Origin of the sequence: Variovorax paradoxus NBRC 15149 (assembly GCF_001591365.1) — a bacterium.
In the GTDB taxonomy this organism is placed as follows: Bacteria; Pseudomonadota; Gammaproteobacteria; order Burkholderiales; family Burkholderiaceae_C; genus Variovorax; species Variovorax paradoxus.
Genome location: NZ_BCUT01000007.1, coordinates 671,363 through 719,171 on the forward strand (window position 1 = coordinate 671,363; position 47,809 = coordinate 719,171).

Sequence of the window (47,809 nt, forward strand, 5' to 3'; positions counted from 1 at the left end):
GGACCAGGCGAGGAATTCGGTCGACAGGCCGAGCCGCGTGGCCATCTTCTGCCACAGCGATGCGAAGTGGCCGGTCTCGTACATCAGCACGTGGTCGCCCGGGCTCAGCGTGTTGGCGAGCGCGGCCTCCCAGGCACCGGTGCCGGAAGCGGGGTAGATCGCGACCGGATGCTTCGTCTTGAAGATCTGCTTGATGCCGCCGAGCACCTTGAGCCCCAGCGTGCCGAACTCGGGTCCGCGGTGGTCGATGGTCGGCAGGCTCATGGCCCGCAGGATGCGGTCGGGCACCGGGCTCGGGCCGGGGATCTGGAGGAAGTGGCGACCGGTGGGATGGATGTCGAGTTGCAGCATGGGACTGTCCTTTCGCTTTCAGTTTTGCATTCAAAACTGATTTAAGTATGATGGTTTACCCTTATTTAATGGGATTGCGGCTGTGGTTTTTTGCATTCAAAATGCATTCAAGGGAAACAGAAATGACCGCAGACATCATCGAAATCTCGCGCCTCGCGCTGCACGACCAGGTCGCGTCGCGCCTGCGCACGATGCTGGTCGAAGGGCACATCGCGCCCGGCGCCAAGCTCAACGAGCGCGAGCTGTGCCTTCAATTGCGCGTCTCGCGCACGCCGCTGCGCGAGGCCATCAAGCTGCTCGCGGCCGAAGGGCTGGTCGACCTGCTGCCCAACCGCGGCGCGGTGGCGGTGAAGCTCACCGAGGCCGACGTGCTCAACACCTTCGAGGTGCTGGCCATGCTCGAAGGCATGTCGGGCGAGCTCGCGGCCAAGCGCATCACCGACGAGGAACTGGCCGAGGTGCGCGCGCTGCACTACGAAATGATGGCCTGCTTCGCGCGGCGCGATCTCTCGGGCTACTACCGCCTCAACGCGCGCATCCACACCGCCATCAACGAGGCCGCGGGCAACCCGGTGCTGTCCAGCACCTACCGCTCCATCAATGCCCGCGTGCAGTCGCTGCGCTTTCGCACCAACCAGAACGATGCCAAGTGGAAGCATGCGGTCGAAGAGCACGAGCAGATGATCGTTGCGCTGGCCGCGCGCGATGCCGCCGGCATGCGCAAGGTGCTCATCTCCCACGTGATGCGCAAGCGCGACACGGTGCTGGAGCTGATGCGCACCGGCCAGATCTATCCCCAGGCCCACACAGCGAGCTGACCTTCACCATGCGCGTCGATCCCGCCAGCCACATCCAGCCCGCCGGAACCGTTCTTCCGCCCAACGACACCTGCGAGCTGCTCGCACGGCGGCTCTGCGCCGAGACCGAGGGCGAGGTGCTGTTCGACGACGGCTCGCGCGGCCGCTATGCCACCGATGCGTCGATCTACCAGATCACGCCGGTCGGCGCCTTCGTGCCGACGAATGAACGCGACATTGCCACCGCCATCGACATCGCACGCGACCTGAAGGTGCCGGTGCTCGCGCGCGGCGGCGGCACCAGCCAGTGCGGCCAGACCACGGGCGCCGCGCTGGTGATCGACAACAGCAAGCATTTCCGCCGCGTGCTCGACGTGAACCTGGAGGAGGGCACCGCCACCGTCGAGCCCGGCCTGGTGCTCGACCACCTCAATGCGCAGCTCAAGCCGCACGGCCTCTGGTATCCGGTCGATGTGTCGACCAGCGCGCAGGCCACGCTGGGCGGCATGGCGGGCAACAACTCCTGCGGCTCGCGCTCCATCGCCTACGGCAACATGGTGCACAACGTACTGGGTGCGAGCGCCTGGCTCTCGAGCGGCGAGCTGGTGGAGTTCGGCCCGCAATCCACGCTGGGCGCCCGCGCGGGGGGCATCGCAAAGTTCGTGCACGGGCTTGCGCTGGCGCACCGCGAGCAGATCCACGCCCACTGGCCCAAGGTGCTGCGCCGCGTCGCGGGCTACAACCTCGACATCTTCGACAACCAGAGCGAGCGCCCCTACACCGCCGACGGCAGCGTGAACCTCGCGCACCTTCTGGTCGGCGCCGAGGGCACGCTGGCCTACACCCGGAGCCTCACGCTCAAGCTCGCGCCGCTGCCGCGCGCCAAGGTGCTGGGCATCGTGAACTTTCCGACCTTCCATGCGGCCATGGATGCGGCGCAGCACATCGTGAAGCTGGGCCCCACGGCGGTGGAGCTGGTCGACCGCACGATGATCGAGCTGAGCCTTGCCAACCCGGCCTTCAAGCCCACGGTGGAAACCGCGCTGATCGGCAAGCCCGCGGCCATCCTGCTGGTCGAGTTTGCCGGCGCCGAGAAAGCCGCGCTGCTGCCACGGCTCAGGCAGTTGGTCGAGCTGATGGGCGACCTCGGCCTGCCCGGCAGCGTGGTCGAAATGCCCGACGACGCGCGCCAGAAGAACCTCTGGGAAGTGCGCAAGGCCGGCCTCAACATCATGATGAGCCTGAAGGGCGACGGCAAGCCGGTGAGCTTCATCGAGGACTGCGCCGTGCCGCTCGAGCACCTGGCCGAATACACCGATGCACTGACCGAGGTGTTTGCGAGGTACGGCAGCCGCGGCACCTGGTATGCGCATGCTTCGGTCGGCACGCTGCACGTGCGGCCGATCCTGGACATGCGCACCGACGGCGGCGCCAAGATGCGCGCCATTGCGGAAGAGGCCGCGGCGCTGGTGCGCAAGTACAAGGGCGCCTTCAGCGGCGAGCATGGCGACGGCCTGTGCCGCGGCGAGTGGATCGAATGGCAGTTCGGTCCGGCCATCAACGAGGCCTTCCGCGCCATCAAGCGCGAGCTCGATCCGGCCAACCTGTTCAACCCCGGCAAGATCGTCGATACGCCGCGCATGGACGATGCCTCGCTGCTGCGCTTTGCGCCGCCTACCGCGCCCAGGCCCTACCGGCGTATCGAGCTCAAGCCCGTGCTCGACTGGTCGGCCTGGAACGTCAACGCCGACCCGGTGACCGAGAAGACCACCGCGCCCGGCACCGGCGGCGACAGCACCGGCGGCCTCGCCAAGGCCGTGGAAATGTGCAACAACAACGGCCACTGCCGCAAGTTCGACGCCGGCACCATGTGCCCGAGCTACCGCGTGACGCGCGACGAGCAGCACCTGACGCGCGGACGCGCCAACACGCTGCGGCTCGCGCTGTCGGGCCAGCTCGGCGCCGACGCCTTCACCGGCGAAGAGATGCACGAGACCATGGACCTGTGCGTGGGCTGCAAGGGCTGCAAGCGCGATTGCCCGACCGGCGTCGACATGGCGAAGATGAAGATCGAGTTCCTCGACCACTACAAGAAGCGCCACGGCCACTCGCTAAAAGACAAGCTGGTGGCCCACATGCCCGACTACGCGCACAAGGCGAGCCGCCTGCCGTGGCTCATGAACCTGCGCAACACCGTGCCCGGCGCCGCCTGGCTCGGCGAGAAGCTGCTGGGCTTTTCGGCGCGCCGGTCGCTGCCCGAATGGCGCTCCGATACTTTCTGGCGCGCCAAGGCCGAGCTGCCGGGCATGTTCGCCAGCCGCGAGGCCGTGCTGTCGGTGCAGGCGAACGGCGGCCGCGCGGCGGTGCTCTTCGTCGACACCTTCAACGGCACCTTCGAAAGCGAGAACGCGCTGGCCGCGGCGCGTGTGCTCAAGGCCGCGGGCTACACGCTGCACACGGTCGAGAAGAGCGGCGGGCACCACTGCTGCGGCCGCACCTTCCTGGCGAGCGGCATGGTCAGCGAGGCCAAGCGCCGTGCGGAAGCACTGATCGACGCGCTCAGGCCGCTGGCCGAGGCCGGCGTGCCCATCGTCGGGCTCGAGCCTTCGTGCCTGCTCACGCTGCGCGACGAAACCCTGGTGATGGGCTTCGGCAAGAAAGCCGAAACCGTGGCGAAGCAGGCCTTGCTGTTCGAGGAGTTCATTGCACGCGAGCTCAAGGCCGGCCGCTTCAAGCTCGCGCTCACGCCGGCCACGGCGCCGATCCTGCTGCACGGCCACTGCCACCAGAAGGCCTTCGGCGCGGTCAGCCCGATCCTGGACGTGCTGCGGCTCATTCCCGGCGCCGAGCCCGAGCTGATCGAAAGCTCCTGCTGCGGCATGGCGGGCAGCTTCGGCTACGAGGCGCGCCACATCGACGTGTCGATGCAGATGGCCGAGGCCAGTTTGCTGCCCGCGATCCGCGCGCGGCCCGACGCCATCGTGGTGGCCGACGGCACCAGCTGCCGCCATCAGATCGGCGACGGCGCGCAGCGCAAGGCGGTGCATGTGGCGGTGCTGCTGGAGCGGCACCTGGTGCCGCCAACCCTGCCGCCCGATCAGGCTTAGCGGCTGGCAGAAAATGGCGCGATGAATGCAGCATCGGGCAGCACCAGCAGCGAAACCATCGAGCCAGGCTTTGCCTTGTTCGAAACCGCCATCGGCACCTGCGCGCTGGCCTGGGGACCGCGTGGGCTCGTCGGCGTGCAGTTGCCCGAAGAAAACGGCGAAGCCGCCACGCGGGCGCGCATGCAGCGCCGCTTTGCAAACCTGAGCGAAGCCGAGCCGCCCGAAAGCGCGCGGCGCGCGATCGCGGCCATCCAGGGCCTGCTGAACGGCGAATCCGACGACGACCTCAGCGACATCATGCTCGACATGAGCCATGTGTCGGAATTCCACCAGCGCATCTATGCGATTGCACGGCGCATTCCGCCCGGGCAGACGCGCACCTATGGCGAGATCGCGGCCGAACTCGGCGACAAGGGCCTGTCGCGCGCGGTGGGCCAGGCCATGGGCCACAACCCCTTCGCGCCCGTGGTGCCGTGCCACCGCGTGCTGGCCGCGGGCAACAAGCCCGGCGGCTTTTCGGCGGGCGGCGGCGCGCTGACGAAGCTGCGCATGCTCGACATCGAAGGCGCGCGGCCGAACGGAATGGCTTCGCTGTTCTAGCGCGGGCCCATCATTTCCTCGAACCATTGCGCGACGTACGCGGCTTCCGGCGCGGCGTCGGGCGAGAGGCCGTAGTAGTAGCGGTTCAGCGGCATGCGCAGCGCGGGCAGTGGCGACTGCAGCCGGCCCGAGGCCAGGTCGTGGGCCACCAGCGAGGTCGGCGCCAGCGCGATGCCGAGCCCGTCGACGGCGGCCTGCAGCACGAAGTGCAGGTGGTCGAACTGCAGCCGCCCCGCCGGCTTGGCGCGCGGTGCGCCGACGTGCTTCTTCCAGGCGTCCCAGTCTTCCTTGCGCGTGCGGGCCGACAGCTGCACATGCGAGGCCAGCGCGCGCAGGTCCGAAAGCGGATGCGCCTTGAACAGCGCCGGCGCGCCGACCACCAGCACTTCGTCCTCGAGGAAGGGGCGCACCTCGATGGAAGGCGGCCAGCCCTCGAGCCCGCGGCGCACCGCGATGTCGAAGCTGCCCGCGGCCTGTTCGGGCATGACCGTGCTCGTGACCACCTGCGGCTCGATCTCGGGGTAGCGCTCGACGAACAAGGGCAGCCGCGGAATGAGCCACCGCACCGCGAAGGAGGGCCGCACGTTGATCCTCACGGCACGGGCCGGCCCTTGCGCCTGCAATGCACGCGCCGCCGAATGGATCTGCGCGATGGCCGGGCCCGCCTCGGCGAAGAACTGCTGCCCCTCCGCAGTCAGGGCGACCTGGCGGATGCGGCGCTCGAACAGCGCGACGCCCAGGCATTCCTCCAGGCTCTTGATCTGCCGGCTCACCGCGCTGTGCGTCACATGAAGCTCGATCGCCGCGCGCGTGAAGCTCTGGTGGCGGGCCGCGGCGACGAAGGCGCGCACGGCATTGAGGGGCGGTTCTCGAAGCGGCATGCGTGCAATTTTCTCACGCATGGCGGGCATTAATGTCGTTTGTCGGCATGCCTTGCGCCGGCGCACGATGCGGGCTCGATGTTTCGCACACAGCCCGCTCCAGCTCCTGTCGCCACCGACCTGAACTCCCGCCACGCGGCCATTGCGCTCGGCCTTTCGCTGCCGGCCGACGTGGTGCTCTACCTGCTGCTGCCGATGTATGCGGCGCAGTTCGGCGTGACGCTGGCGGAGGCCGGCATGCTGCTTGCGGCCAACCGGCTCGTGCGCATTGCGGGCTATGGCGCGGTGGCGCGCTTCTATGCGCGCAACGGTGATCGGCTCACTTGCACCATCGCGGTGGTGGCGGCTGCGTTCTGCGGACTCGGCTATGCCACGCTCTCGGGCTTCTGGGCGCTGCTGCCGCTGCGGCTCGTGTGGGGGTTGTGCTTTGCCGCGCTCAACCTGTCGACGCAGTCGCTGGCCACGGCCGAACTGCTCGGTGCGGCGCGCCGCAGCGGGCGTTCGCGCGCACTCATCGCGATGGGGCCGGTGCTCGCGTTGCCGCTGGGCGCGCTGCTGGCGTTGTGGGCCGGGCCGCGCATCATCTTCTGCATTCTTGCGGCGTTCTCGCTGGTGGCGGTGCTGGCCACGCGGCGCCTGCCTGCGGCGGCGCACGGCAGCCCGCACGGCCGGCCCGCGCGCCGCTTCGGGCGGCCCAACAGCCTCGATACCTGGTCGTTCATGGAAGGACTCACGCTCGACGGGCTCTTCATCGTCGGCCTGTCCTATCTGGGCAAGGACCTGATGCCGGGCGGCGCGGTGGTGATGGCCGGCTCGCTGATGGCGCTGCGCTACCTCGCGGAAATCCTGCTGAGCCCGGTCGGCGGCCACATGGCGGAGCGCTTCGGTGCCGAGCGGCTGCTGGTGAGCCTTTCGCTCGTGACGGCGATCGCGCTGGCGGGCTTCGGGCTGGGCTGGCTGTGGAGCTGCGCGGCACTGATCGTGGTGCTGCGCGCCTTGCAGCTGCCATTGCTGCCGCCGATCGTGGCGCGCCGCACCCCGGGGCCCGAGCGCATGCATGCGCTGGCCGCGCGCGCGGTGTGGCGCGACGTTGGCGCCGGCATCGGGCCGATGCTGGCCGGGCTCCTGCTGCCGGTCGTGGCATCGTCGTGGCTCTACGGCATCTGCGCGCTGCTGCTCGCCGCCGCGGCGCTGGCCTGCGGCAGGAACCCGTCGGCATCGCCGGACAAGCAACAAGGAGTGATCCCATGACCCATGCCATCGACACCCTCGCGCAGCTCGAAGCGCTGTTCGGCGAAGCCGGCGAGGCCTCGCTCAAGAAGGAGGTGCCCTGGCTGCACCCGAGCTACCAGGCGCTGATTGCTGCTTCTCCTTTTGCGGTGTTGGCCACCACCGGGCCCGGCGGCCTCGACGCCTCGCCGCGCGGCGACCCGCCGGGCTTCGTGGCGGTGCAGGACGAGAAGACGCTGCTGCTGCCCGAGCGCCGCGGCAACAACCGCATCGACAGCCTGCGCAACATCGTGGCCGATCCGCGCGTGGCGCTGCTGTTCCTGATTCCAGGCGTGGGCGAGACCCTGCGCGTGAACGGCAGGGCGCGCATCACGACCGAGCCCGGGCTCATGGCCCGCTTCGCAATGGAGGGCAAGCCGCCGCAGTGCGTGATCGAGATCCGGGTGGAATCGGTTTTCTTCCAGTGTGCGCGCGCCATCCAGCGCTCGAAGCTGTGGGCGCCGCTGCCGGCGGATTCGCGCCGCGAGGTGCCCACGCCCGGCGCCATCCTGTCAGCGCTGACCGGTGCCGCCTTCGACGGCGAGAGCTACGACCGCGAGCTGCCGGCGCGGCAGCGCGCCACCTTGTATTGAGCAGCGCCTTTCGGTTCGTTCAGGGCTCGGGCGAGGCCTGGTGCTGCTGCTGCGCCCGCATGATCTGGTGGCGCTGCCAGTAGCGCCCGACCGCGCCCTTGAAATTCTCCTTCTGCTTGCCGAGGCCGCCCACCTTGAGCTTGGTGGTGCGCGCGCCGAGCATGCCCTTGTCGTGGTGCGTGACCACCAGCAGGTCGCCGAAGGTGTTGTCCTGGAAGGTCAGGTCCTTGACTTCGTCCCAGCCGACGGTCGAGCCGCCATCCACGCTCTGGCGCAGGCCCGCATGGCTCACCTCGATGCTCTCGCTGTTCTTCAGCGCGAAGGCAACCGGCGGAAAGTGGCGCAGCACCACGGCGCGCTCCTCCTCGGTGGCGGGCTCGTAGCGGTAGGCGAGGCTCAGTTCGTGGTTCTGCACGAAGCGCTGTTCGTAGTCGCTCCACAGCCGCTGTTCGATGGCGGCGGCGGTTTCGATGTCGTCGGCCCACGAGGCCGCGGGCGCGGTCGCGACGATCGCACCGTAGGCGCTTTCGGGCACATGGTGGCCGACGTTGCGCATGCGTTCGAGCAGCGGCGGATGGCTGTCGTAGGGGTGCGGCACGTCGGCGGTCTTCATGGTTTCGACGAACGCATCCGAACTGGCATAGGGCGGCAGGCCGGCAGCCACGAAGCCCGCGATGCCGAGCGCGCCGTCGTGCTGGCGGTCCTGCGCAAAGAGCTTGCGTTCGACGTCGTTGCGGTAGCTCGCATAGGCCGCGATCTTGATGAGCGACTGCACGATGGCGCCGGGCGCCGTGAGGCTCGCGGAGACGCTGTCGGCCTTGTATTCGCGCTCGCGGCTGTCGCGCGCCAGGGCAAAGGCGAAGATCATGCGATACAGGCGCAGCAGGTAGTGCGCCACGATGCTCAGGCCGCCGTCGCGCATCTTCCAGGTGTACTGGTCGAACTGCAGCAGCTTGGGGCCGAGCGCCGCGCTGCTGCGGGTGTCGCCGCCGCCCAGGTGGGCCAGCTCGTGCGCCAGCACCGCGTCGGCCTCGGACTGGTCGAGCACGCGCAGCAGCGGAATGCTCACGAACAGCGTGCGGCCTTGCAGCGTGCGCCCGCCCACGTCGCAGGGCGCCTCGGTGACGAAGAAGTTGGTGTCGATGCCGGCCACGATCTGGTCGGGCGGCGCGGTCTTCACGCGCGCGGCCAGCTGGCGGATGCGCTCCCACAGGCGCGGCGCATCGGCCTCGGCCACCACTTCGCCTTCGATCTCGTTGCCGAAGGGCAGCTTCTTGAACAGCGTGTAGATCGCATAGAACACGGCCACCGCGGCCGCGATGCCCGCAATGATGATCAGCTTGACGTAGTAGCTGTGCCAGAAGTAGGCCGTGACCCAGAACGACAGCCACACCAGCATCGCGCCCTGCAGCGCGACCTCGAGCGCGCTCGACACCGTCATGAGCCGCCAGCCCGCCACGAAGCTCGCATAGCGCAGGCCCCGGTTGGCAAAGGCCAAGGCGCCCAGCACCAGCGCCGCCGCGAGCAGGGCGGCGCCCAGCACCAGCGTCCAGCCGGCAGCGCGGTCGGCCCAGTGGAACTGCCAGTGCATCGAGTAGGGGCTGCACACCTTGTCGTGGTAGTTCTTGTCTTGGGGCGCGGTCGCGCTGCAGGCCTTGGAGAGCGGATGGCTGCGGTAGAACTCGGTGGCCTGCGCCTTGTTGCCGGCGGACAGGCTGGTGTCGGAGGCGATGCGCTTCTCGATCGCCTGCAGGAATTCGGCGTCCTCCGTGCGCAGCGCGTACTCCGTGAAGACCAGCGTCGCCGCCGGAATGGCGAAGAGCGACACCAGGGTCAGAAGGAAGACGCGAAAGAGGTCGGCATGGATCGTTCGGGCGAGGGCCATGGGGTGCTTCTCCTGGATGCGATGTTGTGATTCGTTGTGCAAAACCGGCCGGAAAGGCGATAGCGTAGCGGGCGTTTGCCTCCTTGCGTATGTCGAAAATCGTGCATGCGCATGGCGTGAATACGAAGGTCGTACTCTTTGCGCAGAATTAGCAACAGCGACGCGGCGACCCCACGCCTGCACCGGATGCCGCGCTTGGCGACAATCGCTCCAATGCGTTCTTCGTCTCCTTTTTTCAAGATGGCCCTGCTGCTGGGCCTGCTCTCGGCCATCGGGCCCTTCGCCATCGACATGTACCTGCCGGCGCTGCCGGCCATCGGCCAGGCGCTGCGCGCCGACATCGGCGCGGTGCAGATGAGCCTCACGGCGTTCTTTCTTTCGCTGGGTGCGGGCCAGCTGCTGTACGGGCCGGTCTCGGACATGGTCGGGCGCAAGCCGCCGCTGTACGCCGGGCTGGTGCTGTTCGCGCTGGCGAGCGTGGGCTGCGCGCTGGCCACCGACATCCACACGCTGATCGCGCTGCGCTTCGTGCAGGGCCTGGGCGCGGCGGCCGGCATGGCGATTCCGCGCGCGGTGGTGCGCGACCTGCACACCGGCACCGATGCCGCGCGCCTCATGTCGCTGCTGATCCTGGTGTTCAGCGTGTCGCCGATCCTCGCGCCGCTCGCGGGCAGCGCGGTGATTGCGGTGGCGGGCTGGCGCGGCGTGTTCTGGGCCGTGACCCTTGCCGCGGTGGCGGGCCTTGCGATGATGGTCACGCAGCTGCGCGAAACGCGGCCGGCCTCGGAGCGCGTCGAGAGCAGCCTCGGCAGCGCCCTGTCGGCCTACGGGGTGCTGCTGCGCGACTGGCATTACCTCGGGCTGGTGTTCATCGGCGGCTTTGCGATGGCGGGCTTCTTCACCTACCTGGCGAATTCGTCGTTCGTGATGATCGACCACTACGGCCTGTCGCCCGCGCTCTACAGCGTGGCCTTCGGCGTGAACGCGGCGGCCTTCATCGGCGCCTCGCAGTTCACCGGTTCGCTGGGCGAGCGCTTCGGGCTGGTGGGCCTCGTCAAATTTGGCGTGGTGGCCTCGGGCATGGCGATGCTGGCGATGTTCACGTACTTTGCCGCGGGCGGCGACAGCCTCTGGGTGCTGATCGTGCTGTACTTCATCGCCTCCGGCTTCATGGGCCTGGTGATCCCGACCACCGGCGTGCTGGCGCTGGAAATGCACGGCGCCATCGCGGGCACGGCCTCGGCGCTGCTCGGCACGCTGCAGATGCTGACCGGCGCACTGGCCATGGCGGTGGTAGGCCTCTTCACCGACGGCCGCCCGCTGCCGATGGTGGCCGGCATGGCCGGCGGCGCGCTGATCGCGCTGGTGCTGACCTGGCTCACGCTGGGCAGCGTGCGTTCCGAACCCACGCGCAGGACGCAAGAGGCGTGAGCGGCGCAGCGCACATGCAAGCCGCGGCGGCGGTCGAGAGCGACGCTGCGCAGGACGCCGACGGGCTGGACCCGCCGGCGCGCCAGCGCGCAATGCTGGTGATCATCCTCGGCATCATGGTGGCGGTGCTCGACGGCACCATCGTCAACCTGGCGCTGCCGGGCATTGCGCGCGAACTGCAGGCCAGCCCCTCGCATGCGATCTGGGTGGTCAACGCCTACCAGATCGCCACGCTGGTGATGCTGCTGCCGCTGGCATCGCTCGGCGACCTGGTCGGCTACCGGCGCGTCTACCTGGTGGGCATGGCCGTGTTCACGGTGTCCTCGATCGGCGCCACCTTTGCCGATTCGCTGGCCACGCTGATTGCCGCGCGCACCTTCCAGGGCCTGGGCGCGGCCGGCATCATGAGCGTGAACGCGGCGCTGGTGCGGCTGACCTTTCCGTCGGCGCTGCTGGGGCGCGGCATGGCGATCAACTCGATGGTGGTGGCCACGTCCTCGGTGGCCGGGCCCTCGGTGGCGGCCGCCATTCTCTCGGTGGCTTCGTGGCCGTGGCTGTTTGCCATCAACGTGCCGCTGGGCGCCATCACGCTGGCGCTGGGCCTCAAGGCGCTGCCGTTCAACCGCGTGGCGCCGGCGGCGGGCCTGCGCTTCTCGCCGATCGACGTGGCGCTCAACGTGCTGATGTTCTCGCTGGTGTTCCTGGGCGTCGACCGGCTGGGCGTGCGCGAGGGCGGCGTGCCCGGCGGCGCGCAGGCCTCGGCCTGGGCCATCCTGCTGGCCGGCGTGGCGGTGGGCTTCGTCTATCTGCGGCGCCAGCGCAGGCTGGCGGTGCCGCTGTTCCCGATCGACCTGCTGCGCATTCCGGTGTTCGCGCTTTCCATGGGCACGTCGGTGGCGGCCTTCTGCGCGCAGATGCTGGCCTACATTGCGCTGCCGTTCCTGCTGCTGGAGGTGTACGGCCGCAGCCACATCGAGGCCGGGCTGCTCATCACCGCCTGGCCGCTGGCCATCGTGGCCATGGCGCCCATCGCGGGCCGGCTGATCGGGCGCTATCCGGACGGGCTGCTGGGCGGCATTGGCCTCGGCCTGCTCGCCATCGGCCTGGCGTTGCTGGCGGCGCTGCCGGCGCATCCGGGCAATGCCGACATCGCCTGGCGCATGGCGCTGTGCGGGCTGGGCTTCGGCCTGTTCCAGTCGCCGAACAACCACACCATCGTGACCTCGCCGCCGGCGCACCGCAGCGGTGCGGCCAGCGGCATGCTGGGCACGGCGCGGCTCACGGGGCAGACGCTGGGCGCGGTGGTGCTGGCCGGCGTGTTCAGCATCTGGACCCCGCACGGCGGCCGCGGGCCGGTGGTGGCGCTGGTGCTGGCGGCCTGCTGCGCGGGCCTGGCGGCGGTCTTCAGCAGCCTGCGGCTGAAGACCACAGGGCAGGGCGGCTGAATAGGTTAGGGTACGCCCCTATGACGGAAGTACCTGGAACCGTGGTTTGCCCGGGCTGCGATGCGGTCTTCAGCCGCGCGCCCCTGAAGCCGCGCGAGGTGTCGCGCTGCGCCCGCTGCGGCACCGAGCTCTATCGCCACGCGGGCGACCAGCAGCGCCGCATCCTGCCGTTGACGGTGGCCTCGCTGATCATGTTCGCCATTGCCAACCTGTTCCCGATCGTCGAGATCGAGCTGCAGGGCCTGCGCAGCCAGACCACGCTGGCCGGCGCCGTGCTGGTGCTGAGCCGCGAAGGCATGTCGGTGGTGGCGCTCTTGGTGCTGGCGACGACGCTGCTCTTTCCGCTGATGCAGCTGTGCATCCTGGCGTACCTGCTGGTGCCGCTCAGCCGCGAGCGCCGCCCGGCCGGCTTTGCGATCCTGGTGCGCGCGATGCAGATGCTGCGGCCCTGGGGAATGATCGAGGTGTTCCTGCTCGGCGTGCTGGTGGCGATCGTCAAGCTCTCGAGCATGGCGAGCGTGGTGGCGGGGCCGGCGCTGTGGGCTTTCATGGCGCTCACGGTGCTGCTCACCGCGGTGCTCTCGTTCAACCCCAATGCCTTCTGGGAAATGACCTTTCGCCCGCCCGGCGAATCCGGCGAGCCCGGCAGGGAGGCCGCGTGAGCGCAGGCGAATTCCAGGCGCCGGACGACGCCGAAGCGCCGGTGGCCACGGCCAGCGCGCTGGGCCTCCTGGCCTGCCCGCATTGCGATGCCGTCTGGCGCGGCGCTGCCGAGGGCGAGCCCTGCGGGCGCTGCGGCACGCACCTGCACACGCGCAAGCCCTACAGCCTGAACCGCACCTGGGCCTTCCTCATTGCGGCGTGCATCATGTACATCCCGGCCAACCTGCTGCCGGTGATGATCACGCGCACGCTCTTCGGCGCGCAGTACGACACCATCCTGAGCGGCGTCATCTACTTCTGGGTGTCGGGCGCCTACGGGCTCGCGGCCATCATCTTCATTGCGAGCTTCCTGGTGCCGCTGTTCAAGCTCACGGTGCTGATCCTGCTGGCCTTGCTGGCGCAGCGCGGCAGCAGCTGGCGCCGGCCCGAGCGGGCCAGGCTCTATCACATCATCGAGATCATCGGCCGCTGGTCGATGCTCGACGTGTTCGTGGTGTCGCTGCTCACCGGCCTGGTGCAGATCCAGGGCTTTGCGGTCATCAACGCGGGCGTGGGCATTGCGGCCTTCGGATCGGTGGTGGTGCTGACGATGCTGGCCTCGCTGAGCTTCGACCCCAGGCTCAACTGGGACAGCCGGCAGGAGCAGCAGCAGGAAGCCGAACGGGAACGCCGGGAACCGGCACGCGACAACAGGGAACACAAGCCAGCATGAGCGACGACGAAGCCAGACCCCCCAACGATCCATCCCCCCCGCCCGGGCTTCCTGCGCCGCGCGTGGTGCGCCGGCGCGAATGGCTGCCCTCGCTGATCTGGCTGATCCCCATCGTTGCCGCGCTGGTCGGCGTGATGCTGGTGGTCCGGATCCTGATGCAGCGCGGGCCCGAGATCGTGCTCACCTTCAACACGGCCGAGGGCCTGGAGGCCAACAAGACGGCCGTCAAGTACAAGGACGTGCAGATCGGCACGGTGCAGAGCCTGAAGCTCGCGCGCGACCGCTCGCATGTGCGCGTGACCGTGCAGCTCAGCAAGGAGGCCGAGAGCTTCACCGCCGAGGATTCGCGCTTCTGGGTGGTGCGGCCGCGGCTCGACACCTCGGGCATCTCGGGCCTGGGCACCTTGCTGTCGGGCGCCTACATCGGCGCCGACGCGGGCGTGTCGAACGAGACCGCGAGCGAGTTCAAGGGGCTGGAGGTGCCGCCGATCGTCACGCGCGATGCCTCGGGCCAGCAGTTCCTGCTGCGCGCCACCGACGTGGGCTCGCTCGACGTGGGCTCGCCGGTGTATTTCCGGCGCATCAAGGTGGGCCAGGTGGCGGCCTACGAGCTCGACGGCGACGGCCGCGGCGTGACGCTGCGCATCTTCGTCAATGCGCCCTACGACAAGTTCGTGGGCGTCAACACGCGCTTCTGGCAGGCCAGCGGCATCGACGCGCAGCTCAGCGCCAGCGGCTTCACGCTGCGCACGCAGTCGCTCGCCACCATCCTGCTCGGCGGCATCGCCTTCCAGGCGCCCGACGACGCCATGGGCCCGCTGGCCAAGGAGAACACGGCCTTCACGCTGGCGCAGGACGAAACCGCTGCCATGAAGGAGCCCGACGGCCCGCCGCAGACGCTGCTGATGTACTTCAACCAGTCGCTGCGCGGCCTCACGCCGGGGGCGCCGGTCGATTTCCGCGGCGTGGTGATCGGCGAGGTCAAGTCGATCGGCGTGGAGTTCGACCGCGCCGAGCGCGAGTTCCGCATGCCGGTGCTGGTGCAGGTCTATCCGGACCGGCTGCGCCGCCGCGCGGGCGAGAGCGGCGTGGAGTCGCGCGCCACCCAGCAGGAGCGGCTGCGCTTCCTGGCCGAGAAGGGGCTGCGCGCGCAGCTGCGCAACGGCAACCTGCTGACCGGGCAGGTGTACGTGGCGCTCGACTTCTTTCCCAAGGCGCCGCCGGCCCGCATCGACGTGACGAAGAACCCGATCGAGCTGCCCACCATCGCCAACAGCCTGGACGAGATCCAGTCGCAGGTGCAGGAGATCGCAAGCAAGCTCAACAAGGTGCCCTACGAGCAGATCGCGGCCGACCTGCGCACCACGCTGGCCTCGCTCAACAAGACGCTGGCCAGCACCGAGCAGGCGGTGAACCGCATCAACACCGACCTGACGCCCGAACTGGCCGCCGCCATGAAGGATGTGCGCAAGACCGTCAACAGCGCCGAGCGCACGCTGGCCGACGACTCTCCGCTGCAGCAGGACATGCGCCAGACGCTGCGCGAACTCACGCGCGCCGCGGGCTCGGTGCGCGTGCTGACCGACTACCTCGAGCGGCATCCCGAGTCGCTCCTGCGCGGCAAACCGGACGACAAGAAATGAAGAACAAGAAGAATCTGCTTTCGCTTGCTGCCGTCGCGGCGCTGATGGTCCTCGCAGGCTGCGCGAGCAAGCCCGACAGCTACTACACGCTCGCCAGCGCAGTGCCGGCCGCGGAGGCGGCCCCGTCGACCCTCGGCACCGCGGCGCCGCTCTACATCGAGCTGGCGCCGGTGGCGGTGCCCGAGCGGCTCGCGCGGCCGCAGATGGTGGTGGGCCGGCCGGGCGGCAGCGTGCAGGTCGACGTGCTCGAGCAGCACCGCTGGGCCGCATCGTTCGAGAACGAGCTGCAGGACGCGCTGGCCAGCGGCATCGCGGCGCGGCTCGGTGCGCTCGATGTCACCAAGGGCGGCCGCCCGTCCGCGCAGCCCGTGTGGCGCATCGCTGTGCAGGTGCGGCGGTTCGACGCGGTCGATGGCGGGCGCGTGGATGCAGGCTTCAACTGGACGCTGCGGCGCTCCGACGAGCCGCGCACCGTGGTGTGCCAGCTGGACGCGGGTGAAGCGGTCGCAGGCGGCATCGATGCGGTGGCGCAGGGCGCGCAGCGCATCACCGCCGCGGCAGCCGCGGCCATTGCGCGCAGCGTGAATGCGGCGCGGGCGAATCCGTCCGCGACCTTATGTGCGGCCTGATTCTCTTTCTCCCTCCCCTTCCGGGGGAGGGCCGGGGTGGGGGCACGACGGCGCTCATCGATGCGTGGCGTCCAGTTGCGAGCAGCCCCCATCCCGACCTTCCCCCGGAGGGGGAAGGAGCAAGACAGGCATCTGCTTCCAGATAGATCGGAGCTCTCACCATGGCACAGATCGGCAAGGCACCCTGCGACAACGCATTGATCCTGCATGGCGCCAAGACGCAGGAGGGCGCCTGTCCCGACGCGTCCAAGCCCTGGGTGCTGGCCGCGGCCATCGTGGGGTCGAGCATGGCCTTCATCGACGGCACGGTGGTCAACGTGGCGCTGCCGGCCATCCAGGCCGATTTGCGGGCCACGGCGTTCCAGGCGCAGTGGGTGGTCGAGTCCTATGCCTTGCTGCTGGCGGCGCTGCTGCTGGTGGGCGGCGCGCTCGGCGACCACTTCGGGCGGCGCCGCATCTTTGCGATCGGCGTGGGCATCTTCGCCCTTGCTTCCGTGGCCTGCGGGCTCTCGGGCAGCGTGCAGCAGCTGATTGCCGCGCGCGCGGTGCAGGGCATCGGCGCGGCCTTGCTGGTGCCCGGCAGCCTCGCGCTCATCAGCGCCGCATTTCCCGAGAAGGAGCGCGGCAAGGCCATCGGCGTCTGGTCGGGCTTCAGCGGCATCACGGCGGCCGCGGGGCCGGTGCTCGGCGGCTTCCTGGTCGATCACTTCTCGTGGGCCTGGGCCTTCCTCATCAACGTGCCGATGGCGCTGCTGGTGCTGTGGATCGCATGGCGCCACGTGCCCGAGAGCCGCGGCTCGTCGGCCAGCGGCGGGCTCGATCTCATGGGTGCGCTGCTGGCCACGGCCGGCCTCGGCGGCATCGTCTATGCGTTCATCGAGGCGCCCACGCAGCACTGGCGTTCGCCCGCGGTGCTGGCGGCGCTGGGCATCGGCATCGCCGCCAGCGCGGGCTTCATTGCCGTGGAGCGCCGTGCGCGCACGCCGATGCTGCCGCTCGCGCTGCTGCGCATCGGCAACTTCAGCGGCGCCAACCTGCTGACCCTGCTGCTGTATGCGGCGCTCGGCGGCGGGCTGTATTTCTTTCCGCTCAACCTGATCCAGGTGCAGGGCTACTCGGCCACGGTAGCGGGTGCGGCGCTGCTGCCTTTCATCCTCATCATGTTCGCGCTCTCGGGCTGGGCCGGGCAGCTGGTCGACCGCTTCGGCCCGCGGCTGCCGCTGGTGATCGGCCCCGCGATTGCCGCGGCGGGCTTCGCACTGTTCGCGGTGCCCGGCGTGGAAGCGAGCTACTGGCGCGGCTTCTTTCCCGCGGTGGTGGTGCTGGGCTTCGGCATGACCGTGACCGTGGCGCCGCTCACCACCACCGTGATGAACGCGGTGGGGCCGGAGCAGGCCGGCGTGGCCTCGGGCGTCAACAACGCGGTGTCGCGTGCGGCCGCGGTGCTGGCCATTGCGGTGTTCGGCGTGATCATGGCCTGGGCTTTCGACGGCGCGCTGGTTGACAACCTGCGCGGCATCGGCGCATCGCCCGAGGCGACGGCATTTCTCGAAGGCGAGCGCAGCAAGCTGGCCGGCGCCGCGCTGCCGCCGGGCGTCGATGCGGCCACCGCCGCGGCCCTGAAGAAGGCCGTGGCCGAATCCTTCGTCGCGGGCTTTCGCTGGGTGATGCTGCTGAGCGCGGGCCTGGCCGTGCTCAGTGCCTTGAGCGCCTGGCTGATGATCGGCGGCGGGGCGGCGAAGGACCACGGCAGCGGCGGCTGAAAAAAGGGCCGCGCCGCGCCCCGGCGCCACGAGGACTATTGCCGGGGCATCAGTTCGTAGAAGTCGAACCCGTTGCTGCGCCCGCCAAGGCACACCGCCAGGGTGTCCTCGATCTTTCGCCATTGCGCGAGCCGGTTGCGCCACTTGCGCACGCTGTGCCCCTCGTCGGGAAAGCTCATGTACTCGACCGGCCGGCCGAGCTTCTGGAGCGTGGCCACCACGTCGTCCGAGTCCTGCCGCAGCACGCGTACGTCGTTGGCACCATGAATCACCAGCAACGGCGCGGTGATGCGGTCGATCTGCGAGATGGGCGAGTCCTGCAGCATGCGTGCGCGTTCCTCCGGTTTGTTCACGTCGCCGTAGAAGAGTGCGAAGTAGTGGCGGTTGCGCCAGAAGGGCGGCCAGTTCTCGATCACGCGGGGCCAGTTGGCGACGCCCACCACGTCGATGCCGCACCGGTAGTCGTGCGGCTTCTGGATCAATTGGGCGAGCACCGAGAACCCGCCGAAGCTGCCGCCGAGCACGGCCATGCGCTTGGGGTCGGCCACGCCCTGGTCGATGGCCCATTGCACGGCCTCGGCAATGTCGCGCTGAAGCCGGCCGCTGGTTTCGCGCGCGCCCGCCATCATGAAGGCGCGCCCGTAGCCGCCGGAGCCGCGGTAGTTCACGTTGAGCACGGCATAGCCTCGGTTCGCCAGCATCTGCGTGGGTGTAAAGCCGGCAGATTGCCATGAGTCGCGGCTCCAGGGGCCGCCGTGGATGTCGACCACCAGCGGCGCGGGCCCTTTTACCCCGAGCGGCCGCACGAGATAGCCATGCACGATGAGACCATCCGATGCCTTGAAGGAGAAGGGTTCCATGGGCGAGAAGAGGTCGGCCGTCGGCTCGCGCGGCGGCGTGAGGCGCGTGAGCTGGCCGCTCGTGCGGTCCAGCAGCAGTTCGACGCGTTCGTTCTCGGTGGTCGAGCGCAGCACGATGCGGCGCACGTCGTTGGCCATGCTCGCGGGCCGCGTGATGACGGGTTCGGCCTCCAGCCAGCCGCGCTCCCGGGCCGTCTTCACGGCGCCGGCCACTTCGCTGGCCAGTGCGGTGTCGAGGTAGGAGATGCGGGGACGGCCGGGTTCGGAAACATACGCCAGCGGCGCTCCCTGCTGCGGCGGGAACACGCCGTAGTCAAGGTCGACCTCGGCATCTTCCGCGAGCAGCTTCTCCGTGCCGTTGGCAAGATCGACCTCGACCAGCGCAAGCTTGTCGCGCCCCACATTCGTCAATGCCCAGAGCCGCCCCGCGCCGAGGTCGATGCGCTGCGGCCAAAAGGAATCGAATGCCTTCACCGTCCGGAAGGCGCGCCAGCTGCCGTCGGGTTGGCGCAGTTCCAGAAGCCGGTCGGAGCCGTCCGCGCTTCCGAGCTGCCGCATGCGGCCCGCGAGTTCGCGCCGGGTGTCGATGAACCAGGCCAGCACGCGGCTGTCGGGCTCGCTGCGCGCAATTTCGCGCACGGTGCGCGTGCGGGCATCGCCTTCGAAAAGATCCATGCTGGAGCGGTCCCGCTGATTGTTCGCGAACAGGAAGCTGGCGCTGCCCGGCGCGCCCCATCCCAGCATGGCCGAGCGCACGCCCGGCCAGGGCGTGACGGCCCAGGGCCTGGCGCCCGGAGCCTCGGTGTCGAGCACGAAGATCTGCGTGTTCTCGTCGCCTGTGAAGTCTTTGAGGTAGGCCAGGTGGCGGCTGTCGGGCAGCCACATGTAGGTTGGCCCGGACACGAAGGGCCGCGCGAGCGTGCCGGTCGCAAAGGTGCGGGTGCTGGGGCTTTTGACCTCGGCCGCATCGGAGGTCTTGCGCACGCCAAGTCCCACATCGGTGCCGACCGCCTGCACCCATGCAAGCTGTTGTCCATCGGGCGAGAGAACGTGGCCGTTGACCGCATCGATGTTCGCCACGAAACGCCGCATCGGCACGAGCGGCGGGAGCGTGTTGTCCTGCCGCGCCGACACCAGCGCGGGGTGCGTGGGGCCGGTGGCGCAGCCGGCAAGCAGTGCCGCGGCGCTGCACATGGCTGCAAGAGCGGCGTACCAACCGCTGGGGGTCCTGGTGTTTCTCATGCTTTGGGGTCCCTCGTGAATGTTCTGGCGTGCGGCCTTGTCCGCGCCTGGATTCTGCGGGCCGCAACCTTTGGCTTTGCCAAAGGTTCGCTCGCGCACAATGGCCGGGTGCACATCCTGCTGATCGAAGACGACCTTGAACTTGGCCGCGCCCTGCAGGCCGCGCTCAAGGTCGACGGCCTGAGCAGCGAATGGCGCCGGCGGGCGGCGGATGCGCCACGCGAACTGGACGGGAGCGCATTCGACTGCGTGCTGCTCGACCTGTCGCTGCCCGACGGCAATGGCCTTGAGCTGCTCGCACGCTGGCGGCGCGGGGGCAGCAGCCTCCCCGTCATCGTGATCACCGCCCGTTCGGCGGTGGAAGACAGGCTGGCCGGGCTCGACGGAGGCGCGGACGATTTCGTGATCAAGCCCTTCGCCACCGCCGAGCTGATTTCGCGCATTCGCGCCGTGCTGCGCCGCTCGGCGCGGCAGGCCAGCGAGGTATGGACCCTGGGCACGCTGTCCATCGAACCGCGCCGGCACGTGGCGTCGCTGAACGGCGAGCCGCTGGAACTGTCGCCGCGCGAGTTCCGGCTGCTGCTCGAGCTGGCGCGCGAGCCGGGCGCAGTGGTTGCCAAGGGCGTGCTCGCGCAAAAGCTGGAGCCCCTGGGCGAGCCGGTGGATTTCGCCGCGGTGGAGGTGCATGTGTCCAACCTGCGGCGCAAGATCGGCGGTGCCATGGTGCACACCGTGCGCGGCGTGGGCTACATGCTCGTGCCATGAGCAGGCTGTGGCGCCCCTCGCTCGTGCAGCGTGTGTTTCTTGCGGTGCTGCTGGCCTTCGTCTTCGTGCTGCTGGCATTGCAGGCGTACATGTATATCAACTTCCGGCAGTCGTTGACCGTCGACCAGGGGTTGAGCCGGCTCGGCAGGTCGTTGACGCAGGCGATCTCGCAGCTCGATGACGAAGCGCGCGCGCGCGCCGTGATCGCCTCGGCCGAAACGATCTACAAGAGCATGCGGATCAGCGGCAACCCGGCGGGGACGCTCCGGTTCCAGCTGTCGGAACGCGGCGGAAAGCTGATTCATTCGTCGCCGGAACTGCGCAGCGAGATCCTGGCCGGGCCCTTGCGAAAGGTGGCAACGCAGCACATCGATGGCGAGCCGTACTGGGTGTACCAGGACGAAACGCCGCGCTGGTCGCTGCGCATTGCAGAGCCTGAGCGCACCTTCGTCAAGGTGCTGCCCAACAACACGCGCAGCGTGCTGCCCTATCTGCTGCTCGCCTTTCCCATCGTGCTGCTGCCGGTCTGGTTTGCGGTGAAGCACGGATTGCGGCCATTGCGCCGCCTGGCCGACGGCATCGGGCATCGAAAGGCATCCGATCTTTCGCCGCTGGGCGTCGATCCGCCCTATGCGGAACTCAGGCCGCTGACATCCGCAATCGAACGCATGCTGCAGCAGCTGCGCGACAAGGTGGCGCGCGAGCGCGCGTTCGTGCACGACGCCGCACATGAACTGCGAACGCCGATGGCGGTCATTGCGGCTCAGGCGCATGCGCTGGCGGGCGCGGACAGCAGCGAGAGCCGCGGCCGTGCCCAGGCTCATCTGGAGCAGGCGATCGCACGGGCCTCGCACCTGACACAGCAGCTGCTCGATCTTGCGCTGCTGGACGATGCCCAGCCCGCGGTGCCGAAACGCGTCGACGTTGCGCAGCTGGCCCGCGAGGTCCTCGCACAGGCGGCGCCGCGGGCCATGGCGCGGGGCGTCGAGCTGACATTCGATGCGCCGGACAGCCTGAACGCGCCCATCGACGTGCCGGCGTTCCAGTCGATATTGGAGAACCTGCTCAACAACGCGGTCCAGTATGTGCACGGCGGTGCGCACGTGACCGTGACGCTTCGCACCGAAGACCCGGCAGGCTTGGTGCTCACGGTGGCCGACGACGGTCCCGGTATTCCTGCGGCCGAGCATGAGCAGGTGTTCGAGCGCTTCTATCGCGGATCGGGACACGAAGCGAGCGGTTCGGGCCTGGGCCTTGCCATCGTCAGGCAGGCTGCCGGCCGCATGGGGGGCAGGGTGGAAGTGACCGAGGGCCTTTTGAACCAGGGCGTGGGATTCCGCGTCGTACTGCCGGCGAGCCCGAAGGGTTGACAAGCACCTCGCATCGCCTCGATACTGAACCTTCAGGTTCATTATCAAAGACCCAGGAGATTCCCATGCAGAAGATCATTCCCTGCCTCTGGTTCGACGGCAACGGCGAAGACGCGCTCAAGTTCTACAGTTCGATCTTTCCGAACTCGCGCGTCACGGACCGGTTGTTCTGGGGCGACACCAATCCGAGCCTCAAGGGTTCGTTGCTGACCGCCACCTTCGAGCTCGACGGGCAGTCGTTCATGGTGCTCAACGGCGGGCCGGAGTACAAGTTCACACCGGCCATCTCGATGCTCGTGCAGTGCGAGACACAGGCCGAAGTGGACCACTACTGGGACAGGCTGCTCGAGGGCGGCGGCCAGCCGGTGCAGTGCGGCTGGCTCACCGACCGCTACGGCGTGTCGTGGCAGGTCGTGCCCATGGCCATGATCCGGCTGTTCCAGGACAAGGATTCGGCCAAGGCCGCGCGCGCAATGCGGGCGATGATGAAGATGATCAAGCTCGACCTCGCCGCGGCGCAGAAAGCCTTCGACGGCGAGTGAGCAAGCGCCGGCCCTGCGGCCCTACACCAGCCGGCGGATCGCCTTCTTGCGCCACACCAGCCGGTAGTAGGCCGTCTGCAGCAGCAGCATCGCGCCAAAGGTCACGGGGTAGGCCCACCAGATGCCGTTGAGCCCGATGCGGTGGCTCATGAACCAGGCCACGGGCACCTCGATGCCGATCAGGCACAGGATCGAGATGGCCGTGGGCACCAGCACCGAGCCGCTGGCGCGCATGATCCCCGAGATGGCCGAGGCCATGCCGAAGATCACCAGGCTCCACAGCATGATGTGCAAGAGCGTCTGCGCGATCTCGATCACCGGCGCGCTGGTGATGAAGAAGCCCATGAGGTGGCGCGAGAACAGGTAGCCCAGCAGCACCAGGCCGCCCGTGAGCACCAGGTTCATCAGCAGCGCGGTCTTGGCGATGGCGCCCAGCCGGTCGGCGCGGCCCGCGCCGATGGCCTGCGCGCCAAGAATGGACGCCGTGATGGCGATCGAGATGGCCGGGAACTGCACGTAGGCCACCACCTGGTTCACCGCGCCGTAGGCCGCGGTGGCGCTGGAGCCATAGCTGTTGACCAGCGAGAGCAGCGCCACCTCGGCCAGCGCCACCACGATCATCTGCACGCCTGTGGGTATGCCCACCTTCAGCACGGCCTTCAGCAGCTTGGGGTCGATGCGCAGGTGGCGGATGAACTCCGCATCGGGCGCCAGCGGGCTGCCGCGGCGGCGCAGGCGCCAGCCCAGCCACAGCGTGGCAAGCACGAAGGCCAGCACCGAGGCCCAGGCCGCGCTCGCAACGCCCAGCTGCGGCAGGCCGCCCCAGCCGCGGATCAGTGCGGGCGTGACGACCAGGCCGGTTCCGGTGGAGATCAGCAGCGTGAGCAGCGGCGTGACCGTGTCGCCGACGCCGCGCAGCATCGCGGTGGAAAGCAGGAACACGAACAGCCCCGGCATCGCGATCAGCATGATGCGCGCATAGCGCGTGGAGTCGGCCAGCACGTCGGGCGGCGTGCCCAGGAAGGACAAGAGCGGCGTCGTGAAGGCGCCGCCGAACACGGCCACCGCCAGCCCGAGCAGGATGCCCACCGACAGCGCCGTGCCCGCGATGGCCTTGGCCTTGGCGGCATCGCGCGCGCCCCAGGCCTGGCCGATCAGCACCGAGGCGCCGGCGCCCAGGCCGATGACGAAGGCGATGAAGAAGAACATCACCGGAAAGAAGCTCGACACGGCCGCCAGCGCGCCGACACCGATCATCTGGCCGATGTAGATGTTGTTGATGGTGCCCGACATCGACTGCAGGATGTTGCTGAGCAGCATCGGCGCGAGGAAGAAAAGGAAGGTCTTCCACAGCGCGCGCGGCGCGCCCACGGGCGCCACCGGCGTTCCGTGCAGGCCGCTCTGGCCGGTGGCTGCGTTTTCAGGGCTTGCTCTCATGCGGTGGTGCTCCAGCCGGCGGCAGATAATTTTTGAAGGTGGATGCGCAGGTCCGCGGGCCAGGAGCCGATCAGCGCCTCGAAGCGCTCGCGTTCGCCCGCGAACAGCGCGCGCGTGGCTTCCTCGAAGCCGGGCAGGGCGCCGGCGATCGCGGTCATGAAGCGGTAGGCGGCTTCGCGCGATGCGCGCACGGCGTCGCGGTCGGCGTTGACGCGGCTCGCTTCCTGGACCAGCCGCCGCAGTGCGACCGAGGCGCCGCCGGGCTGGCGGTTGAGCCAATCCCAGTGGCGCGGCAGCAGGGTGACTTCGCGCGCGACCACGCCGAGCTTGGGGCGGCCCACACCGCGCGGGGCTTCCTCGGCGGTCTCGGCGCTGGCCGCATGCGCCACGGCGCCGGCCCGGTTGTGCAGGTCGAAGTCGAGCAGTTCACCGGTCTGTTCGTTGAACACCAGGTAGGGCGTGTCGTCCCTGCGCTCGCGCAGTTGCGCGAGCACGTCGGCGGTGCTTCCCTGGGCGATGCATTTGAAGTCGGCAAAAACTATCAGGTTGCCGGGTGGCGTGTCGGATGGCATGTCGGGTTTCTTCGGTCGTACCGTGTGTCGTCGCGGCAAAGCGCGAGGAGCGCAGCGTTGATTTGCGGCAGGCTTTGCGGAGACAGCGATTTCACCGCATCGGCGCAGATCGCGTCGGCGGTCGTAACGGCAGCTTGCATCAATTTTCTGCCGCCGGGGCGGATGGCTGCGTGGCGGCCGCTTCCATTCGCGCCGGCCGTGCGTTCGGCGAGGCCCGTTTTTTCGAGCAGGACCATTTTGCGAATCAACGCCGAGACCGGCAACCCGAGGGATCGCGCAAGCTCGGCCGCGGGCATCCGGCCGCCTTCGGCGCCCAGCAGCCGATGAAGCAGCGTGAAGTCTTCGTAGTCCAGGCCATGGAAGGCGCCCAGATGCTCCTGGAGCTTCAGGTTCAGGCTGGCGTGGGCACGGCCGATGTTGAGGCACAGGTCCAGCGGATCGATGCTCATGGTGCGTCGTAGCCCCGGTCGCCGTGGCATTGAAGCTCCTCGCGCCAGAGCACAAGGAGTTTTTCGAGTTCCGCGGCGCGGTCGAAGGCCGGGTCGTCGCGCTCCTTGACGCGGTCGATCACCTCGAAGCTGAAGTTGGCCGCACCATGCGCGGCCCAGTCGCGCACCAGTGCCTTGTTGCGGTGCGAGCGCAGGCCGAGTTCGAAGCGGGCGCGGTTCATCGCTCCCTCCACATCGAGGCTGCCCGCCACGTAGAGGCGGCCGCTGAGCGTGTTGCGGATGGCGAAGACGCCCGCGGGGCGGACCGTTTCCTTGTATTTCCTGGCGAGGGCGCGCCTCGTCTCCTGGGGCATGTTCATGCGCCCTATATTATCCGGGTAAAACTAAAAATACAATATACCCGGGTAAAAATAAGCAGTCACCCCCCGCGCAGTCGCCGCCATCCGCGTGCGAGCCGGCGGTTGAGGGCTCGCACCACGCGCCATGGCCGGCTTTCGCGGACGAGCGTCAGCACATGGTCCTTCCAGGCTTTCCAGCGCGGATACCAGCGCGCGAACAGCGGAATGCGCATGAGCGCGGGCTCGACCAGCTGGAAGATGCGCGCCACGAAGGCGGTGCCGATCAGCTTGGCGGCGACAAGCACCGTCACGCCGCTCGCGGCATGGCCGCGGCCGAACAGGAAGAGCGCGAGCACCTTGACCGGCAGCAGCAGGAGCACCGGCAGCAGGAACGCGAGCAGCGCGCCCCACGGCGGCAGTTCGCGCAGCCGGTTTTCGAGCCGCGCCCAGAGCGGCAGCCGCGCGAGGCGGCGCACCAGCGCGGCGAGCGGCTCCCAGCCCCATTCTTCGAACAGCAGGATGGGGACGAGCAGCGCCGCGGCAAGGGCGCGCAGGAGGCGGATGAAGAAGCGCATGGCCACGGCATTGTGACCGCGGGCCGATGCGCGCTGGCTCAGGGCTGGTCGGCCAGTGTCTTGTGCACGCCGAGTTCGCGCAACGCACGCAGCTGCGTGGCCACGGCCGAGACGAAGCGCGGATTGCTTCCCAGGTCGTTGTCGAACACCGGCGCGAAAGCCGCGAACACGGCCACGCGCGCTTCGTCGGCCTGTGCCGGCGCGGACGCGGCCGCCGCGCGTTCGGCCGCAGCGCAGCGTTCGGCCAGCGCATCGGCGAGCGGGTCCTGGATCTCGTGACGGCGGCCCAGTTCGTCGATGCCGCGCAGGTAGTGCAGCCAGGCCGCGACGGCCAGTGCAAGACGGTCGATCGGAGCGCCCGCAGCCAGGCGCTCGCGCACCGTGCCCAAGAGGCGCTGCGGCAGTTTCTGCGAACCGTCCATCGCGATCTGCGCGGTGCGGTGCGCGAGCGCCGGGTTGGCGAAGCGCTCGAGCAGGCGCTGGCGGTAGGCATCGAGGTCGAGGCCGGGCAGCGCCGGCAGCGTGGGTGCGATCTCCTCGCCCATCAGGCGGTCGAGGTAGCGGTGCAGGGCCGGCGTGGCGACGGCGCGGTCCACGGTGTCGAGCCCTGCCATCGCGCCCAGGTACGCAAGCGCCGAATGCGCGCCGTTGACCATGCGCAGCTTGAGCGTCTCGAAGGGCCGCGCGTCGGGCACGAAGCGGGCGCCGCCGGCATCCCAGGCCGGGCGGCCGGCCGCGAAATCGTCTTCCACCACCCATTCGAGAAAACGTTCGCCGACCACCGGCCAGGCGTCCTCCAGCCCGAGCGCGGCGTTGACCTGCGCGCGGTCGGCGTCGGTGGTGCGCGGCACGATGCGGTCCACCATCGAGCAGGGAAAGCTGCAGTGCTCGGCGATCCAGCGTGCCAGCTGCGGATCGACGCGCTGCGCGAAGTCCAATACCAGGCCGCGCAGCAAATGGCCGTTGGAAGGCAGGTTGTCGAGCGACAGCAGCGTGACCGGTGCGAGCCCGCGCAGCTGCCGCAGGCGCAGGCCCGAGACCACGAAGCCGAGCGTGCCGCGCGGCGCATCGGGGCGCGCGAGGTCGTGCAGCACGTCGGGATGGTCGGCGCGCAGCGCACCGGTGGCGGGGTCGTGGCTGTAGCCCTTTTCCGTCACGGTGAGGCTCACGATGCGGGTCGCGGGATGCGCGATGCGCGCGAGCACCGCCGCCGGGTCTTCGGGCGCGACCTGCACGCCGAGCAGGCAGCCGATGACCTGCAGCGACGCGCGCGGCGTGCCGGCCTCGTCCACGTCGCGCAGCGTGAGCATGTAGAGGCCGTCCTGCGGCGCGAGCGCATCGCGCGTGTCGGGGCTGCGCAGCGACACGCCCGCAATGCCCCAGCGCAAGTCGCCGCTCGCATGCAGTGCCGCTTCGTTGACGGCGGCCAGGTGCCCGCGCTGGAACGCGCCGACGCCGAGGTGGACGATGCCGGCCTCGAGTGCTGCGCGGTCGTAGGCGGGGCGCGCCACCGCGGGCGGCAGCGCGGCCAGCATCTCGGCATTCAGCCTGGTCATGGCGCTCACCAGTTCCACAGCGTGCCGTCGTGCTGCAGGCGGTTCACCGGCAGGTAGGCGCGCTTGTAGGGGTACTTCGCGGCCAGCGCCTCGTCGATTTCCACGCCGTGGCCGGGCACGTCGCCGGGGTAGAGCATGCCCTGGTCGAAGGTGTAGGCGTGCGGGAACACGGCGTCGGTCTCTTCGGTGTGGCGCATGTATTCCTGGATGCCGAAGTTCGGCACCCACAGGTCGAAGTGCAGCGCCGCACCCATGCACACCGGCGACAGGTCGGTGGCGCCGTGGCAGCCGGTGCGCACCTGGTAGAGCGAGGCCAGGTCGGCAATGCGGCGCAGGTGCGTGATGCCGCCGGCATGGACCACGGTGGCGCGCACGTAGTCGATCAGCTGGTTTTCGATGAGCTCCTTGCAGTCCCAGATGGAGTTGAAGATCTCGCCCACCGCCAACGGCGTGGTGGTGTGCTGGCGGATCAGGCGGAAGGCGTCCTGGTTCTCGGCCGGCGTGGCGTCTTCCATCCAGAAAAGGTTGAACGGCTCCAGCGACTTGCCCAGGCGGCCCGCCTCGATGGGCGTGAGGCGGTGGTGCACGTCATGCAGCAGGTGGTGCTCGAAGCCGAGCTTCTCGCGGATGCGCTCGAACAGCTTGGGCGTGTGGCGCAGGTACTTCTCGGTGGACCAGTCGTGCTCGGAGGGCAGGTCGGCATCGGCCGGTTCATAGAACAGCGTGCCCTTGCCAACGCCATAGACTTTTTCCAGCCCCGGCACGCCGCTTTGCGCGCGGATGGCCTTGTAGCCGGCGTCCGCATAGCGCAGCACCTCGTCCACCGTGTGCTCGATGTCGCTGCCGTTGGCATGGCCGTAGACCATCACGCCGGTGCGGCTCTTGCCACCGAGCAGCTGGTACAGCGGCAGGCCAGCGGCCTTGGCCTTGATGTCCCACAGCGCGGTGTCCACTGCGGCGATGGCGGTCATGGTGACCGGGCCGCGGCGCCAGTAGGCGCCCTTGTAGAGGTACTGCCAGATGTCCTCGATCTGGTGCGCGTCGCGCCCGATCAGGCAGGGAATGACGTGCTCTGTGAGGTAGGCGGCCACGGAGAGTTCGCGCCCGTTGAGCGTGGCGTCGCCGATGCCGGTCAGGCCCTCGTCGGTTTCGAGCTTGAGGGTGACGAAGTTGCGGCCGGGGCTGCAGACGATGACGCGGGCGTTGGTGATTTTCATGGTTGAAGCAAGAGAGATGGCGGGGCGGCGGCAGCGTTCGTGCGTCGTCAGCCGTTCCAGCCGAGGTGGCCGAGGAAGTCGCGCGTGCGCTCCACGGTGGGGTGCTCGAAGATCTGCGCGGGCGGGCCCTGTTCGATGATGGCGCCGGACTCGAACACCACCACCCAGTCGGCCACGCGCCGCGCAAAGCCCATTTCATGCGTGACCACGATCATGGTCATGCCCTCCTGCGCGAGCTTCTGCATCACGCTGAGCACTTCGCCCACGGTCTCGGGGTCGAGTGCGGAGGTGGGCTCGTCGAACAGCATCACTTCGGGCTCCATGGCCAGGGCGCGCGCGATGGCCACGCGCTGCTGCTGGCCACCCGAGAGGTTGGCCGGAAAGTTGCCGGCCTTGGCCGAGAGCCCGACCTTCTCGAGCAGCGCCATGGCGCGCGCCTTGGCCTCGGCCTCGCGCATGCCCAGCACGGTGATGGGGCCCATGGCCACGTTGTCGAGCGCCGACTTGTGCGGAAACAGCTCGAAGCTCTGGAACACCATGCCCATGCGCTGGCGCACCTTGCGCACCGCCGATTCCTGCGCGGGCAGCGGCACGCCGTCGATCAGCACGCGCCCGCCGTTGATGGTTTCCAGCGCGTTGGTACAGCGCAGCAGGGTCGACTTGCCCGAGCCCGAAGGGCCGATCAGGCACATCACCTCGCCCTTGTGGACCTGCAGCGAGACGCCATCGAGCGCCACGAAGTCGCCATAGAGCTTGCGCACCTCTTCGTAGACCAGCACCGGCGGCTGGTCGGCGTTCTTGCGCGCCGGGGCGCGGGCAATGTCGTTGTTCATTCCTTGACTCCATATTTGCGGTGGATCCAGTCCACCAGCTTGGCTTGCGGGTAGCCCATCAGCCAGTAGAGGACGGCCATGGCGGTGAGCATTTCCAGCACGCGGAAGGTCTGCGCGCGGATCTGCATCGCCGTGTAGGCCAGTTCGCTCACGGCGATCACGGACACCAGCGAGGTGTCCTTGAAGAGCGAGACCCAGGTGCTCGCGATCACCGGCAGGATGCGGCGGCCCGCCTGCGGAATGACTACCTTGAACATGGCCTGGCGGCGCGACATGCCCATGGCAAGCGCCGCCTCCAGCTGCCCCTTGCGGATGGAGTTGATGCCGGCGCGGAAGGTCTCGGCGTTGTAGGCCGAGATGTTGAGCACCAGCGCCACCAGCGCGGTGACGAGCGGCGACAGCTGGAAGTCCACCGCCATCGGCATCACGTAGAAGACCCAGTAGATCACCAGGATCAGCGGCAGGTTGCGGAAGAACTCCACGAAGCCGAGCGAGGCCGACTGCAGCAGCTTGTTGGACGACAGCCGCATCAGTGCCAGCACGATGCCGCCCGGCACGGCCAGCAGCATGGTCAGCACCGTGAGGCCCACGGTCAGCGCCGCGCCTTCGAGCAAGGCCTGGCGGTGCGTCCAGATCACGGACCAGTCGAAAGTCATGGGATGGCCCTCTTCATCATGAACGCCCCAGGTGCGCGACGCGGTGGTAGAGCCGGTCGATGCCGCGCGTGACCGGGAACAGGATCGCGAAGTACGCCACCATCACCGCGGTGAACACTTCCACCGGCCGGTAGCTCTGGCCCGCCACCGTTTCGGCGCGGTGCATCAGCTCGGGCACGGCAATCACGGTGGCAATGGCCGTGTCCTTGATGGCGATGGTGAGGATCGAGCCGAAAGCCGGCAGCATGCGGATGGTGGCCTGCGGCAGCAGCACCTTGCGCAGCAGCTGCGCACGCGACATGCCCAGCGCCAATGCGGCGCGCGTCTGGCCCGGCCGGATCGACTCGATGCCCGCGCGGATCACCTCGGCCGCATAGGCCGCGATGTGCAGCGTCAGCGCGATCACCGCGGCCCAGAACGGCGCGAAGGTGAAGCCCACGAGCAGCGGGAACGCGAAGTACATCCACACCAGCACCACCAGCACCGGAATGGCGCGCATCGAGTCGATGTAGAACACGAGCAGCCGGCGCAGCCAGCCGGGGCCGTACAGCCGCAGCAGCGCGATCGCCAGGCCCGCGAGGATGCTGGTGACTGCGCTGATCAGGCTCAGCGCGACCGTCACGCCCAGGCCGCTGGCGAAGAAACGCCAGTTGTCGGCAATCGGGGAAAAGTCGAATTCCATGGAAGCTCCGCGGGAGAGGGAAGGGCGGCAGGATCAAGCGACCCCGCCCTCAGAACGTGACGAGCACCTTCATCGCGCGGTGCCGGTCCGCCGCCAGCGCGAAGGCGTCGTGCACGCGTGCCACCGGCACCGCCTCGGTCAGCAGGGGCGACACGTCCAGCAGGCCGCGGCTCAGGTAGTCCACCGCCCAGGCGTATTCGTCGACGAAGCGGAAGCTGCCGACCAGGTGCAGGCTCTTGACCATGACCTGGTTGAACGGGCAGCCCTCGCTGTTGCCGCCGAGCGTGCCCACCTGCACGATGGTGCCGCGCGGGCGCGTCGACCGGATGCAATTGGCCAGGCCGCCGTAGTGGCCCGAAACCTCGAAGCACGCATCGACCTGGCCCTTGTCCGCGGCCAATGCCTGCAGCGCATCGGGCTGCGTGGCCGCGTTGATGGTGCGCGTCGCGCCGACGCGGGTGCAGGCCGCGAGCGTCTCGTCCACGATGTCCACCGCAATCAGCTGGCTCGCGCCCGCGAGCTTCGCGGCCATGAGGATCAGTGCGCCGATCGGCCCCGCGCCCACCACCATCACTGTCTTGCCGAGCAGCGAGCCGGCCTCCTGCACCGCATGCAGTGCCACCGCCAGCGGCTCGCCGAAGGCGGCCAGCTCGAACGACAGCGTGTCGGGCACGATGAGGCACTGCGTGGCCTCCACCACCACCTGCTCGCGCATCGCGCCCTGCATGTGGGGCCAGCGGCTCGCGCTGCCGAAGAAGTGCACGTTCTCGCAGTGGTTGGAAGCGCCCGCGCGGCAGAAGCGGCAGACGCCGCAGGTGCGCGACGGGTTGAGGGCCACGCGGTCGCCCGGCTTCACCGAGCTCACCTGCGCGCCCACTTCGATGACCTGGCCCGAGGCCTCGTGCCCCGGCGTCAGCGGTGCGCGGATGACGAAGTCGCCGACGCGGCCGTGGCGGTAGTAGTGCAGGTCGGAGCCGCAGATGCCGACCGCCTTGACGGCCACGCGCACCTGGGTGGGCGCCAGCGGTTCGGCCGGGCGTTCGGCAAGGCGCAGGTCGAGCGCGCCGTGGATTTCGCAGTTCAGCATGGTGTTACTTCAGGTTCTGCGTCATGCGGCGCTCTTCTTCGCTGAGCGCGGGCTGCATGCGCTGGGCCACGGCGCGCAGCCAGTCGAGGTACACCTGCTGGTCCTTCGCCACGCCCATGCCGGTCTGGATCTGGAAGATCTTGCTGTCCTGGCAGTCGTTCTCCTTGGGGAACACGGCCAGGCCCTTGACCTTCTTGCTGATGTTGGGCCACAGCATGCGGTTGAGCGGCGCCACGTCGGAGCGGCCGGCCAGCACCTCTTCGATGGGCGCGACCGAACCGGAGTTGGCCACGCCGCGCAGCTTGGCCTTCGCGAACTGCTGGCGCACCAGCGGCTCCTCGCCGGCGCCCGAGAAATACGCCATGGTGATCTCGGGCTTGTTGAAGTCTTCCAGCGCGCGCGCGCTGGTGAACTTCGGGTTGTCGGCGCGGCCGAACATGCACACCCCGGTGCTCGAGAAGGTGACGAAGTCGATGATCTTGGCGCGCTCGGCGGTCTCGTTCAGCGGCCCGATCATGATGTCCATCTGGTTGGCCGTGAGCGACGGCACCTTGGTCTCGTGGCTCACCGGCACGGGCTCCACCTTCACGCCCAGCAGCTTCGCAAACTCCTTGCCCAGCGTCCACGACGGGCCGGACCACGGCTCGCCGTCGCCCGCGGTGTTCTGCGCGAGCCAGGGCGGGTTGTTGACCACGCCCACGCGCAGCACGCCGGCCTTGCGGATGGCGTCGATGCGCGGGCTCGCGCCGGGTGGCGGCGGCGTCTGCGCCAGTGCGCCGAGGCAGGTGCCGGCCAGGGCGGCCGCGAGTGCTGCGCGGGCCAGCTTGCGGCCGAGGAAAGTGCGGGGGATGTGTGGCATGAAGGTCTCCGGTTTTCTGTTGGCTTGATGTGTGACTTGCTTGCTTATTTCAGTGCGCCGATCACGCGGGCCTCGTCGGCGTCGAGCTGCGCCTTGCGGGCCTTGGCGACCTGCCGCAGCCATTCGAGGTAGGCGGGCTGGTTCTTGTCGACGGCCAGGCCGACCGGCGAGGCTTTTTCGGTGCTGCCCTGGCAGTTGTTTTCCTTCGGCAGCACCGCGAGGCCCTTGACCTTGTGCTGCAGCCCGACCCACGGCACGCGGTTGATCGGTGCCGCATCGGCGCGGCGCGCCATGATTTCTTCCACCGGCGCGGTGGCGCCGGAGCTGGCCACGGCGCGCAGCCTGGCCTTGGGGAAGCGTTCCTTGACCCAGCCTTCCTCGGCGCCGCCGGTGAAGTAGGCGATCGTCACTTCGGGCCGGTTGAGGTCGTCCACTGATGCGGCCTTGGCCAGCTTGGCGTTGTCGGCACGGCCGAACATGCACACGCTGGTGGCGGAATAGACGACGAAGTCGACCACCTTCAAGCGCTCGGGCGTTTCGCCCAGCGGGCTGATGGTCATGTCGACCTGGTTCGATGCCAGCACCGGCACCTTGGTCTCGTGCGACACCGGCACCGTGCTGAGCTTGACGCCGAGCAGGCGGGCGTACTCCTTGGCCAGCAGCCAGGCCGGGCCGCTCCAGGGCTCGCCGTTGCCGGTGGTGTTCTCGATCAGCCAAGGCGCGTTCTGCAGCACGCCGACGCGCAGTTCGCCGGCCTTGCGGATGGCGTCGATGCGCGGGCTCGCGCCGGGCGCGGGCGGTTCCTGCGCCTGGACGGCGCCGAAGCTGCCGGCGAGCAGCAGTGCGGCCAGGCCGCGGGCGAGTTTGGGCTTCATGGTTCGTGTCTCCGTCTTTTTTTGAAAGGATGAAGCGCGCCGGGGCAGCCGCGCGCGGGGCAGGGCGCCTAGCGCCAGCTCTGGGCGAACTCGCCGATCACGCGTTCCAGGTGCGCCCGCATGGCCAGCCGCGCGGCCTCGGCATCGCCCGAGACGATCGCGGCAAAGATGCGCTGGTGGTCGTCCTGCGACTGGAGGCGAAGTGCGGGCGAATGGAAGTGCTGCTCGATCTGCGTCCAGATCGGGCCCTTGGCCTGGTCCCAGAGATTCGTCACCGTCTGCAGCAGCACGCTGTTGCCGGTGGATTCGGCAATGTGCAGGTGGTACATGCGGTCGGCCGCCTCGTTGGCTTCCTTGTCGTGCATCTGCTCGCGCATGGTGGCGAGCGCGCCGAACATCTTGTCGAGGTCGGCGTCCTTGCGCGTGGTGGCCGCCAGCGAGGCGATCTCGGACTCGATCAGGCAGCGCGCGCGCAGCAGTTCGAAGGGGCCGGCACCGGTTTCCTGCACCACCGGCAGCCGCGTGGGCGCGTCCTGCGGCTGGCAGATGTAGATGCCCGAGCCGCCGCGCACCTCGACCACGCCCTGCAGTTCCAGCGCAATGATGGCCTCGCGCACCGAGGTGCGGCTGACGTCGAAGCGCTCGGCCAGCGCCCGTTCGGAGGGCAGCCGCTGGCCAACCAGAAACTCACCCTGTTTGACCAATTCATGGATATTGGCAGCCAAGCGCTGATACGGCTTCTCCATTGGAGGTTGGCCGATCTTCGACATCGCTTCAGAGGAGGGGTGAATGAGCTTGAGGGCCATGGCGGATCAAAGTGGTTAGACCACATTTTGCGTGGCATACCAATTCCGCCCATAGTGGTTTACCACTAGCAATGGCGTTTGCGCGGGCGCCGCGGCGCCTGGGGCGGCCGCACCCTATGGCAAACTTCCGCGCTTTATCCGCAAGGCGTCCGAACGGCGTCGCCAGTTCCAGGGATCCCCTCCGACATGCAAAAAATCATTCGCCAGCTGGCCGCCGAGATCAAGGTAGGCGAGCACCAGGTGAAGGCGGCCATCGAACTGCTCGATGGCGGTGCCACGGTTCCGTTCATTGCCCGCTACCGCAAGGAAGTGACCGACGGCCTCGACGACATCCAGCTGCGCGAACTCGAGGCGCGCCTTTCGTACCTGCGCGAACTCGAAGACCGCCGCGCCGCGGTGTTGAAGAGCATCGACGAGCAGGGCAAGCTCACGCCCGAGCTGCGCGCCGCGATCGAATTCGCGCCGACCAAGCAGGAGCTCGAGGACCTGTACCTGCCGTTCAAGCAGAAGCGCCGCACCAAGGGCCAGATCGCGCGCGAGTTCGGCATCGAGCCGCTCGCCGACAAGCTGCTGGCCGACCCCACGCTCGACCCCGCCGTGGAAGCCAAGGCCTTCCTGCAGCCCGCCACCACGCTCGACGATGGCAAGCCGGGCCCCGATTTCTCGACCGTTCCCGCCGTGCTCGACGGCGTGCGCGACATCCTTTCCGAACGCTGGGCCGAGGATGCAGCGCTGGTGCAGAGCCTGCGCGAATGGCTCTGGAACGAAGGCCTGCTCAAGTCCACGCTGATGGCTGGCAAGGACGAGAACAACGCCGACATCGCCAAGTTCCGCGACTACTTCGACTACGACGAGCCCATCGGCCGCGTGCCTTCGCACCGCGCGCTGGCGGTGTTCCGCGGCCGCGCGCTCGACATCCTCGACGCCAAGCTGGTGCTGCCGGTGGAGCCCGAGCCGGGCAAGCCCAGCGTCGCCGAAGGCCGCATCGCGCTGCACCTGGGCTGGAGCCACGCCGGCCGCGCGGCCGACGACCTGCTGCGCAAGTGCGTGGCCTGGACCTGGCGCGTGAAGCTCGCGCTTTCCACTGAGCGCGACCTGTTCACCCGCCTGCGCGAAGAGGCCGAGAAGGTGGCGATCAAGGTGTTTGCCGACAACCTGCGCGACCTGCTGCTGGCCGCACCGGCCGGCCCGCGCGTCGTGATGGGGCTGGACCCCGGCATCCGCACCGGCGTGAAGGTGGCCGTGGTCGATGCCACCGGCAAGCTGGTCGAGACCGCCACCGTGTTCCCGCACGAGCCGCGCAAGGATTGGGAAGGCTCGCTGCACACGCTCGGCAAGCTGTGCGCCAAGCACGGCGTGAACCTGATCGCGATCGGCAACGGCACCGCCAGCCGCGAGACCGACAAGCTGGCCGCCGACCTCATCAAGCTGCTGGCCAAGATGGCCGCGCAGGCCGGCGCACCCGAGATGACGGTCGACAAGGTGGTGGTCAGCGAGGCCGGCGCTTCCGTCTATTCGGCCAGCGAATTCGCCTCGCAGGAAATGCCCGACGTGGACGTGAGCCTGCGCGGCGCCGCCAGCATTGCGCGCCGCCTGCAGGACCCGCTGGCCGAGCTGGTGAAGATCGACCCCAAGAGCATCGGCGTGGGCCAGTACCAGCACGACGTGAACCAGAGCGAACTCGCGCGCACGCTGCAGGCCGTGGTGGAAGACTGCGTGAACTCGGTGGGCGTGGACCTCAACACCGCGAGCGTGCCGCTCCTGAGCCGCGTCTCGGGCCTGTCGGCCAGCGTGGCCAAGGCGGTGGTGCGCTGGCGCGAAGCCAACGGCGCGTTCTCCACGCGCAAGCAGCTGCTCGACGTGAGCGGCTTCGGCCCCAAGGCCTTCGAGCAGAGCGCGGGCTTTTTGCGCATCCGCGGCGGCGCCGACCCGCTCGACGTGACCGGCGTGCACCCCGAAACCTATCCGCTGGTCGAGCAGATCATCGTCAAGACCGGCAAGCCCATTGCCGAGCTGATGGGCCGCGCCGAGATGCTCAAGACCCTGAAGCCCGAGCTGTTCGCGAACGAGAAGTTCGGCGTCATCACGGTGAAGGACATCCTCGGCGAACTCGAGAAGCCCGGCCGCGACCCGCGCCCCGACTTCAAGGTGGCGCGCTTCAACGATGGCGTGGACGACATCAAGGACCTCGTCGAGGGCATGATCCTCGAAGGCACCGTGAGCAACGTGGCGCAGTTCGGCGCCTTCATCGACCTGGGCGTGCACCAGGACGGCCTGGTGCACGTGAGCCAGCTGAGCCACAAGTTCGTGAACGATGCGCGCGAGGTCGTCAAGACCGGCGACATCGTCAAGGTCAAGGTGATGGAAGTGGACGTGGCGCGCAAGCGCATCGGCCTGTCGATGAAGCTCGACGCGGCGCCCGCGCGCCGCGACGGCCCGCGCGACAACCGTTTCGAAGGCGCGGGCCGCGGCCAGCAGCAGGGCCCGCGCCGCGACAACTCGCCGCAGCCCGCGGGGCAGATGGCGAGTGCGTTTGCGAAGCTGCAGGGGTTGCGCAAGTAGTATTCATTGAGAGCGTCATCTCGTAGCGAACGGGGCGATCAAGTTGCCGAGCAAGTCAGAAACCGGGCCGAGGGAGTGAGTGCAATGAGCCGCCAGCCAGTCCCAATCACGAAGGTGCGCGTCATCGATCGTCCGAATGCCTGTCCGAGCGGGCAATCGAAAGAAGGCGCTCAACCCGAAGGCGAAGAGGCCACTGCGGCCACTCCCTCGATCAAGGAGTTGCTGCTTTTCGCGCCTGCGCGTAGCGAGCTCCTCGTTCTGCGGAGAGGTGAAGCACGCAGGCGGGGTGTTGCGCCGGATCAATGAGAGAAGTCCGGATGCCTTCTTTGCACATGGATGTCATTTCCGAGCAAAGGGTGGCATGAAAGCCCTGCGCATCTACGCCGGCCCCGCCGCCCGCAAGCACATCGAACAGCACGGCCTGCGTCCGCAGGACGTGCGCACGATTCCCGGCGCGGCGGGCGGCCCCAAGGGCCTGATCCTTGGGCCGCTCGACCGCTTCATCTTCGGGCGCTGGCTCGCGCAGTCGAGCCAGCCGGTGCACCTGGTGGGCGCGTCGATCGGCGCATGGCGGCTGGCCACGGCCTGCCTCGCGGATCCGCAGAAAGCCTTTGCGCGTTTCGAGCACGACTACGTGCGCCAGCAGTTCGATGTACCGCCGGGGCAGAAGCGCCTGAGCCCGCAGCAGCTCAGCGAGCGCTTTGCCGACAGCCTGGCCGACTTCTATGGCGGGCGCATCGGCGAGGTGCTGCACCACTCGCGCTACAAGCTCCACGTGGTGACTTCGCGCGGCCGCCACATCCTCGGGCGCGAGGGCAGGGCACGCACGCCGGTCGGCTACCTGGGCGCCTTTGCCACCAACAGCCTGCATCGCAAGGGGCTGGGCGCATGGCTCGAACGCTGCGTGTTTTCCACGCCCGGCGCGGCCTTGCCTTTCGGCACGAAAGATTTCCGCACGCGCCAGCACGCGCTCAGCGAAGAGAACTTCAACCTGGTGCTGCAAGCCTCGTGCTCCATTCCGTTTCTCCTGGCCGCGGTGCACGACATTCCCGGTGCACCGCGCGGTGCGTACTGGGACGGCGGCATCACCGACTACCACCTGCACCTGGACTACCAGCCGGCCGACGAAGGCATCGTGCTGTACCCGCATTTCCAGCGCGCGGTGGTGCCGGGCTGGCTCGACAAGGGCCTGCGCTGGCGCCACCGGTCCACCAGCTTCCTGGACCGCATGGTGGTGCTCGCGCCCGATGCCGGCTGGGTGCGCTCGCTGCCCAACGGCAAGCTGCCCGACCGCAAGGACTTCATCCACTTTGCGAACGACGCGCAGGCGCGCATCAGCGCATGGAGCCGTGCCACGCGCGAGGCCGAGCGGCTGTCGGACGAGTTCGAAGCCTGGCTCGCAACCGGCGGTCGCACGCGCGACATCCTGCCGCTCTGAACAGGCCCCGCCGGGGCAAACCCTGAGGGGTCGGCGGCGCAGCGGCTTCGAGAATGGCCGGATCATTCTTGTCCAGAGAAAGCCGCCATCCATGCCGCAGGCCCGCATTTCACGCCGCCGATTCACCCTTGCCGCCGCTGCCGCTGCGACTGTTCCGATGCCCGTGCTGGCACAGAGCGCGTGGCCGAACAAGCCGATCCGCATCATCGTGCCCTACACGCCGGGCGGGTTCACGGACCAGATGGCGCGGCTGGTGCAGGTGGGCCTGCAGGCGCGGCTCGGCCAGCCGGTGCTGGTCGACAACAAGCCCGGTGCCAACAGCCTCATCGGCGTCGATGCCATTGCCAAGGCACCGCCCGACGGCAGCACCTTCGGCGTCGTGATCGCGGCCTATGCGGCCAACACCACGCTGTATCCCAAGCTGCCCTACGACCCGCAAAAGGACCTGGCGGGCGTCTCGCTGATGGGCATCTCGCCGCTGCTGGCCGCGGTCAACATCAATGCACCGTTCAAGACCGCGCGCGAACTCATCGACTACGCACGCGCCAATCCCGGCAAGGTGAGCTTCGGCTCGTCGGGCAATGGCTCGGCCGCGCACCTGACGACCGAGCTGTGGAAGTCGCTCACGCAGACCTACATGATCCACATTCCGTACCGCGGCGCAGTGCCTGCGCTCACGGACCTGATGGGCGGCCAGATCCAGCTGTTCTTCGATGCACCCACGGGCCTCATCAACCAAGCCAAGGCGGGCAAGGTGCGGCTCATCGGCGTGGCGGGCGACAAGCGCCTGGCCGCTGCGCCCGATGTGCCGACCTTCATCGAGCAGGGCTTCGCGGGCTTCACCGGCAGCACCTGGGCCGGCATGCTGGCGCCGGCCGGCACGCCGCGCGACATCGTCAAGCGCATGTCGGACGAGCTCGCGCGCATCATCAAAAACGAAGAGACGCGCGCCAAGCTGGACGCCATGGGCACCATTCCGGCCGGCAGCACGCCCGAGGAGTTCGATGCCTTCATCAAGGCCGAAACGGCCAAGTGGGGCAAGGTCATCCGCACCGCGGGCGTGAAGGCGGAATAAGAAAAGCCTCAGGCCGCCAGCACCAGCACCTTGAACTGGCTCGGCACGATGCGCATGCCCACGATGTTGCAGCGGTTCTGCACCGACAGGCTGGTCATGCGCGTGCAGGGCGTGCCCTTGAGCAGCACGGTGAACGCGCCGGTGATGTGGCGCGAAGGGCCCATCACGGTCTGCGACACCACGCCCATCAGCACGCCCGCGTTGTCGCCGTTGGTGATGGGCGTGGTGGTGGCAAGGTTGTGCGCCGGCGTGCCGCCGTAGAGGATGTTCCAGGCATTGGGAATGGCCGTGGGCCCGAGCGCGAAGTTCGGGTAAGGGATGGGCAGCGCCGGCGGCGTCTTGCAGACGTCGGGAAATGCGAGGTCCATGCCCATCATCTGTGCGTTGGCAAACATGCGTAAGGCTCCTTCAATCAACCCATGTGGATCTGCTCGGCGTCGACCTTGACCAGCCCCTTGCTGGTCAGCAGCGTGTTCTTCGAATGCAGGCGCAAGGTCTGTTCGGCCTGGATGTCGATCTGGCCGGCACGCACCTGTTCCATCTCCTCGGTCAGGCGGAAGCTCGAGCGGGTGAGCAGGTTGAGGCGATCCAGCACCACCTCGCAGGTGCGCCCGACGAAGCGCGACACCAGTACGCTGAAGCGGATGCGGGCGCCCTGGTAGTCCATCTCCCCGATCTCGCAATGGGCCCGCCGGGCCTGCGCGCGCCACTCGGGCGACTGCATGGCGATCGAGGTGTCCGACTCCAGCGCCATCGGGCCGGCGCTGCGCGCGCGGATGCCACCCGAGCGCGACACCAGCGTCAGGTCGCCGTCCACGGCCAGCGTTGCCTGCCGCGGATCGGCCTGGACGACCACCGCGATGACGTAGCTGTCGCCCTGGCGGGTCGAGGTGATCAGCACCGTATCGCCCGGCGCAGGCAGCAGCAGGCAGCTGGCGACGCGCCGGCAGCGCAGCGATCCCTGGCCGTCGTCGAGGTCGACCTCGAACCAGGGATCGCCATCGCTGGCGATCACCGTGGCGGTCCGCGTGCCGGAGTCCGCGCGGGCCGCATGCGAAGGGCGCTGCATGAGCGGATCCAGCACACCTTGCGTTGCATGGCGTGCAGTGGCGATCGTGTCGCCGGCGGTGGTCCGGGTGGAGGTCATGGGCTTTCTTTCTTGGGGCGGCGGCCATGGATGTCGCGGTCCAGGCGGGATGGGCGCTCGGGTTGCTGGAGCGCCACCCTCTCGGCTTCGTGCAGCGCAGGGTCCCGCTCCAGCGTACCCAGGCGGGTACTGAACCTGGCGCCGTCCAGGTCGGCGCGATGAAACACGGTGCGCAGGAAAGCGGCATCGCGGAAGTCGGCCTGGACCAGCGAGGCGTAGGAAAAATCGGCGTAGTCCAGGCGGCTGCCGGCGAATGCGGTCTGCCCGCAGTGCGCGCGATGGAAGACGCCTTGCTCGAGCTGCGCCTGCGAGAAGTCTGCGCCGTCGAGATGGGCGTCGACCCAGATGCTCTGCTGGAAGTGGCCGCGCCGCGCATCGACGCCGCGCAGGTCGGCCTCGGGAAACAGGCACTGCATGGCCTGCCCCCCTGCCAGCACCGCATTGCGCAGGTCGGCCCCCTTGAAGTTGCACTGCGTGAGGCGCGCATCGCCGAATCGGCACGCCGTCAGCACCGCGTCGATGAATTGGCAGAGGTGGAACTGCTGCCCGGAGAAGTCCTGCCCCGCAAGATCCGCCTCGCTGAAGATCGCGTTCGTGAAGCTGGCTCCGGCGTAGCGCGTGCCCGTCAGCGCTGCGCGAAAGAAGATGGTCGACGAGAAGGCCACCGCATGGAAGGACGCGCCGGTCAAGTCGCACTCGGAGAACACGGCCTTGTCGAGGCTGGCACGGTCCAGGCAGGCGTTGCGCAGCTCGCTTTGATGGAAGTTCGCCTGGTCCATGAAGGCCTCTTCCAGCCGAATGCCCCACAGCGTGCAGCCGCTGAACACCGAATGCGGCATGGAGGCCGCATCCAGCACCGCATCCTGCAGGCTGCACTCGTGGAAGGCGGTGCGCGTCAGTTCCGCCGCCGGCAACTGCGCCTGGTCGAAGCGGCATTTCTCGAAGAGGGATTCGCCCAGGCGCGCGGCATCGGCCTGAACGCCCCGGAAGCTGCATTCGCTGAACACGCCGCCGCGCAGGTCGATGCCCCTCATGTCCATGTGGCTGAAGTCCTTCTCGCGGATCGGCTCGCCGTTGCGGACCTGGGCTGCCAGCGTCTCGGCATTCACGCGCCGCCCGCCTCGGGGCGCCGGGGCAGTGTCTTTATCTGGTCGATGTGGGCACCCAGGGTGATCGTGCCGGGGGTGATGAGGATCTGGGAGACATCGGCACGGAACAGGTTGGCTTCGCCCAGGTCGGCATCGACCAGGCAGGCCTTCTGAAGGTTGGCATTCATGAGATTGGCGAGCCGCAGGGAGGCACGCGTGAAATCGGCGCGGATGAAGAGGCTGTCGGGCGCCGCCGCCGCGCGCAGGTCCGCGCCCTTGAGCGACGCGGAGGAGAAATCGCAGGTATCGAGCGTAGCCCGCCTGAAGTTCGCGCCATCGAGAGGCAGCTCGCGCAGGGTGCAATGCACCAGCGTGGCATCCTCGAAGTCGGCTTCGCGAAGATCCGTGGTGCCGACGAAGCTGGTGGTCTTGAGCAGGGCATGCCGAAACCGGATGCCCTTGTGCAGCGGCGTGTGGGCCCAGCTGCAGGCTTCGACGGTGGCGCCGGAAAAATCCACCGACTCGAATTCGGCCTGCACGAACAGCACCTTTTCCAGGCGTGCCTCGCCGAAGTCGCAGCGCGCCAGCCGGCAGTGTTCGGCCATGCTCACGTAGCGGAGGTCGGCGCGCCGCAGGCTGCAATCCGCGAGTTCGATCCCCTGCAGCAACAGATGGCTCCACCTCGCTTCGTCGAGACAGCAGCCGTCGAGGCGCAGCTTTTCCATCTGCGTGCGCTCGAAGCGGGCCTGCGCGAAGTTGGTGTTTTCGCAGCGGGCGAGGCTGAGGTTGGCACGCTCCAGGTTGCAGCCCGTCAACGAGGCCTGGCGCAGGTCGGCGCGCACCAGCACCGATTGGCTCAGGTCGGCACCATCCAGGCAGGTGCCCTGGAGGCTAGCGCCTTCGAGCAAGGTCTGGTGCATGCGGGCGCCCCGCAGATCGAGGCCCGACAGGTCACAGCCCGTCAGATCCATGGCGGACAGATCGCGGTCCGCGGCCATGGCGGCGAGCACGCGTTCGCGCGTCTGCGCATTCTGTTCGGCAGCCATCGGATCGGCAGCGGCCTGGTGGTGGGCCGCCATGCGGTACAGCGCCAGCATGTCCTGCCGGCCCCGCTGCCCCATGGCCTGCAGCTCGGCGTGCTCGGCGGCGCTCATGGCCGGGGCGCCCGTGGCCGCGGCGATGCCGGCCAGGCCCTCGACGATCGTCTCGGCCTCGAATTTCGGCGGGCCCTTGAGCTGCGCGTTCCGGCTTTCCTCGGTGATCCGGCTGCTGTCGAAGCCCGCCTTGCGCGATTCGGATGCGTTGTCCCGGGCCGCCTTCGCGACCTCCTGCCTGGCTTCCTCCAGCTTGCGTTCCTGTTCGCGCTGGTAGGCGCGTGTCTTGTCGATGAACTCGGGCAGTTCGGCCAGCGTGGGCATCTTGTCGAAAGGCTTCGGCAGGGGCCGTTCCCGGAAATGGCGCGCCTTATGGCCGGCCTCCAGGCCGCGCGCCGTCAGTTCGGCGCGCAGGCGCTCGCCCTTGTCCTTGATGTTCCTTGCCAGGATCGATTCGCGCGCGTCGATCTGGTCCAGCCAGGGGCCGATGGCCGAGGCCGGCAGCAGTTCCTCGTCGAGGAGCGCATGGATCGCGCCTTTCTCCAGGTTGCAGCGATTCTCGAAGACCTTCTCGTAGTGGGAGAGGGGGCGCTGCGGACTGTCTGCCGCCTCCATCGCCGGCATGACATGCGTGATATCCGCGGCGTCGTCCTCTACGATGAGCGTCTCGCCGTGAAAGATCAGCATGACCTGCGCCATGTGCGGGAAGAACCAGGCGGTGGTCAGCCGCAGCGGCACCTCTTCCAGCGCAAGGGGTCGCGCAGACTTTCTCGCCACGAAGCCGCGTGCGCGCAGATCCGGAAGCCTTCCGCGCAACACCGCATGCTCCGGGTGCATGTTCCAGATCTCGTAGGGCGCGGCAGCGGGAATGGAAAGTTCGTCGTTCCAGCGCTGTTCCGCAGCCGCGGCGTTGAAGAACTGCCAGTCCATGTCGCGCGCGAAGCCGGGGTAGAGCGTCTCGCGCCACTGGTCGCCGTAGTCTGTTCCCAGCAGCTTCAGGCGTTCGGGCAGGTCGACGTCCATCGCACCCGGGCAGGCCGGGACCGGCCGCCGGTCGGGGCGGTCCATGCCATCGCCCGGGCGTTCGACGTTGGGAAGCCGCTGCACCAGCAGGCCATTGACCATCTCGGGTGCGTACCCGATGCCTGCGGGGTTGGCGGCAAAGCCGGGGCCACCGAACGCGTGTCGCCAGTCCAGGCGCATGGTGTCGAAAGCCTGCGGCTCGGTGGCGCGGCCATCCAGCCAGTAGCGGTCGCCCGAAACGAGGAACTGGCGTCGCAAGGTGCCGACGCGCAGGTCGACGGCGCAGCGTGTCTTGTCCTGCTGGTGGCAGGTGTAGGCCTGGCCGCTCACCAGGAATTCGGGCCGCAGCTTGGGAATGCCGAGATCGATCGCGGACTGGCTTCCCAGTTCGGCAGAGACGGTCTTCCAGAGCTCCGTCTCCGGCAGCAGCACGCCCCCTTCGCCGAGAGTGTGCATGCCGATCACGGTGAGTGCGAGACGCTGGCTTTGCGCGCGCAGGAAGGGTCGCGTAAGGACGCTCAGGCGCAGGGGTTTGATGGTTTTCACGGCGGGATCAGCGCCTTGCGCCGCGGATCACCAGTGGGGTGTGCCTGCGGTCGATGGCCAGTCGCGACGGGTCTTGCGGGTCCTGCAGCAGATGAATGTCAGGCCGGCCCGCGGAAAAATGGGCCAGCAGGTCCTCGTCGATGAGCGTGCGCAAGGTGGTCTGCTGCTCGATGCCGGCGGCATCGACGTAGGCGACGCCCAGCTGCACGGCCGTCATGCGCTGCCCGACGGGGCCGCGCCGGGAGTAGCCGCTGGGCGAGCGCACCAGGGAAACCGCAACGCCCTGCAGCGGACGCCCGCTGGCCTGCAGCTGCTGCCACAGCCGGCCTTCCTCGGCATAGGCGCGATGGCTCATCAGCGACACCGTGAGCACGATTGCGGCGAGCACGATCACGCCCAGGCTGACGATGCCGAACACTCCCCACAGCACGATCTCGAGCACGTTTTCCACGCTTCAGAGCAGGATCTTGAGCGCCTGGATGCCGGCGCGCAGGCCGCCCGTCTTGATCTCCGTGCCCACGAGCTGGATGAGCGCACCGGCATCCCCCAGCGACATTGCCTTGTTCTTCCACTCCGCGCCCACAGCCTCCAGCTTCACGCCGATGGCCTGCGCCTGCACGCCGATGGCCATCGAACGCACGGCCACCACGCCCAGCGAAATGCCCGACACGTCCATGTTCAGGCCGGTGCCGCCCAGGCGGAACCACCTCCAGTCGCTGCTCTTGGAGTAGTTGTTGGTGTAGGAGATGGAGTTGTTGGTGTAGTTGACCGTCAGGTTGTTGTAGGTGTTGGACGTCGTGTTGTAGACGTTGGTGTTGATGACGTGCTGCGTCGTGTTGTGGATGTGGTTCGTCGTGTTGAAGGTCACATCCGGGGAGGTGTGCACCGTCGGGCCGGTCACCGTGGTGTTCGAGGGGCCGTTGACCAGCACGGTGTTCGAGGTGTCGATGGTGTCGTTGCGTCCGCCGCTCACGAAGCGGATCTCCCGTCCATCGATGGTGCCGTGGAAGCCGCCGGTGATCGCAAGGTTGACGCCGCCCGAGATCGTGTCGTTCAGCCCGCCGCTGAGCGTGCGCTTCTTGCCGCCCGAAATGGTCTGCGTGACGCCGCCGCTGACCGTTTCGCTGAAGCCGTCGGTCACGTCGCGCGTGTCGCCGCCGGAGATGGTTTCTTTCGCGCCGGCGGTGATGTCGCGCGTCTCGCCGCTCTGGTAGGTGGCCGACTCGTGGCCCTTGATGAGCGTGGTGCGGGTGCCGTCGGTGGTGTGCGTTTCGTCGGCTTCCACTTCCACGTCGAGGTTGCGCTCGGCATGCAGCAGGATCTGCTCGGCGCCGCTGCGGTCCTCGAAGCGCAGCATGTTGGCCTGGTTGGCCGCGCCGCCGCTGCTCGAGCGCGTGAGGATGCCGCTGGCCGTGGCATTGGCGGGCAGTTCCCACGGCGGCATCTGGTCGTTGTTGTAGACGCGGCCGGTGATGATGGGTCGGTCGGGTTCGCCGCCGATGAAATCGACGATCACTTCCTGGCCCACGCGCGGCATGTGCATGGTGCCGTAGTTGGCGCCGGCCCAGTTGCTCGACACGCGCACCCAGCACGAGCTGTTCTCGTCCGACTGGCCGTAGCGGTCCCAGCGGAACTGCAGCTTCACGCGGCCGAAGCGGTCGGTCCAGATCTCTTCGGGGCCGACCACGGTGGCGGTCTGCGGGCCGTTGGTGCGCGGCTTGGGCGTCTTGCGCGCGGGGCGGTAGGGCACGCTGGAGGGCAGCACGGTGAAGTCGAACTCGCACACCGATTCGGCCGTGCCGCCGGTTGCGTACTCGGGCTCCTGCAGGTCGTAGCGGGTCTGGGTGACGAGGTATTCGCGGTTGTCGGCCTCGCGCGGGCAGTGTGTCATCTGGAACAGGTAGCCCGGCGCCATGCCCGCCACGTTGGTGTGCCCCGTGGCCAGTTCGTGCGCGCACTGCAGCTCCTGCAGGCGGATCTTCGCGTAGCTGTCGCCCTGGTCGTTCTCGCTGTAGCCGCCCAGCCATTCATAGACTTCGTAGCTCGAATGGTCGTGGCCCTTCGGATCCTGCTGCACGCTCTGGAGCGAGGCGCGCGACTTCCTGAAATCGAAGTCGTCGAGCATCACGCGGCCCGAGGTGATCTGCTCCGAGATGCGCCACTGGTCGATGCAGGGCTCCATGGCGTTCACCACGCGGTCGCGCGGACGGTAGGCGATGGTGGCGTGGCCCGGCAGGGTGCTGTAGCCGCCGACATCGTCGGCCAGCACCAGCAGGTGCGAGCCGTTGCGGTGCTCGAAGTGGTAGGCAATGCCCTCGTGCTCCATGAGGCGGCAGACGAAGGCGAAGTCGCTCTCCTGGTACTGCACGCAGTATTCCCATGGGCGGTAGCTGCCGCTGAGGCGCTTCTCGTATTCGAAGCCGTATTTGCCGAGCACTTCGTCGAGCACGTCGGGCACGCTCATGTTCTGGAAGATGCGGCAGTCGGTGGTGCGCGTGAGGTACCAGAGCCAGGGCTGCACCAATGCGCGGTAGACGTAGTGGCGGCCGGTTTCGTTGGCGCGGCCCACGAGCTCGAAGCGCACCACGGTGCCGTTGAGAAAGCGCGATGCGCCTTCGTCCTGCAGTTCGAGCGTGAGCGAAGTGCCCAGCAGCTTCTTCAGGTCGAGGTTGAAGCTGGGGCTGACCATGTCGACCTCGAACTCGAACAGCTGCGAGAGGCCTTCCTGTCCCCGCATCGCGCGGAACTTCAGCTGCTCGGCGTTGAGTACGGTGTGAACCTGGACGGTACGTGGCATTCGAAATTTCCCTGGCCCTTGGGGCTTCTGCGGATGCGAAGCCTTCGATTGGCAGTCTAGAAATTCCTTATGTCATATACATGACGTGCGCTTCTGTTGCGGGGCGTTCAAGGGTTCGGGGCGCGTGCACAGATCACCGGGTACTCCCCTCCGCGAATGTCCCCCGGCCTTCGGCCTCCTCCTTGTACCGGGACTTCTCGCGCAGTCAAGCACGGGTTTGGGTTGGTTTTTCTGCCAAGCTGTATCGCTTGCGAGGCATTGAGGATCGAGGCGCAACGAAACGAGGAACAGACTGCACATCTACCGACGGTCTTGTTGCACTGGCACGTGGCCGTGCGGACCCAGATACGAACCGCTCAGCGGGGCTCCATTCATTTCTCGTGATGCCCACTACAACCGGCATCACCAAGGAGGAGTCGAGCTTGCCCGCTGCCGGTCTGACCTGTTCATTGCATCTTCGAACTCACGTCTGGCAAGCAAATAAACAACAACAAAGGGTATCCGAACGGCTGGCGCTACGTCGCGATCACCGCGACGATGACGCCTGGT

Annotated in this window: 42 protein-coding genes (1 of these 42 only partly in view); 18 read left to right on the forward strand and 24 right to left on the reverse strand. The window is 68.3% G+C overall.

What is annotated here, in order from left to right; all coding sequences use genetic code 11:
- Nucleotides 1-351, reverse strand: partial view of a pyridoxal-phosphate-dependent aminotransferase family protein gene (locus tag VPA02S_RS28710; RefSeq protein WP_018904477.1) — the beginning only. The gene continues 894 nt to the left of window position 1, outside the view; only the first 351 of its 1,245 coding nucleotides appear in the window; it begins with the start codon at nucleotides 349-351; its stop codon lies beyond the left edge, outside the window.
- Nucleotides 352-473: 122 nt separating this feature from the next.
- Here VPA02S_RS28710 and VPA02S_RS28715 point away from each other — a divergent pair, with 122 nt between their 5' ends.
- From VPA02S_RS28715 to VPA02S_RS28725, 3 genes are read left to right on the forward strand one after another with little or no spacing between them, the layout of a single operon-like run.
- Nucleotides 474-1,169 (forward strand): GntR family transcriptional regulator, encoded by a 696-nt coding sequence (locus VPA02S_RS28715; RefSeq protein ID WP_018904476.1) that lies wholly within the window; start codon nucleotides 474-476, stop codon nucleotides 1,167-1,169.
- 8 nt (nucleotides 1,170-1,177) lie between these two features.
- Entirely contained in the window at nucleotides 1,178-4,255 is a 3,078-nt protein-coding gene (locus VPA02S_RS28720) for an FAD-binding and (Fe-S)-binding domain-containing protein (protein ID WP_018904475.1), read from the forward strand.
- A gap of 21 nt (nucleotides 4,256-4,276) precedes the next feature.
- Nucleotides 4,277-4,855, forward strand: a complete 579-nt coding sequence (locus VPA02S_RS28725) for a methylated-DNA--[protein]-cysteine S-methyltransferase (protein ID WP_018904474.1) — start codon at nucleotides 4,277-4,279, stop codon at nucleotides 4,853-4,855.
- Here the strand turns inward: VPA02S_RS28725 and VPA02S_RS28730 are convergent.
- A complete protein-coding gene (locus VPA02S_RS28730) occupies nucleotides 4,852-5,736 on the reverse strand; it encodes a LysR substrate-binding domain-containing protein (RefSeq protein WP_026283993.1) in 885 nt (294 codons plus the stop codon). The two genes, VPA02S_RS28725 and VPA02S_RS28730, sit on opposite strands and share 4 nt — an antisense overlap.
- A gap of 78 nt (nucleotides 5,737-5,814) precedes the next feature.
- Between VPA02S_RS28730 and VPA02S_RS28735 the strand changes: the two genes are divergently transcribed.
- Both VPA02S_RS28735 and VPA02S_RS28740 read left to right on the forward strand, forming a co-directional pair.
- On the forward strand, nucleotides 5,815-6,987 hold the full coding sequence (locus VPA02S_RS28735; RefSeq protein ID WP_051128012.1) for an MFS transporter: 1,173 nt from the start codon (nucleotides 5,815-5,817) through the stop codon (nucleotides 6,985-6,987).
- Nucleotides 6,984-7,598: a pyridoxamine 5'-phosphate oxidase family protein gene (locus VPA02S_RS28740; RefSeq protein WP_018904471.1), complete on the forward strand. Its 615-nt coding sequence runs from the start codon at nucleotides 6,984-6,986 to the stop codon at nucleotides 7,596-7,598. Before VPA02S_RS28735 ends, VPA02S_RS28740 begins: the two co-directional genes overlap by 4 nt.
- Before the next feature lie 19 nt (nucleotides 7,599-7,617).
- Here VPA02S_RS28740 and VPA02S_RS28745 read toward each other — a convergent pair whose 3' ends face one another.
- On the reverse strand, nucleotides 7,618-9,483 hold the full coding sequence (locus tag VPA02S_RS28745) for a M48 family metallopeptidase (protein ID WP_018904470.1): 1,866 nt from the start codon (nucleotides 9,481-9,483) through the stop codon (nucleotides 7,618-7,620).
- A 240-nt stretch (nucleotides 9,484-9,723) separates the two neighbouring features.
- Between VPA02S_RS28745 and VPA02S_RS28750 the strand changes: the two genes are divergently transcribed.
- From VPA02S_RS28750 to VPA02S_RS28780, 7 genes are all read left to right on the forward strand, one after another.
- Nucleotides 9,724-10,914 (forward strand): multidrug effflux MFS transporter, encoded by a 1,191-nt coding sequence (locus VPA02S_RS28750; RefSeq protein ID WP_018904469.1) that lies wholly within the window; start codon nucleotides 9,724-9,726, stop codon nucleotides 10,912-10,914.
- A gap of 14 nt (nucleotides 10,915-10,928) precedes the next feature.
- A complete protein-coding gene (locus VPA02S_RS28755) occupies nucleotides 10,929-12,359 on the forward strand; it encodes an MFS transporter (protein ID WP_018904468.1) in 1,431 nt (476 codons plus the stop codon).
- 20 nt (nucleotides 12,360-12,379) lie between these two features.
- On the forward strand, nucleotides 12,380-13,021 hold the full coding sequence (locus tag VPA02S_RS28760; protein ID WP_018904467.1) for a paraquat-inducible protein A: 642 nt from the start codon (nucleotides 12,380-12,382) through the stop codon (nucleotides 13,019-13,021).
- Nucleotides 13,018-13,734: a paraquat-inducible protein A gene (locus VPA02S_RS28765; protein ID WP_018904466.1), complete on the forward strand. Its 717-nt coding sequence runs from the start codon at nucleotides 13,018-13,020 to the stop codon at nucleotides 13,732-13,734. Before VPA02S_RS28760 ends, VPA02S_RS28765 begins: the two co-directional genes overlap by 4 nt.
- Nucleotides 13,731-15,377: a PqiB family protein gene (locus tag VPA02S_RS28770; protein ID WP_018904465.1), complete on the forward strand. Its 1,647-nt coding sequence runs from the start codon at nucleotides 13,731-13,733 to the stop codon at nucleotides 15,375-15,377. Before VPA02S_RS28765 ends, VPA02S_RS28770 begins: the two co-directional genes overlap by 4 nt.
- Nucleotides 15,374-16,006: a PqiC family protein gene (locus VPA02S_RS28775; RefSeq protein ID WP_018904464.1), complete on the forward strand. Its 633-nt coding sequence runs from the start codon at nucleotides 15,374-15,376 to the stop codon at nucleotides 16,004-16,006. The genes VPA02S_RS28770 and VPA02S_RS28775 overlap by 4 nt, the downstream gene beginning before the upstream one ends.
- A gap of 161 nt (nucleotides 16,007-16,167) precedes the next feature.
- Entirely contained in the window at nucleotides 16,168-17,769 is a 1,602-nt protein-coding gene (locus tag VPA02S_RS28780) for an MFS transporter (protein ID WP_018904463.1), read from the forward strand.
- Between the two features lie 35 nt (nucleotides 17,770-17,804).
- On the opposite strand, the gene VPA02S_RS28785 is transcribed toward VPA02S_RS28780, so the two are convergent.
- Nucleotides 17,805-19,871, reverse strand: a complete 2,067-nt coding sequence (locus tag VPA02S_RS28785; protein WP_080642512.1) for a S9 family peptidase — start codon at nucleotides 19,869-19,871, stop codon at nucleotides 17,805-17,807.
- 108 nt (nucleotides 19,872-19,979) lie between these two features.
- On the opposite strand from VPA02S_RS28785, the gene VPA02S_RS28790 reads away from it, so the two are divergent.
- The 3 genes from VPA02S_RS28790 to VPA02S_RS28800 all read left to right on the forward strand — a co-directional run bounded on the left by VPA02S_RS28790 (nucleotide 19,980) and on the right by VPA02S_RS28800 (nucleotide 22,548).
- Complete coding sequence (locus VPA02S_RS28790) at nucleotides 19,980-20,636, forward strand: response regulator (RefSeq protein ID WP_026283990.1); 657 nt, start codon at nucleotides 19,980-19,982, stop codon at nucleotides 20,634-20,636.
- Complete coding sequence (locus tag VPA02S_RS28795; RefSeq protein WP_018904460.1) at nucleotides 20,633-22,006, forward strand: sensor histidine kinase; 1,374 nt, start codon at nucleotides 20,633-20,635, stop codon at nucleotides 22,004-22,006. The genes VPA02S_RS28790 and VPA02S_RS28795 overlap by 4 nt, the downstream gene beginning before the upstream one ends.
- A 65-nt stretch (nucleotides 22,007-22,071) precedes the next feature.
- Nucleotides 22,072-22,548, forward strand: a complete 477-nt coding sequence (locus VPA02S_RS28800) for a VOC family protein (protein ID WP_018904459.1) — start codon at nucleotides 22,072-22,074, stop codon at nucleotides 22,546-22,548.
- Nucleotides 22,549-22,569: 21 nt separating this feature from the next.
- On the opposite strand, the gene VPA02S_RS28805 is transcribed toward VPA02S_RS28800, so the two are convergent.
- The 14 genes from VPA02S_RS28805 to VPA02S_RS28870 form a co-directional block, all read right to left on the reverse strand.
- On the reverse strand, nucleotides 22,570-23,985 hold the full coding sequence (locus VPA02S_RS28805; protein ID WP_018904458.1) for an MATE family efflux transporter: 1,416 nt from the start codon (nucleotides 23,983-23,985) through the stop codon (nucleotides 22,570-22,572).
- Nucleotides 23,982-24,557, reverse strand: a complete 576-nt coding sequence (locus tag VPA02S_RS28810) for a DUF2239 family protein (protein WP_018904457.1) — start codon at nucleotides 24,555-24,557, stop codon at nucleotides 23,982-23,984. The genes VPA02S_RS28805 and VPA02S_RS28810 overlap by 4 nt, the downstream gene beginning before the upstream one ends.
- Nucleotides 24,527-25,006 carry a MarR family winged helix-turn-helix transcriptional regulator gene (locus VPA02S_RS28815; protein WP_018904456.1) on the reverse strand — a complete coding sequence of 160 codons (480 nt, stop codon included), beginning with the start codon at nucleotides 25,004-25,006 and terminating at the stop codon, nucleotides 24,527-24,529. The genes VPA02S_RS28810 and VPA02S_RS28815 overlap by 31 nt, the downstream gene beginning before the upstream one ends.
- Nucleotides 25,003-25,365, reverse strand: coding sequence for a GIY-YIG nuclease family protein (locus VPA02S_RS28820; protein WP_012747988.1), 363 nt, complete (start codon nucleotides 25,363-25,365; stop codon nucleotides 25,003-25,005). The genes VPA02S_RS28815 and VPA02S_RS28820 overlap by 4 nt, the downstream gene beginning before the upstream one ends.
- 59 nt (nucleotides 25,366-25,424) lie before the next feature.
- Complete coding sequence (locus VPA02S_RS28825; protein WP_038107168.1) at nucleotides 25,425-25,919, reverse strand: hypothetical protein; 495 nt, start codon at nucleotides 25,917-25,919, stop codon at nucleotides 25,425-25,427.
- 38 nt (nucleotides 25,920-25,957) lie between these two features.
- Nucleotides 25,958-27,475, reverse strand: a complete 1,518-nt coding sequence (locus VPA02S_RS28830; RefSeq protein ID WP_038107165.1) for a mannitol dehydrogenase family protein — start codon at nucleotides 27,473-27,475, stop codon at nucleotides 25,958-25,960.
- Nucleotides 27,476-27,480: 5 nt separating this feature from the next.
- Entirely contained in the window at nucleotides 27,481-28,692 is a 1,212-nt protein-coding gene (gene manD, locus VPA02S_RS28835; protein WP_018904453.1) for a D-mannonate dehydratase ManD, read from the reverse strand.
- Between the two features lie 47 nt (nucleotides 28,693-28,739).
- Nucleotides 28,740-29,525, reverse strand: coding sequence for an amino acid ABC transporter ATP-binding protein (locus tag VPA02S_RS28840; protein ID WP_018904452.1), 786 nt, complete (start codon nucleotides 29,523-29,525; stop codon nucleotides 28,740-28,742).
- On the reverse strand, nucleotides 29,522-30,181 hold the full coding sequence (locus VPA02S_RS28845) for an amino acid ABC transporter permease (protein WP_012747983.1): 660 nt from the start codon (nucleotides 30,179-30,181) through the stop codon (nucleotides 29,522-29,524). Before VPA02S_RS28845 ends, VPA02S_RS28840 begins: the two co-directional genes overlap by 4 nt.
- Before the next feature lie 16 nt (nucleotides 30,182-30,197).
- A complete protein-coding gene (locus VPA02S_RS28850) occupies nucleotides 30,198-30,863 on the reverse strand; it encodes an amino acid ABC transporter permease (protein WP_012747982.1) in 666 nt (221 codons plus the stop codon).
- Nucleotides 30,864-30,912: 49 nt separating this feature from the next.
- Nucleotides 30,913-31,950, reverse strand: coding sequence for an L-idonate 5-dehydrogenase (locus tag VPA02S_RS28855; RefSeq protein ID WP_018904451.1), 1,038 nt, complete (start codon nucleotides 31,948-31,950; stop codon nucleotides 30,913-30,915).
- 4 nt (nucleotides 31,951-31,954) lie between these two features.
- Nucleotides 31,955-32,809, reverse strand: a complete 855-nt coding sequence (locus VPA02S_RS28860; protein ID WP_018904450.1) for a substrate-binding periplasmic protein — start codon at nucleotides 32,807-32,809, stop codon at nucleotides 31,955-31,957.
- 44 nt (nucleotides 32,810-32,853) lie between these two features.
- Nucleotides 32,854-33,684, reverse strand: a complete 831-nt coding sequence (locus VPA02S_RS28865) for a substrate-binding periplasmic protein (protein WP_018904449.1) — start codon at nucleotides 33,682-33,684, stop codon at nucleotides 32,854-32,856.
- 68 nt (nucleotides 33,685-33,752) lie between these two features.
- A complete protein-coding gene (locus VPA02S_RS28870) occupies nucleotides 33,753-34,490 on the reverse strand; it encodes a FadR/GntR family transcriptional regulator (RefSeq protein WP_012747978.1) in 738 nt (245 codons plus the stop codon).
- 186 nt (nucleotides 34,491-34,676) lie between these two features.
- Between VPA02S_RS28870 and VPA02S_RS28875 the strand changes: the two genes are divergently transcribed.
- From VPA02S_RS28875 to VPA02S_RS28890, 3 genes are all read left to right on the forward strand, one after another.
- Nucleotides 34,677-37,052, forward strand: coding sequence for a Tex family protein (locus VPA02S_RS28875; RefSeq protein WP_018904448.1), 2,376 nt, complete (start codon nucleotides 34,677-34,679; stop codon nucleotides 37,050-37,052).
- 361 nt (nucleotides 37,053-37,413) lie between these two features.
- Complete coding sequence (locus VPA02S_RS28885; protein WP_018904447.1) at nucleotides 37,414-38,490, forward strand: patatin-like phospholipase family protein; 1,077 nt, start codon at nucleotides 37,414-37,416, stop codon at nucleotides 38,488-38,490.
- A gap of 91 nt (nucleotides 38,491-38,581) precedes the next feature.
- Nucleotides 38,582-39,565, forward strand: coding sequence for a tripartite tricarboxylate transporter substrate binding protein (locus tag VPA02S_RS28890; protein WP_020610575.1), 984 nt, complete (start codon nucleotides 38,582-38,584; stop codon nucleotides 39,563-39,565).
- Nucleotides 39,566-39,573: 8 nt separating this feature from the next.
- Here VPA02S_RS28890 and VPA02S_RS28895 read toward each other — a convergent pair whose 3' ends face one another.
- Genes VPA02S_RS28895 through VPA02S_RS28920 form a run of 6 tightly spaced genes read right to left on the reverse strand, consistent with a single transcriptional unit; the run spans nucleotide 39,574 to nucleotide 47,260 of the window.
- Nucleotides 39,574-39,960 (reverse strand): DUF4150 domain-containing protein, encoded by a 387-nt coding sequence (locus VPA02S_RS28895; RefSeq protein WP_018904446.1) that lies wholly within the window; start codon nucleotides 39,958-39,960, stop codon nucleotides 39,574-39,576.
- Between the two features lie 17 nt (nucleotides 39,961-39,977).
- Nucleotides 39,978-40,712: a DUF3540 domain-containing protein gene (locus tag VPA02S_RS28900; protein ID WP_018904445.1), complete on the reverse strand. Its 735-nt coding sequence runs from the start codon at nucleotides 40,710-40,712 to the stop codon at nucleotides 39,978-39,980.
- The gene (locus tag VPA02S_RS28905) at nucleotides 40,709-41,821 is read right to left on the reverse strand and encodes a pentapeptide repeat-containing protein (RefSeq protein WP_018904444.1); all 1,113 of its coding nucleotides are present in this window, start codon (nucleotides 41,819-41,821) and stop codon (nucleotides 40,709-40,711) included. The genes VPA02S_RS28900 and VPA02S_RS28905 overlap by 4 nt, the downstream gene beginning before the upstream one ends.
- Nucleotides 41,818-44,463: a DUF2169 family type VI secretion system accessory protein gene (locus VPA02S_RS28910; RefSeq protein ID WP_018904443.1), complete on the reverse strand. Its 2,646-nt coding sequence runs from the start codon at nucleotides 44,461-44,463 to the stop codon at nucleotides 41,818-41,820. The genes VPA02S_RS28905 and VPA02S_RS28910 overlap by 4 nt, the downstream gene beginning before the upstream one ends.
- Nucleotides 44,464-44,470: 7 nt before the next feature.
- Complete coding sequence (locus VPA02S_RS28915; protein WP_018904442.1) at nucleotides 44,471-44,914, reverse strand: hypothetical protein; 444 nt, start codon at nucleotides 44,912-44,914, stop codon at nucleotides 44,471-44,473.
- Nucleotides 44,915-44,917: 3 nt separating this feature from the next.
- Nucleotides 44,918-47,260 carry a type VI secretion system Vgr family protein gene (locus VPA02S_RS28920; protein ID WP_018904441.1) on the reverse strand — a complete coding sequence of 781 codons (2,343 nt, stop codon included), beginning with the start codon at nucleotides 47,258-47,260 and terminating at the stop codon, nucleotides 44,918-44,920.
- Between the last annotated feature and the right edge of the window lie 549 nt (nucleotides 47,261-47,809).

Bases quoted from the DNA above. Each gene is read 5' to 3' on its own strand.
- VPA02S_RS28715 (WP_018904476.1), top strand. From the start codon at position 474: ATGACCGCAGACATCATCGAAATCTCGCGCCTCGCGCTGCACGACCAG.
- VPA02S_RS28720 (WP_018904475.1), top strand. From the start codon at position 1,178: ATGCGCGTCGATCCCGCCAGCCACATCCAGCCCGCCGGAACCGTTCTT.
- VPA02S_RS28725 (WP_018904474.1), top strand. From the start codon at position 4,277: ATGAATGCAGCATCGGGCAGCACCAGCAGCGAAACCATCGAGCCAGGC.
- VPA02S_RS28730 (WP_026283993.1), bottom strand. From the start codon at position 5,736: ATGCCGCTTCGAGAACCGCCCCTCAATGCCGTGCGCGCCTTCGTCGCC.
- VPA02S_RS28735 (WP_051128012.1), top strand. From the start codon at position 5,815: ATGTTTCGCACACAGCCCGCTCCAGCTCCTGTCGCCACCGACCTGAAC.
- VPA02S_RS28740 (WP_018904471.1), top strand. From the start codon at position 6,984: ATGACCCATGCCATCGACACCCTCGCGCAGCTCGAAGCGCTGTTCGGC.
- VPA02S_RS28745 (WP_018904470.1), bottom strand. From the start codon at position 9,483: ATGGCCCTCGCCCGAACGATCCATGCCGACCTCTTTCGCGTCTTCCTT.
- VPA02S_RS28750 (WP_018904469.1), top strand. From the start codon at position 9,724: ATGGCCCTGCTGCTGGGCCTGCTCTCGGCCATCGGGCCCTTCGCCATC.
- VPA02S_RS28755 (WP_018904468.1), top strand. From the start codon at position 10,929: ATGCAAGCCGCGGCGGCGGTCGAGAGCGACGCTGCGCAGGACGCCGAC.
- VPA02S_RS28760 (WP_018904467.1), top strand. From the start codon at position 12,380: ATGACGGAAGTACCTGGAACCGTGGTTTGCCCGGGCTGCGATGCGGTC.
- VPA02S_RS28770 (WP_018904465.1), top strand. From the start codon at position 13,731: ATGAGCGACGACGAAGCCAGACCCCCCAACGATCCATCCCCCCCGCCC.
- VPA02S_RS28775 (WP_018904464.1), top strand. From the start codon at position 15,374: ATGAAGAACAAGAAGAATCTGCTTTCGCTTGCTGCCGTCGCGGCGCTG.
- VPA02S_RS28780 (WP_018904463.1), top strand. From the start codon at position 16,168: ATGGCACAGATCGGCAAGGCACCCTGCGACAACGCATTGATCCTGCAT.
- VPA02S_RS28785 (WP_080642512.1), bottom strand. From the start codon at position 19,871: ATGAGAAACACCAGGACCCCCAGCGGTTGGTACGCCGCTCTTGCAGCC.
- VPA02S_RS28795 (WP_018904460.1), top strand. From the start codon at position 20,633: ATGAGCAGGCTGTGGCGCCCCTCGCTCGTGCAGCGTGTGTTTCTTGCG.
- VPA02S_RS28800 (WP_018904459.1), top strand. From the start codon at position 22,072: ATGCAGAAGATCATTCCCTGCCTCTGGTTCGACGGCAACGGCGAAGAC.
- VPA02S_RS28805 (WP_018904458.1), bottom strand. From the start codon at position 23,985: ATGAGAGCAAGCCCTGAAAACGCAGCCACCGGCCAGAGCGGCCTGCAC.
- VPA02S_RS28810 (WP_018904457.1), bottom strand. From the start codon at position 24,557: ATGCCATCCGACACGCCACCCGGCAACCTGATAGTTTTTGCCGACTTC.
- VPA02S_RS28815 (WP_018904456.1), bottom strand. From the start codon at position 25,006: ATGAGCATCGATCCGCTGGACCTGTGCCTCAACATCGGCCGTGCCCAC.
- VPA02S_RS28820 (WP_012747988.1), bottom strand. From the start codon at position 25,365: ATGAACATGCCCCAGGAGACGAGGCGCGCCCTCGCCAGGAAATACAAG.
- VPA02S_RS28825 (WP_038107168.1), bottom strand. From the start codon at position 25,919: ATGCGCTTCTTCATCCGCCTCCTGCGCGCCCTTGCCGCGGCGCTGCTC.
- VPA02S_RS28830 (WP_038107165.1), bottom strand. From the start codon at position 27,475: ATGACCAGGCTGAATGCCGAGATGCTGGCCGCGCTGCCGCCCGCGGTG.
- manD (WP_018904453.1), bottom strand. From the start codon at position 28,692: ATGAAAATCACCAACGCCCGCGTCATCGTCTGCAGCCCCGGCCGCAAC.
- VPA02S_RS28840 (WP_018904452.1), bottom strand. From the start codon at position 29,525: ATGAACAACGACATTGCCCGCGCCCCGGCGCGCAAGAACGCCGACCAG.
- VPA02S_RS28845 (WP_012747983.1), bottom strand. From the start codon at position 30,181: ATGACTTTCGACTGGTCCGTGATCTGGACGCACCGCCAGGCCTTGCTC.
- VPA02S_RS28850 (WP_012747982.1), bottom strand. From the start codon at position 30,863: ATGGAATTCGACTTTTCCCCGATTGCCGACAACTGGCGTTTCTTCGCC.
- VPA02S_RS28855 (WP_018904451.1), bottom strand. From the start codon at position 31,950: ATGCTGAACTGCGAAATCCACGGCGCGCTCGACCTGCGCCTTGCCGAA.
- VPA02S_RS28860 (WP_018904450.1), bottom strand. From the start codon at position 32,809: ATGCCACACATCCCCCGCACTTTCCTCGGCCGCAAGCTGGCCCGCGCA.
- VPA02S_RS28865 (WP_018904449.1), bottom strand. From the start codon at position 33,684: ATGAAGCCCAAACTCGCCCGCGGCCTGGCCGCACTGCTGCTCGCCGGC.
- VPA02S_RS28870 (WP_012747978.1), bottom strand. From the start codon at position 34,490: ATGGCCCTCAAGCTCATTCACCCCTCCTCTGAAGCGATGTCGAAGATC.
- VPA02S_RS28875 (WP_018904448.1), top strand. From the start codon at position 34,677: ATGCAAAAAATCATTCGCCAGCTGGCCGCCGAGATCAAGGTAGGCGAG.
- VPA02S_RS28885 (WP_018904447.1), top strand. From the start codon at position 37,414: ATGAAAGCCCTGCGCATCTACGCCGGCCCCGCCGCCCGCAAGCACATC.
- VPA02S_RS28890 (WP_020610575.1), top strand. From the start codon at position 38,582: ATGCCGCAGGCCCGCATTTCACGCCGCCGATTCACCCTTGCCGCCGCT.
- VPA02S_RS28895 (WP_018904446.1), bottom strand. From the start codon at position 39,960: ATGTTTGCCAACGCACAGATGATGGGCATGGACCTCGCATTTCCCGAC.
- VPA02S_RS28900 (WP_018904445.1), bottom strand. From the start codon at position 40,712: ATGACCTCCACCCGGACCACCGCCGGCGACACGATCGCCACTGCACGC.
- VPA02S_RS28920 (WP_018904441.1), bottom strand. From the start codon at position 47,260: ATGCCACGTACCGTCCAGGTTCACACCGTACTCAACGCCGAGCAGCTG.